This window comes from Nostoc sp. JL33 (assembly GCF_017114985.1).
GTDB lineage: Bacteria > Cyanobacteriota > Cyanobacteriia > Cyanobacteriales > Nostocaceae > Nostoc.
In genome coordinates this window covers 56,322-113,992 of sequence record NZ_JABXKP010000104.1, presented here as the reverse complement: position 1 = coordinate 113,992, position 57,671 = coordinate 56,322, and the positions used below count along the sequence as shown (strand labels likewise).

General features: G+C 42.7%; 56 protein-coding genes and 1 pseudogene (2 of these 57 cut by a window edge). 23 read left to right on the top strand and 34 right to left on the bottom strand.

Features of this window, described 5'->3' with window-relative positions; all coding sequences use genetic code 11:
- The 4 genes from HWQ23_RS32545 to ctpB all read right to left on the bottom strand — a co-directional run.
- Positions 1-549 carry the 5' portion of a response regulator transcription factor gene (locus HWQ23_RS32545; protein ID WP_292837892.1) on the bottom strand. It extends 147 nt beyond the left edge of the window, so 549 of the gene's 696 nt are visible here — the first part of the coding sequence; it begins with the start codon at positions 547-549; the stop codon falls past the left edge of the window.
- Between the two features lie 372 nt (positions 550-921).
- On the bottom strand, positions 922-2,907 hold the full coding sequence (locus HWQ23_RS32540; RefSeq protein ID WP_292837890.1) for a putative bifunctional diguanylate cyclase/phosphodiesterase: 1,986 nt from the start codon (positions 2,905-2,907) through the stop codon (positions 922-924).
- A gap of 405 nt (positions 2,908-3,312) precedes the next feature.
- Entirely contained in the window at positions 3,313-4,281 is a 969-nt protein-coding gene (locus HWQ23_RS32535) for a glycosyltransferase family 2 protein (RefSeq protein ID WP_292837888.1), read from the bottom strand.
- Positions 4,282-4,661: 380 nt separating this feature from the next.
- A complete protein-coding gene (gene ctpB / locus HWQ23_RS32530) occupies positions 4,662-6,002 on the bottom strand; it encodes a carboxyl-terminal processing protease CtpB (protein WP_292837886.1) in 1,341 nt (446 codons plus the stop codon).
- Between the two features lie 312 nt (positions 6,003-6,314).
- On the opposite strand from ctpB, the gene HWQ23_RS32525 reads away from it, so the two are divergent.
- Positions 6,315-7,010 carry a YdcF family protein gene (locus HWQ23_RS32525; RefSeq protein ID WP_292837884.1) on the top strand — a complete coding sequence of 232 codons (696 nt, stop codon included), beginning with the start codon at positions 6,315-6,317 and terminating at the stop codon, positions 7,008-7,010.
- Position 7,011: 1 nt separating this feature from the next.
- Here HWQ23_RS32525 and HWQ23_RS32520 read toward each other — a convergent pair whose 3' ends face one another.
- Positions 7,012-7,320 carry a Txe/YoeB family addiction module toxin gene (locus tag HWQ23_RS32520; protein ID WP_292837882.1) on the bottom strand — a complete coding sequence of 103 codons (309 nt, stop codon included), beginning with the start codon at positions 7,318-7,320 and terminating at the stop codon, positions 7,012-7,014.
- Positions 7,317-7,562 carry a type II toxin-antitoxin system Phd/YefM family antitoxin gene (locus tag HWQ23_RS32515; protein WP_292837880.1) on the bottom strand — a complete coding sequence of 82 codons (246 nt, stop codon included), beginning with the start codon at positions 7,560-7,562 and terminating at the stop codon, positions 7,317-7,319. The genes HWQ23_RS32520 and HWQ23_RS32515 overlap by 4 nt, the downstream gene beginning before the upstream one ends.
- Positions 7,563-7,661: 99 nt before the next feature.
- Here HWQ23_RS32515 and HWQ23_RS32510 point away from each other — a divergent pair, with 99 nt between their 5' ends.
- Positions 7,662-7,955 carry a type II toxin-antitoxin system RelE/ParE family toxin gene (locus HWQ23_RS32510; protein ID WP_292837878.1) on the top strand — a complete coding sequence of 98 codons (294 nt, stop codon included), beginning with the start codon at positions 7,662-7,664 and terminating at the stop codon, positions 7,953-7,955.
- A 13-nt stretch (positions 7,956-7,968) separates the two neighbouring features.
- Positions 7,969-8,274 carry a HigA family addiction module antitoxin gene (locus HWQ23_RS32505; RefSeq protein WP_292837876.1) on the top strand — a complete coding sequence of 102 codons (306 nt, stop codon included), beginning with the start codon at positions 7,969-7,971 and terminating at the stop codon, positions 8,272-8,274.
- 167 nt (positions 8,275-8,441) lie between these two features.
- On the opposite strand, the gene HWQ23_RS32500 is transcribed toward HWQ23_RS32505, so the two are convergent.
- Both HWQ23_RS32500 and HWQ23_RS32495 read right to left on the bottom strand, forming a co-directional pair.
- Positions 8,442-9,173, bottom strand: coding sequence for a hypothetical protein (locus HWQ23_RS32500; protein ID WP_292837874.1), 732 nt, complete (start codon positions 9,171-9,173; stop codon positions 8,442-8,444).
- Positions 9,174-9,478: 305 nt separating this feature from the next.
- Complete coding sequence (locus HWQ23_RS32495) at positions 9,479-10,681, bottom strand: 3-dehydroquinate synthase (protein ID WP_292837872.1); 1,203 nt, start codon at positions 10,679-10,681, stop codon at positions 9,479-9,481.
- Between the two features lie 608 nt (positions 10,682-11,289).
- Here HWQ23_RS32495 and HWQ23_RS32490 point away from each other — a divergent pair.
- The 7 genes and pseudogenes from HWQ23_RS32490 to HWQ23_RS32460 form a co-directional block, all read left to right on the top strand.
- Entirely contained in the window at positions 11,290-12,171 is an 882-nt protein-coding gene (locus HWQ23_RS32490) for an EboA family metabolite traffic protein (protein WP_292837870.1), read from the top strand.
- A 41-nt stretch (positions 12,172-12,212) separates the two neighbouring features.
- Entirely contained in the window at positions 12,213-12,398 is a 186-nt protein-coding gene (locus HWQ23_RS32485) for a hypothetical protein (RefSeq protein WP_292837868.1), read from the top strand.
- Entirely contained in the window at positions 12,317-13,303 is a 987-nt protein-coding gene (locus tag HWQ23_RS32480; RefSeq protein ID WP_292837866.1) for a TatD family hydrolase, read from the top strand. Before HWQ23_RS32485 ends, HWQ23_RS32480 begins: the two co-directional genes overlap by 82 nt.
- 108 nt (positions 13,304-13,411) lie before the next feature.
- Positions 13,412-14,344 carry a UbiA-like protein EboC gene (gene eboC, locus HWQ23_RS32475; protein WP_365743459.1) on the top strand — a complete coding sequence of 311 codons (933 nt, stop codon included), beginning with the start codon at positions 13,412-13,414 and terminating at the stop codon, positions 14,342-14,344.
- Between the two features lie 351 nt (positions 14,345-14,695).
- Complete coding sequence (gene eboE / locus HWQ23_RS32470; RefSeq protein ID WP_292837864.1) at positions 14,696-15,922, top strand: metabolite traffic protein EboE; 1,227 nt, start codon at positions 14,696-14,698, stop codon at positions 15,920-15,922.
- A 29-nt stretch (positions 15,923-15,951) separates the two neighbouring features.
- Entirely contained in the window at positions 15,952-17,325 is a 1,374-nt protein-coding gene (locus tag HWQ23_RS32465) for an alkaline phosphatase family protein (protein ID WP_292837862.1), read from the top strand.
- Positions 17,326-17,449: 124 nt separating this feature from the next.
- Positions 17,450-17,578 (top strand): annotated as a pseudogene (locus HWQ23_RS32460) (hypothetical protein); the annotation flags it as partial.
- A gap of 239 nt (positions 17,579-17,817) precedes the next feature.
- On the opposite strand, the gene HWQ23_RS32455 reads toward HWQ23_RS32460, so the two are convergent.
- The 4 genes from HWQ23_RS32455 to HWQ23_RS32440 all read right to left on the bottom strand — a co-directional run bounded on the left by HWQ23_RS32455 (position 17,818) and on the right by HWQ23_RS32440 (position 22,955).
- Complete coding sequence (locus tag HWQ23_RS32455; protein ID WP_292837860.1) at positions 17,818-19,488, bottom strand: tetratricopeptide repeat protein; 1,671 nt, start codon at positions 19,486-19,488, stop codon at positions 17,818-17,820.
- Positions 19,482-20,942 carry an NB-ARC domain-containing protein gene (locus HWQ23_RS32450; protein ID WP_292837858.1) on the bottom strand — a complete coding sequence of 487 codons (1,461 nt, stop codon included), beginning with the start codon at positions 20,940-20,942 and terminating at the stop codon, positions 19,482-19,484. Before HWQ23_RS32450 ends, HWQ23_RS32455 begins: the two co-directional genes overlap by 7 nt.
- A 311-nt stretch (positions 20,943-21,253) precedes the next feature.
- Positions 21,254-22,429 carry an RBBP9/YdeN family alpha/beta hydrolase gene (locus HWQ23_RS32445; protein WP_292837856.1) on the bottom strand — a complete coding sequence of 392 codons (1,176 nt, stop codon included), beginning with the start codon at positions 22,427-22,429 and terminating at the stop codon, positions 21,254-21,256.
- A gap of 97 nt (positions 22,430-22,526) precedes the next feature.
- Positions 22,527-22,955, bottom strand: coding sequence for a hypothetical protein (locus tag HWQ23_RS32440; protein WP_292837854.1), 429 nt, complete (start codon positions 22,953-22,955; stop codon positions 22,527-22,529).
- Positions 22,956-23,306: 351 nt separating this feature from the next.
- Between HWQ23_RS32440 and psbQ the strand changes: the two genes are divergently transcribed.
- From psbQ to hemJ, 4 genes are all read left to right on the top strand, one after another.
- Entirely contained in the window at positions 23,307-23,762 is a 456-nt protein-coding gene (gene psbQ, locus HWQ23_RS32435) for a photosystem II protein PsbQ (protein ID WP_292837986.1), read from the top strand.
- Positions 23,763-23,897: 135 nt separating this feature from the next.
- On the top strand, positions 23,898-25,025 hold the full coding sequence (locus HWQ23_RS32430; protein ID WP_292837852.1) for an NAD(P)/FAD-dependent oxidoreductase: 1,128 nt from the start codon (positions 23,898-23,900) through the stop codon (positions 25,023-25,025).
- A gap of 168 nt (positions 25,026-25,193) precedes the next feature.
- Entirely contained in the window at positions 25,194-26,045 is an 852-nt protein-coding gene (locus HWQ23_RS32425; RefSeq protein WP_292837851.1) for an alpha/beta fold hydrolase, read from the top strand.
- A gap of 197 nt (positions 26,046-26,242) precedes the next feature.
- Positions 26,243-26,824, top strand: coding sequence for a protoporphyrinogen oxidase HemJ (hemJ, locus tag HWQ23_RS32420; RefSeq protein ID WP_292837850.1), 582 nt, complete (start codon positions 26,243-26,245; stop codon positions 26,822-26,824).
- Between the two features lie 92 nt (positions 26,825-26,916).
- Here hemJ and HWQ23_RS32415 read toward each other — a convergent pair whose 3' ends face one another.
- A complete protein-coding gene (locus tag HWQ23_RS32415) occupies positions 26,917-27,825 on the bottom strand; it encodes a peptidoglycan-binding domain-containing protein (RefSeq protein WP_292837848.1) in 909 nt (302 codons plus the stop codon).
- A 436-nt stretch (positions 27,826-28,261) separates the two neighbouring features.
- Between HWQ23_RS32415 and HWQ23_RS32410 the strand changes: the two genes are divergently transcribed.
- Positions 28,262-28,888, top strand: a complete 627-nt coding sequence (locus HWQ23_RS32410; protein ID WP_292837846.1) for a hypothetical protein — start codon at positions 28,262-28,264, stop codon at positions 28,886-28,888.
- 296 nt (positions 28,889-29,184) lie between these two features.
- Here the strand turns inward: HWQ23_RS32410 and HWQ23_RS32405 are convergent, their stop codons facing one another.
- The 4 genes from HWQ23_RS32405 to HWQ23_RS32390 form a co-directional block, all read right to left on the bottom strand.
- Entirely contained in the window at positions 29,185-30,933 is a 1,749-nt protein-coding gene (locus HWQ23_RS32405) for an NAD+ synthase (protein WP_292837844.1), read from the bottom strand.
- A 157-nt stretch (positions 30,934-31,090) separates the two neighbouring features.
- Positions 31,091-31,837: an NUDIX hydrolase gene (locus HWQ23_RS32400; protein ID WP_292837842.1), complete on the bottom strand. Its 747-nt coding sequence runs from the start codon at positions 31,835-31,837 to the stop codon at positions 31,091-31,093.
- Positions 31,798-32,397, bottom strand: coding sequence for a nicotinate-nucleotide adenylyltransferase (locus tag HWQ23_RS32395; RefSeq protein WP_292837840.1), 600 nt, complete (start codon positions 32,395-32,397; stop codon positions 31,798-31,800). Before HWQ23_RS32395 ends, HWQ23_RS32400 begins: the two co-directional genes overlap by 40 nt.
- A gap of 64 nt (positions 32,398-32,461) precedes the next feature.
- Positions 32,462-33,880 carry a nicotinate phosphoribosyltransferase gene (locus tag HWQ23_RS32390; RefSeq protein ID WP_292837838.1) on the bottom strand — a complete coding sequence of 473 codons (1,419 nt, stop codon included), beginning with the start codon at positions 33,878-33,880 and terminating at the stop codon, positions 32,462-32,464.
- A 455-nt stretch (positions 33,881-34,335) separates the two neighbouring features.
- On the opposite strand from HWQ23_RS32390, the gene HWQ23_RS32385 reads away from it, so the two are divergent.
- Positions 34,336-34,488, top strand: coding sequence for a hypothetical protein (locus HWQ23_RS32385; RefSeq protein WP_292837836.1), 153 nt, complete (start codon positions 34,336-34,338; stop codon positions 34,486-34,488).
- A 269-nt stretch (positions 34,489-34,757) separates the two neighbouring features.
- Complete coding sequence (locus HWQ23_RS32380; protein ID WP_292837834.1) at positions 34,758-34,886, top strand: hypothetical protein; 129 nt, start codon at positions 34,758-34,760, stop codon at positions 34,884-34,886.
- 378 nt (positions 34,887-35,264) lie between these two features.
- Here the strand turns inward: HWQ23_RS32380 and HWQ23_RS32375 are convergent, their stop codons facing one another.
- From HWQ23_RS32375 to treY, 4 genes are all read right to left on the bottom strand, one after another.
- A complete protein-coding gene (locus HWQ23_RS32375) occupies positions 35,265-35,516 on the bottom strand; it encodes a BrnA antitoxin family protein (protein ID WP_292837832.1) in 252 nt (83 codons plus the stop codon).
- Positions 35,491-35,775 carry a BrnT family toxin gene (locus HWQ23_RS32370; protein ID WP_292837830.1) on the bottom strand — a complete coding sequence of 95 codons (285 nt, stop codon included), beginning with the start codon at positions 35,773-35,775 and terminating at the stop codon, positions 35,491-35,493. Before HWQ23_RS32370 ends, HWQ23_RS32375 begins: the two co-directional genes overlap by 26 nt.
- A gap of 78 nt (positions 35,776-35,853) precedes the next feature.
- Positions 35,854-37,371, bottom strand: coding sequence for a trehalase family glycosidase (locus HWQ23_RS32365; RefSeq protein WP_292837828.1), 1,518 nt, complete (start codon positions 37,369-37,371; stop codon positions 35,854-35,856).
- 108 nt (positions 37,372-37,479) lie between these two features.
- Entirely contained in the window at positions 37,480-40,278 is a 2,799-nt protein-coding gene (gene treY, locus HWQ23_RS32360; RefSeq protein ID WP_292837826.1) for a malto-oligosyltrehalose synthase, read from the bottom strand.
- Positions 40,279-40,422: 144 nt separating this feature from the next.
- Here treY and HWQ23_RS32355 point away from each other — a divergent pair, with 144 nt between their 5' ends.
- The gene (locus HWQ23_RS32355; protein WP_292837824.1) at positions 40,423-40,959 is read left to right on the top strand and encodes a ribosomal eL19 family protein; all 537 of its coding nucleotides are present in this window, start codon (positions 40,423-40,425) and stop codon (positions 40,957-40,959) included.
- Positions 40,960-41,015: 56 nt separating this feature from the next.
- On the opposite strand, the gene treZ is transcribed toward HWQ23_RS32355, so the two are convergent.
- On the bottom strand, positions 41,016-42,863 hold the full coding sequence (gene treZ / locus HWQ23_RS32350; RefSeq protein WP_292837984.1) for a malto-oligosyltrehalose trehalohydrolase: 1,848 nt from the start codon (positions 42,861-42,863) through the stop codon (positions 41,016-41,018).
- 47 nt (positions 42,864-42,910) lie between these two features.
- Between treZ and HWQ23_RS32345 the strand changes: the two genes are divergently transcribed.
- Both HWQ23_RS32345 and HWQ23_RS32340 read left to right on the top strand, forming a co-directional pair.
- Positions 42,911-43,057 (top strand): hypothetical protein, encoded by a 147-nt coding sequence (locus tag HWQ23_RS32345; protein WP_292837822.1) that lies wholly within the window; start codon positions 42,911-42,913, stop codon positions 43,055-43,057.
- Complete coding sequence (locus HWQ23_RS32340; RefSeq protein ID WP_292837820.1) at positions 43,057-43,239, top strand: hypothetical protein; 183 nt, start codon at positions 43,057-43,059, stop codon at positions 43,237-43,239. The genes HWQ23_RS32345 and HWQ23_RS32340 overlap by 1 nt, the downstream gene beginning before the upstream one ends.
- On the opposite strand, the gene HWQ23_RS32335 is transcribed toward HWQ23_RS32340, so the two are convergent.
- From HWQ23_RS32335 to HWQ23_RS32325, 3 genes are all read right to left on the bottom strand, one after another.
- Positions 43,207-43,611 (bottom strand): thiol-disulfide oxidoreductase DCC family protein, encoded by a 405-nt coding sequence (locus HWQ23_RS32335; RefSeq protein ID WP_292837818.1) that lies wholly within the window; start codon positions 43,609-43,611, stop codon positions 43,207-43,209. The genes HWQ23_RS32340 and HWQ23_RS32335 overlap by 33 nt on opposite strands.
- A gap of 166 nt (positions 43,612-43,777) precedes the next feature.
- Positions 43,778-43,918 carry a hypothetical protein gene (locus HWQ23_RS32330; RefSeq protein WP_292837996.1) on the bottom strand — a complete coding sequence of 47 codons (141 nt, stop codon included), beginning with the start codon at positions 43,916-43,918 and terminating at the stop codon, positions 43,778-43,780.
- A 180-nt stretch (positions 43,919-44,098) separates the two neighbouring features.
- Complete coding sequence (locus tag HWQ23_RS32325) at positions 44,099-45,034, bottom strand: hypothetical protein (protein WP_292837816.1); 936 nt, start codon at positions 45,032-45,034, stop codon at positions 44,099-44,101.
- A 360-nt stretch (positions 45,035-45,394) separates the two neighbouring features.
- Between HWQ23_RS32325 and HWQ23_RS32320 the strand changes: the two genes are divergently transcribed.
- Positions 45,395-45,550, top strand: a complete 156-nt coding sequence (locus HWQ23_RS32320; RefSeq protein ID WP_292837994.1) for a hypothetical protein — start codon at positions 45,395-45,397, stop codon at positions 45,548-45,550.
- A gap of 230 nt (positions 45,551-45,780) precedes the next feature.
- Here HWQ23_RS32320 and HWQ23_RS32315 read toward each other — a convergent pair whose 3' ends face one another.
- Together HWQ23_RS32315 and HWQ23_RS32310 are read right to left on the bottom strand one after the other, a co-directional pair.
- On the bottom strand, positions 45,781-46,653 hold the full coding sequence (locus tag HWQ23_RS32315) for a DUF2382 domain-containing protein (protein WP_292837814.1): 873 nt from the start codon (positions 46,651-46,653) through the stop codon (positions 45,781-45,783).
- Between the two features lie 530 nt (positions 46,654-47,183).
- The gene (locus HWQ23_RS32310) at positions 47,184-47,735 is read right to left on the bottom strand and encodes an NUDIX hydrolase (RefSeq protein ID WP_292837812.1); all 552 of its coding nucleotides are present in this window, start codon (positions 47,733-47,735) and stop codon (positions 47,184-47,186) included.
- A gap of 139 nt (positions 47,736-47,874) precedes the next feature.
- On the opposite strand from HWQ23_RS32310, the gene HWQ23_RS32305 reads away from it, so the two are divergent.
- Together HWQ23_RS32305 and HWQ23_RS32300 are read left to right on the top strand one after the other, a co-directional pair.
- A complete protein-coding gene (locus HWQ23_RS32305; protein WP_292837810.1) occupies positions 47,875-48,927 on the top strand; it encodes a dipeptide epimerase in 1,053 nt (350 codons plus the stop codon).
- On the top strand, positions 48,911-49,957 hold the full coding sequence (locus tag HWQ23_RS32300; protein ID WP_292837808.1) for an N-acetyltransferase DgcN family protein: 1,047 nt from the start codon (positions 48,911-48,913) through the stop codon (positions 49,955-49,957). Before HWQ23_RS32305 ends, HWQ23_RS32300 begins: the two co-directional genes overlap by 17 nt.
- Before the next feature lie 175 nt (positions 49,958-50,132).
- Here the strand turns inward: HWQ23_RS32300 and HWQ23_RS32295 are convergent, their stop codons facing one another.
- The 7 genes from HWQ23_RS32295 to psaA all read right to left on the bottom strand — a co-directional run.
- Positions 50,133-50,492 (bottom strand): DUF5615 family PIN-like protein, encoded by a 360-nt coding sequence (locus HWQ23_RS32295; protein ID WP_292837806.1) that lies wholly within the window; start codon positions 50,490-50,492, stop codon positions 50,133-50,135.
- A gap of 5 nt (positions 50,493-50,497) precedes the next feature.
- Positions 50,498-50,728 (bottom strand): DUF433 domain-containing protein, encoded by a 231-nt coding sequence (locus tag HWQ23_RS32290; RefSeq protein WP_118169120.1) that lies wholly within the window; start codon positions 50,726-50,728, stop codon positions 50,498-50,500.
- Between the two features lie 70 nt (positions 50,729-50,798).
- The gene (locus tag HWQ23_RS32285; RefSeq protein WP_292837803.1) at positions 50,799-51,005 is read right to left on the bottom strand and encodes a hypothetical protein; all 207 of its coding nucleotides are present in this window, start codon (positions 51,003-51,005) and stop codon (positions 50,799-50,801) included.
- 258 nt (positions 51,006-51,263) lie between these two features.
- A complete protein-coding gene (locus HWQ23_RS32280; protein WP_292837801.1) occupies positions 51,264-51,914 on the bottom strand; it encodes an HNH endonuclease family protein in 651 nt (216 codons plus the stop codon).
- Between the two features lie 123 nt (positions 51,915-52,037).
- Positions 52,038-53,099 carry a DUF262 domain-containing protein gene (locus tag HWQ23_RS32275; protein WP_292837799.1) on the bottom strand — a complete coding sequence of 354 codons (1,062 nt, stop codon included), beginning with the start codon at positions 53,097-53,099 and terminating at the stop codon, positions 52,038-52,040.
- Between the two features lie 154 nt (positions 53,100-53,253).
- Positions 53,254-55,485: a photosystem I core protein PsaB gene (gene psaB, locus HWQ23_RS32270; protein WP_292837797.1), complete on the bottom strand. Its 2,232-nt coding sequence runs from the start codon at positions 55,483-55,485 to the stop codon at positions 53,254-53,256.
- A 144-nt stretch (positions 55,486-55,629) separates the two neighbouring features.
- Positions 55,630-57,671: the 3' portion of a photosystem I core protein PsaA gene (gene psaA / locus HWQ23_RS32265; protein ID WP_292837795.1), read on the bottom strand. It continues 217 nt past the right edge of the window; only the last 2,042 of its 2,259 coding nucleotides appear in the window; its start codon lies off the right edge, out of view; its stop codon occupies positions 55,630-55,632.

Below are 57,671 nucleotides of genomic sequence, written 5' to 3'. Positions count from 1 at the left end.
TTCAGCGACCAAGTTCAAAACACTTTGTTCTCTGGGAGTCAAATCAATTTTGAAAGGGGCTGGCGATTGGGAAATGGCATTTCTTTGAGTTAACAATGCCTTAATTTGGGCAATCTGATTCGCTAGTTCAGCAAGATCGGGGGTTTCAGCGTCATCTCCGGTACTTGCTCCCTTAGCGGCGCGGCGGGCTAGCAAATTTTCAACTATAGCCACCAGTTCATCTGGATCGAAGGGTTTGGGAAGATAGGCATCAACACCAGCATGATAGCCTTGGATGCGATCGCCTGTCATACCTTTAGCAGTTAAAAATACTACCGGGAGTGCTTGGAAGCGAGGGTCTTCTCGCAGTTGCTTAAGGAACTGATAGCCATCTACCTGAGGCATCATCACATCGGAAATCACTAAATCAGGTGTATTCAGCTGCATCCATTCCCAACCTTCAAGGGCGTTACTGGCGACTTGAACGTTGAAACCGCTCTCTTGTAAATAGTCTTTCACGGCTTCCCGTATCCCTGGTTCATCATCCACCAGTAACAATTGTGCTGACATTTAAAATTTCCTTGAGTTTTCCTTTTTCCAATTTAGCGAAAGTTGACAGTCATTGAACAAAAGGGATAAGGGAAAAACCCATTGCTTCTTAACGGCAGTAAAAAGAGCCAAGATACCTCCGCTCCGGTTTTGCGCTAAATCCCCGTTTGAAACTGTCTTTAATTACTAATTAAGCGACTTCCAACAAATAAATTAGCCAATCTTGTCCCAGCCTTGTGGGGTATTTTTTTATTTGGAAGTCCCTAATGTCTTCTCTACCAGACGTTTTGCATAGCTTGCTTCCCCATAGGTACGCAGCCAAGCGCGAGTATTCGTCCCTTCCGCGTCTCGTAGAGAGCATTATTACCAATTACGAATTTTTTGAAATAACCCTTACCACTGAGGATTTGCCATAATTAATTCTTCTGCTGCCGAGCTATTTAATGGAACTGAGAAAAAATATCCCTGGCCATATTCACATCTCAACTTTTTTAGAAGTGCTAATTGCTCTTTTGTCTCTACTCCTTCCGCAACCACATTCACACCTAGCTTGTGTGCCAATGTGACAATTATCTCAATAATTTCTAAATTCATACTACTAGTGCCGATTGAACTGATAAAAGAACGGTCAATCTTCAACATACTAATCGGAAAGTTATAAAGATGACCTAATGAGGAGTAGCCTGTACCAAAGTCATCAATTGATAACTCAATGCCCATCTCTCGAAGTTGTAAGAGTGTGGCAGCTGCCTTATTGCTATTTTCCATAATTACGTTTTCAGTAATATCTACCAATAGAGTGTCAGCGTCCAGACCAGTTGAGTGCAAAATTTGCCCAATCTGCTCAATCAAATTCGGCTGGTAAAATTGCTTGAGGGAGAGATTGACACTGATTTTCTCTAGGAAGTTAGAATCATGGGATACCCGCCAAGCTTGCGTTTGGCGACAGGCTTCATGCAAGGCCCAGTTGCCAATGGAGAAAATTAGTCCAGTTTCTTCTGCCAGGGGAATAAAATCTGCTGGATTAAGCAGACCACGTTCTGGATGCTGCCAACGCAACAAAGCTTCAAAACCTAAAATAGAGCCATTAGTCAGCGAAACAATCGGTTGGTAATAAACCCGAAACTCAACGCGTTCAATTGCTCGGCGCAAATCGGACTCTAACTGTAATCTCGCCAGAGCATTAGCATACATATCTGAGTTGAATAGCTCATAACGCGCTCTTCCTAGCACCTTAGCTCGGTACATTGCTGTATCAGCATCCCTTAAAAGGTCTTGTGGATTTTCATAGCCTACTATCGAACTCAAGGCGATACCAATACTTGCCGTTATGAACACTTGTTGTCCGCCAAGCTCAAAGGGTAACGCTAGTTCCTGTTGAATCCGTTCAGCGACTATGATGGCATCTGATACATCTTGGATTCCCTCAAGCAGGATTGTAAATTCGTCTCCCCCAAGCCGTGCGGCTGTATCTATGGAGCGTACACATAGTTTTAGCCTACTTGCAGTCGTAAGCAGTAATTGGTCTCCATTTAAGTGTCCAAGACTGTCATTGATCACTTTAAATCGATCCAGGTCGATAAACATTACAGCAAATAGATAATCTGAATGCCGTTTTGAATAATTGAGCGCATGTGTTAGGCGGTTCATAAATACAGTGCGGTTTGGCAGACCCGTCAGTGCATCGTGAAAGGCAAGGTGCAGCAGTTGTGATTCGGCTCGTTTACGCTCTGTAATTTCATTCTGCAATTTCCGATTTGCTTTTAGCAATTCTTCTGTCCGTTCCGCCACCCGTATTTCTAACTTACCGTAAGCTTGGTGCAACATTTCTTCAGCTTGTTTGCGTTCACTGATATTGCACAGCAGCCAACGCCAGCCAAGCTGTTTTCCCTCAAGGTCGTATACCGCAGACGCTTTCACACTAGCAGGGAAAGGCGTTCCTCGCCGTGGTTGTAGGTTAATTTCCCAGTTCAGTAGCTGCTGCAAATTGTTTATCTGAGAGCTAAAGGACTGGTGGTCTTCTTGAGCAATAAAGACAATTAATGGTTTACCTACTAGATACTTTTGCTGAACACCGAGCAAGGTTGCTGCTGCATGGTTAGCTTCTTGGATTGTCCCGGCACTATCAGTTACCAAGTAACCATCTGGAGCGAACTCAAACAAATCTTGGTAACGTTGGCGCTCTTTCTCTACTGCCGCTCGTGTTTCCTCTAACTCCTGGGAGGCTATCAATAGTTCTTCCATTGCAATGTTGAGTTTCTCGAAAGCCTCCATTACGATCTCTTCTTGGGAGTTCGGCTTAGTTGCATTCCATTGCAATAGTCCCTCTACCTGTAAGCGCAATTTCTCAATCTGTTGGCTAAATCCATCCACGTTCATATTGCTCAACTCATAAAATTATGAAGCCTAGCTGTGAATGAAGAGGGCAAAGGAAGCACATCCCATGCCTTGTTCAAGGCTCCAGACCCTATTGAGCAGGCAAGGAGTCGGTTACTTCCAAGAAGTCACGCGTCTGTCGGCTTAGAGAAATCAAGCTTAAAACTTAATCTATGACATTATATTTGCTGTGTCTATTTTTTAAATACTTCTTAAGATATATTTACTTTTGTGAGTTACAGAAAGAATAAGGGTTTCAGTCATACAGAACGGGAGCATTCCCATGCAAGCAAAAATAAATGCCGAAGGACTAGAAGGCTAGGCGGACGAGAGTTTGTCAGCCAGCGATCAGGGGCATTTTGCACTCCCTACAGAACTGACTGCTCATATTCCAGCCCCCTAATATTGTTACAGAAAATCAATTATCTTAGCATTCTCTGGCAGCTTAGTGTCTCGTTGCCCAGCAGCACGCGCCCTAGCTGTGAACAAACCAATGGGAGTATTTAATAAATCTACAAGGGTGGCTTGACCCCCGATAGCCTTCTTAATATCCCTTGGTATTTCCTTCAATAACCAACGTACTAGGCGATAGCCGTATTCTTTGGGTGTCATCTCTCGCATCAAATCGACACCGTGGAGTTCGTGTAGATAGCGATTTGAGCGTCCATAGCGCCGCCATTGACTTTGCAGTTCTTGAAGTGTAGCGCGGTGGCGGTGCTGAACGATCGCATTCGGGGCAAATTCCAAACGCCCGATGTTTTCCCCCAAAATCCGCCAGCAAATATCAGCATCGCCACCAGTGGTAAGATAGGGACGAAATAAACCCGCTTTTTCTAAGTCAATGCGTCGAATCGCCAAATTAGCCGTTTGACCATAGGGACGAAAGGAATGGCCGAGGGTATGCTTTTGCGACAAAGTTTCTTGACGGTCTGCGTGTTGTTCTAGCAGAGTTGTGCCTGGTAGTGCCAAAATTTCACCAGCGACAATTACCACTTCTTTATTGACAAAAGGCGGAATTAATGCATCTAACCATTGCGGTTGTGGGCGACAATCAGCATCGGTAAAAACGATAATTTCACCCCTAGCGGCGCGAATCCCAGTATTACGAGCAGCATAGGAGCTTTGAATTTGGTTTTCGCTCAAGGGGTGAATTGTAATTGGGCAATTTTCGGCAGATATTTTCAGAATCGCAAGAGTGCGATCGCTACTATTATTGTCCACCAACAAGTACTCTACCCGGTCTTTTGGGTAAGTTTGAGACAACAGACAATTGAGCAAATCTGGTAAATCCGCCTCACCGTTATAAATAGGAATAACCACCGACACCATTGGTAAAAAGCTGGTGGCGGTGGTTGCATCAACTGGCTGATGATTCATAAATCTGAGATTTTGGTTTGGGATTACTAGCTAGTATTCCCAAACCAAAATCCTGGAACGGTAATAAGCTGTTCCACATTTAAGAAAGCATATCTTGGGCGCTCGTGTCGCCCACCCCAGAAGAAATGTACAATTTCAGATTATGCAAACTAGATGTGGTTTAGCTTATCAAGCAGTTTTTATAACTCCATAAATCTGGATTTGGGAATACTACTATAGCGTTTCTCGTTTATATGCAATACACTCTCACCTCTGTTTTAAAAGGAGAGAGGCTTTGAATCTTACTCCCCTTCCCTTTTCGGGAAGGGGTTGGGGGTTAGGTCTATATTGCACTCAACTGCAAATTGCTATATATAAACACCTGGCAACAAATCACTCACCTAAAATTTTAGGTTAACAGCGCGGCTCATAGGTCGAGTGGGTTGATTTGCCGGCGGTTGGGCAAAGTTGTTATTTGATAGAATTGCGATCGCACGGGCATATTGTGGATCACTCTTGGTTCCGATTAAATCTGGATTAGAAGCCAACTGACGCTCTTGTGTCTCTGTCAAGTCTAACTTGATATCTGGCGTGATCCCTTTATGGTTAATATCCGTTCCCGCAGGGGTGTAGTAATGGGCAATGGTGACAGCCAAGCCGGAACCATCTCCCAGTTCATGAACTGACTGTACTAATGCCTTACCAAAGGTTTGACCACCAACGACTACCGCCCGCTTATTATCCTTAAGTGCCCCTGTGAGGATTTCGCTAGCACTAGCTGAATTACCATCTACTAAGACTGCCAAAGGACGATTTGTCAGAGCAGTGCGATTGGCTTTAGTGACTTCACTGCCGCCCACACGGTCTACTGTCTTAACAATTCCGCCGTCATTATACCACATCCGGGCAATTTCAATGCTTGCCTGTAACAACCCGCCAGGATTTCCCCGCAAATCCAAGACATAAGAATCAACTTTCTTACTGTTCAAATCGCGGATGGCTCGTTGCATTTGGTCTGCGGCGTGAGCGCTAAATTCCCGTAAACGGATATAGCCAACGCGGCGATTCCCTTCTTGTCTTAGGGTATAACGGACTGTAGGCACTTCGATGCTTGCTCTGGTCAGCTTCAGATCAAAAGCATTTTGTCCTGTTCGTCCCAGTCGTAGCTTGATGGGAGTACCCGCTTTGCCACGAATTAGCTTGGAAGCGTCATCCACTTTCATTTTGAGAGTGGGTTTGCCGTCAATTGCCAAAATTTCATCGCCTGCTTTGATCCCAGCTTTCAGTGCGGGAGAATTTTCTATGGCTTCAACAACAGTCAGCCTCTGAGTTTTTTGGTTCACTTCCATCCGAATGCCAATACCAGAGACTTCCCCAGATGTTTGGCTAGTCAGGGCTTCAAACTGTTTGGGGTCCATGAACCGAGTATAAGGATCTCCCAACTTTTGTAAAGCTTCGCGGATGGCAGTATAAGCTTCTTCACGAGAAGAATAGTCTTTGCTCAACAGGCTTTGTCTGGTTGCTTGCCAATCTTGTTGATTAAATTTAGCATCAACATATTCGTGATTCACCACTTGCCAAACTTGGTCAACTATCGCTTTCGGGCTGTCTTGTAGCGCTAGAGCAGCACGGACATCACGAGTCCAAGCCGGGCCGAACACAGACATAGTAGCAGTAGTGGCGATCGCTCCACCAATCAAGGCTACTTGGAGCGGCGAGTAACTTTTTGTAGATCGGTTCATGTATTATATCAGTTGGAATAATTGTGTTCTTGACAGTTTAACAATCAGGGTTTCCAGAAAATTTTAAGTTTTTATACCCCAAACTCAGCTATGCTCCCTTGATCATTTTTTTGGTTAAATAATGCCGAAAATACTCGATTATTAACAACCATTTCTCAGTTTGTTAGCCTTCTCCGGAAGGCTATACTGAACATGTGACACTTTGACCAGCGTCATGTTTGCACTTCTTGATTACTTTTATAAGATAGCACTTTGATCACTCAATTGCAGCACTGTTAGATAGCTATTAAATCAGGTTTTTTTACCTAAGTCATGAAACGCAAATTTACCATCAAATCATTAATCTTTATTAAAATAAAATTGGCTAATCTGTGGCAATTGTTACAAAAACTAACTGGTGGATTGTACCTTATTCTGGGTGCTTGGCTGATTTTCACTACTATAACCTTAGTTTTTGCTTATTCGCAGCCAGTAGATGCCTTCTTTGTGCTTGGTGGCAGCATTCGTCGAGAAATTTATGTTGCCCAACAAGCAAAACAATATCCGCAAATCCCAATTTTAATTTCTCATGGTTCCCCAGATCCCTGTATACGGTTAATTTTTCAGGCGGAATTAGCATTAGAAAACGTTTGGTTAGAAAAGTGCGCCAATTCTACCTTTGAAAATTTTTATTATGGTATCCCGATTCTGCGACGTTGGGGAGTGCATAAAGTCATGTTGATTACCTCGCCAAGTCACTTACCCAGAGCCAAATGGATGGCACAGATTCTTTTCGGCGCTCATGGTATTTGGGTAGAGACAGAGATTGTTCAGGAGTTGGGTGTTCCTGGTAATCGTGAATCTTGGACTAAAACTGGATTAGATGTAACACGCAGCTTATTTTGGGCGATTTTAAGTCAAATTATTCAACCGCAATGCTCAAATGTGACAAGACTTACCGAAGTAGATATGCAAGCTTGGGAGAATCGAGGTTTTCATTGTGAACACCAAGGGGGGTTGGAGAAATAAGTTACTCGTAATGCGTCCACATGCGAATTATCTTGACTACTTGCTCGGATTCGATGACCTCATATACCAACCGATGCTGTATATTTATCCTACGAGAATAAGCACCTGATAAGTCACCAACCAGCTTTTCATAAGGTGGAGGATTTTGAAAAGGATTGTCTTGAAGGACTGCGAGTAATTCCTCGGCCTTTTCCTTTAAGTTACTAAAAGCTAATTTCTTTGCGTCTTTTTGCGCTTGTTTTGTGTAAATCAACCTCCAACTCGCACCTTCGGGGTTTGGAAGTGGCTCCTCAGACGTTGGCTGACTCACCAATCCAACTCCCCATCACATTCTTGGATCGGGGTTGCTAGTCCTTCTTTGATAGATTCTCGCATTCCAGGGATAGATAATAAGTAAAGAGTCTCCTGAATTGCAGACCAATCTTTTTCCGCAAGCAGAATCGCATTACCGCGATCGCCTCGAATGATCACAGGTTTACCCTGCTCTGCAACTTGGTCGATGATCTCTTGTAAATTATTTTGAGCTTCGTTAACGGGAAGCGAAGACATCATACTTTTTTGGCTCACGATAACTTTAATTTGCTTTACTCATGCTACAAAAAATCACTTTGTTTTTTTTTGTAGCATGATAACCGTGTCATCATGCTAATTATGATAATATCATTTAAGGATAAAGGAACCGAAGATATTTTTGATGGTAATGACTCAAAGGAAGCTCGAAAGCAATGTCCTATATACTGTTGGGAAGTTGCACGTAGAAAATTAGATCAACTTAATGCAGCGTTATCTCTAGATGACATTAAAGTTCCACCGGGTAAGAGGTTAGAAGTACTAAAAGGCGCTCGTAAAGGTCAGCATAGTATTCGGATTAATGACCAATATCGAATTTGCTTTATATGGACACTCCAGGGTGCATCAGAAGTTGAAATAGTCGATTACCATTAGGAGATAACAACAAATGAGAGTTCCAAAGTATAGACCCCCATCACATCCAGGTGAAATATTACTTAAAGATTTTCTAGACCCAATGGGAATAACTCAAAGAGAACTTGCAGATGCACTTCACGTTCCTTATCAGCGAATAAATGAGCTTGTAAATCAAAAGCGAGGTATTACACCTAGTACGGCAATCAGGTTATCAAAATTTTTTGGAAATAGCTCAGAGTTTTGGTTAAATCTCCAACAAAATTGGGAACTTTACCACGTTCTCAAGGAAGAAGAAGAGGAACTAAAAAGTATTTTGCAATTCCGAATCACGAAGTAGCGATCGCCTGGAAAATTAAACGATATATTTGCATAAAAGAATCGCAATTGGGCGTAGTTTAAGAACATCTCACTTTTATAAAAATAATTTAGCGATCATTCTGCACGAAATGGGACACTTAGCAGACTTCATCTCAAGCTATAGTGAATTTGGTTATTCGGCTGCTATCAAGGGTTGTAGTCCATGTAACTCGAATACTTCAACCCAACCCAATCTCCATGTTCAGTAAGACCAAACTTGTACCCATATCCAACATCCCAAAAGCAAAACATATATCGTTGAATTTGTTGGAAATTGTTACGCATGAATTGGGTAACAGGTTTTTCTGATGAACCTCCATCATACTCCTCCTTGAAATAGTAAGGATCGTCATCAAACATCTTTCCTGCTTTTAGGGCAAGTTCGATTGCGATCGCTTCCTCAGAAGACATTGTGCAAAAAATTTGGTGGTTGTAGATGACGTAATCGTAATACCCGTAACACTCTATCGGCTTTAACTTTACTAGCACCTTACTGATTTTTTCATGTATGTCTCGTGCAACTGGCTTCGTCGATTGACAGGCAGTTAATGAAGCAAGTTCTGGATGGAAAGAGTTCGTGTATCGATCCCAAACCTGATCAGGAACCGTCGGTGCAAGGCAGATCCACTCTAAATCTAAAGTTTGACCAACGATGATAAAAATCTTAAATTCTTGTCCCTCAAAAACGTTAAGGCTCCGATTAATGCTGCAAAGACTGTAGGCTTTAAGGTTTTGTAAGCTGCTTTTGAGAAAATAAGCTAGAGCGTTGTAGTACTGGTTTTGCTCTGATTGCAAATAAGGACTCCAGGAATCACCTTTGCGCTCACGCCGAGAAGAGGCGTACTTGTATCCAGGATACTCTTTTGGGTCTGTTGGCATCCCCCGACGTGCTATCCCTTTCCATGTTGCGATGTCTAGGACGGGCTACGCCTACGCTTGGTCGAAATCAGTAGTTTGAACAAAGCCTTCTGACAATAATAAATTCCAGCAATTCAATTCTCCCCTATTCTCTGTATTCCAGACAAACGGCTGACGATTTTCTGTATAATTTCTAAGCCGACTAATAAGGTTTTGCGTTTCTGGGTGCATAAATCATCCAGGTGTAAATTTGTGCATTAACAAGCACCTTTTAGTGTATGGCATGTTGCTAGACATCGCTGCTGCTGATTGCATCCAAGGGATAATTAATGCAAAAGTTCCCAATCTTGCAGCATTAAAATAGCATCTCTATACAAAGACAAATCCACCTGGTTAACTTCTATTCCCTCTCCGATTCCTTGTAGAAGAGTAATTGTTAATTGTCCTCCCAAGTGTTCACGGAACTCGGTAAGCCCCCTAAATAGACAATGCGGATGGTCTAGTTGATCTAATTGCTCTGTCAGTGCCGATACGTACAAGGTAAAGCCTAATTTATTGAGTGTAGTTATAACCCTTTGCCAATCTGATTGTAAGAGTTGCCCTGTTAAATATGAATAGGTTGTGTCCAAAGCGATGCCGATCGCAACAGCTTCACCATGACGTAGGCTGTAATTAGTTAAATGCTCTAGTTTATGAGCAGCCCAGTGTCCAAAATCCAAAGGACGTGATGAACCCATTTCAAAGGGATCGCCACTACCAGCAATATGCTCTAAGTGCAACTGAGAACAACGATAGATCAGTCTTTCCATTATGTCCATGTCTCGATTAGCCAATTTATCGGCATTAGTCATAATGAAATTGAAGAAATCTGCATCTTTAATCAGCGCTACTTTCACCGCTTCTGCAATACCCGATCGCCAATCTCGATCATCAAGGCTAGTGAGAAAATCAAAGTCATTCAAGACAGCATAAGGGGGCATGAATGTACCCAAAAAGTTTTTCTTACCGAAGGCATTGATTCCGTTCTTTACCCCTACACCCGAATCGTTTTGCCCTAATACTGTTGTCGGTACTCGTAGCAGCCGAATTCCTCGGTGAGCCGTTGTTGCTGCGTATCCTGCCATGTCTAGGACGGCTCCGCCTCCAATTGCTAAGATGTAGGAGTGACGACACAATCCAGATGCATTAATCTGCTGATGAATTTGCTCTATAAATCTAGAATCGTTCTTGACTGCTTCTCCACCGGGAACTACTATCGGCTCACCAGTTAGTGTTAGTACATCTTCATAACATTGAGCATAGGCTGATAATTTTTTTAGCAACCCATCCTGATACTGTAAAAATCCTGCATCTACCACTGCTAGTACTTGTTTTGGGGTTGTCTCCCTATCTGCGGCGATCGCTTGTGCGAGTAAAGGATTATCTAACTCAAACAGACCTCTAGTGAAGTGAACATCATAATTGAAATCCACGCGAACACATTGGTTAATTGGTTGTAGATTAAGAGCGGTTTTTTGTTGTATAGCCATTGGAATATTATTAGTTTTTAAGTAACTCTAAATAAGCGCATTACGGCAATTTGAATTAACAGTAAAATTTACCAGAAAAATCCATTTAAAACTTCATTATTAAAATGGTTTAGTAGACAAATTCTAGATAGTAAATAAATCATACTAAAGTACTTGACCCTAGTAGATAAAGTTGAGAATAACATTAAATTACAATTTTTATTGATGACTAGGCTTTATCGTAAATTAAAGGGTTTAAGTCCCCAACCATTACACGTAGCGCAAACTCCCCTCAGTTTCAGCCTGGGTTTAAATCTCCGTCTAAAAATGTCTTTAATGCAAGAATTTTGAATGCGTGAATTTTGAATTGTTAAATCTGAGGTTGGCAATGGAGATCATTATTACATAAAATTCTAATTTTTTTCCGTAAGATAATTTTAGGATTTATCTAATCAAAATGATATCTTTACAGTATCTTATTTAAAATTGGGAGATTTTTATAGATTCAGTGAAGTTGTCAACTCAGGGGTATATTATTTAGCTTCTTTAACCACAAAGTATCAAGTTTAGTGGTAGATTTTATACTTAGTTGTCACAAAAAAAGTTGGGCAACTTGTCTGAAATTCATCATGAGTAAAGTAAACAAGTTACTGCATCACTGGCTGTTAAAGTCTGTTTCAGAGAAAGCTTTTGCTTGGCTGGAACAGAAGCAAGCACAGATTGCTAGCGGCACTGCTGAGAGAGTATTTTTTACGGCTTTTAGTGCTGTGCCGCGTTATCTAGGTAAACAGGATTTGCAGCTAACATTCCAGGACTTGGAAGCAGCACAGGATGTGATTCCCGGCTGGTATCCTGATCATTGGAGTGTAGATCAAGCTGGTCGCGCACTCTTGCTTTTAGCTTTGCCCCACGATGATGCTGAGGGCTATGTGCAAATTCTCAATAAATTCTTCTCCACTGCCGATATGGGGGAGTTAGTTGTCCTTTATCAAAGTTTGCCGCTATTACCACATCCAGAGTTACATCGCCACCGCGCTGCTGAGGGAATTCGCAGCAATATGAGTAATGTATTTCAAGCGATCGCACTACGAAACCCTTATCCAGCCGATTATTTAGATAATGCTGCTTGGAATCAGATGGTGCTGAAGGCTGTGTTTGTCGGTAGTCCGTTGCATCTAATTTGGGGACTCGATCGGCGTGCTAACCCAGAATTGGCGAGGATGTTGGCAGACTATGCCCATGAACGTTGGGCAGCTAAACGCTCAGTTACGTCAGAACTTTGGCGACCTGTAGGCCGGTTTGCAGATAGCGCAATCATCACAGATTTGGAAAAAGTACTGGCTAATGGGGATATAGACGAGCAAAAAGCCGCAGCCTTAGCTTGTGCTGAGTCTCCTTTACCCCAAGCGCAAGCATTACTTTCGCGTTACCCAGATTTACAGTCATCCATTCAACAAGGTAATCTGACTTGGAGCAGTTTTAGCCGCGATGCCTGCGGCGAGTTACGCTAACGCTTGGCAGTTTACAAATAGAAGGGAGTAGGGAGTGGGGAGTGGGGAGTGGAGATGAGGGAGATGAGGCAGCAGGGGGAAATGAAGGAGACAAAGGAGACAAGGGGGATAAGGAGAATAACCAATTCCCAATGCCCAATTCCCAATGCCCAATTCCCAATGCCCAATTCCCAATGCCCAATGCCCAATGCCCAATGCCCAATGCCCAATCATTAAACACACCATGATGTTCATCGATCCTCACATTCACATGTGTTCCCGTACTACTTATGATTACTTAGTAATGCGGGAATATGGCATTGTCGCCGTTATTGAACCAGCCTTTTGGTTAGGACAACCCCGAACCAATGCTGGCTCATTTAAAGACTACTTCAGCAGTCTTGTGGGCTGGGAACGGTTTCGTGCTAGTCAGTTTGGCATCCAACACTACTGCACAATCGGCCTAAATCCGAAAGAAGCTAATAATGAGGCGCTAGCAGCTGAAGTTATGGAACTGCTACCACTTTACGCCTGTAAAGAGGGAGTTGTTGCCATTGGTGAAATTGGCTATGACGATATGACAGAAGCAGAAGATAAGTACTTTTGTCAACAGTTAGAATTAGCCAAAGAACTCGATATGTTGGTACTAATTCATACGCCTCATCGTAATAAAAAGGCGGGTGCTAGTCGGAGTATGGATCGCTGTATTGAATATGGCTTAGATCCTTCACAAGTAATTATTGACCACAACAACGAGGAAACCGTTGAAGAAGTATTAGGACGGGGTTTTTGGGCGGCTTTTACGATTTACCCACAGACAAAGATGGGTAACGCCAGAATGGTAGAAGTTGTCCGTAAATATGGACGCGATCGGATAATTGTAGATAGTAGTGCTGATTGGGGTATCAGTGATCCTTTAGCAGTCCCAAAAACGGCTCAGTTGATGTTAGATAGGGGTATTCCTGAAGAACATGTGCGAGCAGTTTGTTATGAAAATGCTCTAGCTGCTTACAGTCAAACTGGGCAGATGAAAGCGTCAGACTGGCTCAATCCCCAATCTGTTGATCAGCGTCAGTTGTTCAGTGGTAATTCTGTGTTGCGCGGACAAGAACCAGGAATCAAATCAGTTTCAGATTATGTGTTGATTGAGTAGAAAATGGGTACAGACGCGATTAATCGCGTCTGTACTGGGGAGTAAATATCTGATTCATCTGTAATATGCGGGTTATTTTAAGAAATTACTAGGTAAGGAGACAGATAAGTGAATGTTGCAAGCTTAAATTTTCAAACCTGGCGGGGTTATCTAGAATTGATGCGTCCTGCTAATATTGTTACTGCTTGGGCGGATATTCTGGTTGGTTTTGCTGCTTCCGGCTCTGGGATTATTTTTGCTAAATTAATTAATGGAGAAGCAAGTTTTGCGACACTAATTCCATTAGCTTGGTTGTTATTAGCTACAACTGGTTTATACGCTGGCGGTATAGTTTTTAATGATGTTTTCGATGCTGAATTAGATGCAAAAGAGCGACCAAATAGAGCAATTCCTAGTGGTCGTGTATCTCGTCAAAATGCTAGTTTATTGGGAAGTATACTGTTTGCGATTGGTATTATAGCTGCTTTTCAAGTATCGTTCGTGAGCGGTGCGATCGCTATATTTATCACTCTTTCATGCCTTCTGTATGACTCACTCGCCAAACATCATGCTTTTTTTGGCCCTTTAAATATGGGTTTGTGTCGTGGTAGTAACTTATTATTAGGCGTAAGTGCTGTACCCGCAATCATCGGAGAACGTTGGTATTTAGCATTAATTCCTGTTCTTTATATTGCTGCTATCACCGCAATTAGTCAGGGAGAAGTTAACGGAGGTAAGCAGATTACGGGAGTACTAGCACTACTGCTAATTGCAATAGTTTTGACGGCAGTTTTAGCTTTAGGATTATTACCAGAGTATACAGCGATCGCAGCACTACCATTTGCGGCTTTATTAGCTATTAGAGTCTTGCCTAATTTTATCAAAGCTGCGCGTGAACCAGTAGCCCAAAACATCCGAAATGCTGTGAAAATAGGTGTGTTGTCTCTAATTATTTTAGATGCAACCGTTGCATCTGGTTTTGCTGGTTTATATTACGGTTTATTAGTTCTAATCCTGCTACCAGTTTCGATGAAGTTAGCACAACTATTTGCTGTTACTTAAATTTTAATGTATACACCCAGTAATACCATTAATCGGCTGTAGGGGCGCATAGATGTGCATTGGTGTTAACTTAAGATAAACGGGCGGTTAGAAACCGCGTCTACACAGACAAAACCCACCTCCGTGGGTTATAAAAGCTTGATTTTCTCTTAGTCCACGGAGGTGGACTTTGTTTGTGTAGCCGCGTTCACGCAGTGTGCCGCAGGCAATTCCATTCGCCAAGGCTTAAGTTGACTTAAGTTGACATGCATGATAGATGTGCGCCCCTAACCATGAATATGTAGCAAGTAGTTTGCGAAATAGTTTAAGTAAAAGAAAAGAGATTACATATATAAGGGATAAAGCTAAAAAATGAAAATTACAAAAGACAGCAAGTTTCACTTAACTTATTGCAGCAATATTCATCCTGGGGAAAGCTGGCTAGAGGTTTTCGCAAATTTAGAGAAGTATATTCCCGAACTCAAGTCACGTTTATCGCCTACAGAAGCTTTTGGTATCGGCTTGAGGTTAGCTGATGTTGCTGCAAAAGAACTTTTAGAAAATAATAACTTGGCTCAATTCCAAGCTTGGCTAAGTCAACAAGATTTATACGTTTTTACCTTAAATGGATTCCCTTATGGGGGGTTTCATCGACAGGTGGTAAAAGACCACGTTTATGCACCAGATTGGTCTACAGAAGAACGGGTTAATTACACATTAAACTTGGCAAAAATTTTAGCTACTCTGTTACCCCAAGGGCTTGATGGCGGAATTTCTACACTACCATTATCCTATAAACCTTGGTGGGTAAAAGACCAAGCAACTTTTGAAACGGTTCTGAAAAAGAGTTGTTTGAACATAGCATCAGTTGTTGTAGAAATGATTCGCATTCGTGAAGAAACCGGAAAGATCCTTCATATTGATTTAGAACCTGAGCCTGATGGTTTAATTGAAAATACCTCAGAAGTAATTGATTTCTATCAAAATTGGTTATTGCCAATTGGTGGTAATTACTTATCAGAAAAATTAAATATTGAGCAGAGTTTAGCAGAGACGAAATTACTAGAACACGTTCGGCTTTGCTATGATACCTGCCATTTTTCAGTTGAATATGAGCAGCCACAATCTGTATTTGCGCGTTTGCAATCGGCAGGAATTAAAATTGGCAAGATTCAAATCAGCGCTGCAATTAAAGTAAAAATACCTGCTGAGGTTGAAAAGCGTAGTTTGATAGTTGAACGCTTACGTCCTTTTGCAGAATCTACCTATCTTCACCAGGTAATAGAACGTCGCAGCGATGGTACACTCCATCACTATCCTGACTTAATAACTGCACTACCACATTTAGAGCAATCTCTAGCTGAAGAATGGCGCACTCACTTCCATGTCCCAATTTTTATTCATGATTATCAAATTTTACAGTCTACGCAAGATGATATTGCTACTGTTTTGCATCTACTTCAAACAAACAATGCTTGCTCACATTTAGAAATTGAGACTTACACTTGGGATGTATTGCCATCAGAAATGAAGATAGATTTGCTGACTTCTATTCAACGAGAATATGAGTGGGTATTAAAAATAATTCGTAATTCGTAATTCGTAATTTGTAAGAGAGGATTAAATTTATGCCTAAAACGGCTGTTATAAATGTCGTGGGATTAACGCCCAGTTTACTAGGAGAAAACACGCCGTTTTTATCTTCTTGGGCGGCTATTGGGCAAGTAGTTCCAATCAAAACAGTGTTACCTGCTGTGACTTGTTCTGTTCAGGCTACTTATTTAACAGGAAAATTGCCTGATGAGCATGGAATTGTCGCTAATGGTTGGTACTTCCGCGATGAATGTGAAGTAAAATTTTGGCGGCAATCTAATAAACTAGTACAGGCTCCCAAAGTTTGGGAAATAGCTAAATCAATTGATCCAAACTTCACTTGTGCCAACCTTTTTTGGTGGTACAATATGTATTCTTCAGTAGATTATGCCATTACGCCGCGCCCGATGTATCCCGCAGATGGCAGAAAATTACCTGATATTTATACTCATCCTAGTGATGTGCGATCGCAAATTCAATCTGATTTAGGAAACTTCCCTCTGTTCGATTTTTGGGGGCCAAAAACTTCCATTAGTTCTAGTCAATGGATTGCCAATTCAGCAAAATGGATTGAGGAACGTTATAGCCCGACATTATCACTAGTTTATCTACCACATTTAGATTACTGTCTGCAACGATTTGGCAACAATCAAACACAGATTCAAGCAGATTTGCAAGAAATTGATGCTGTTTGTCGGGATTTAATTGAATATTATCAAGCACGTAATACTCAGGTAATTATTCTTTCTGAGTATGGCATTACCCCAGTTTCCAAAGCTGTGGATATCAACCGTGTACTACGGGAAAATGGTTTAATTGCTGTGCGGGAGGAATTGGGGCGAGAACTGCTAGATTTTGGCGCTAGCATTGCCTTTGCTGTTGCCGATCATCAAATTGCTCATGTATATGTGAACGATCCGGCGTACATCCCGAAAGTGCGATCGCTTTTAGAAGCGACTGAAGGCGTAGCGCAGGTATTGGATGAAGAGGGTAAGCAAACCTACCATCTTGATCATCCTAGATCGGGGGAATTAGTTGCGATCGCTCAATCTGACGCTTGGTTTACCTATTATTATTGGCTTGATGATAATAAAGCGCCTGATTTTGCTAGAACTGTAGATATACACCGCAAACCTGGTTACGATCCTGTAGAACTTTTCCTTGATCCGCAAATTAAATTTCCTCAAGGAAAAATTGCTCTCAAGCTACTTAAGAAACAACTGGGTTTTCGCTACTTAATGGACGTGATTCCTCTGGATGCTTCCCTAGTACGTGGCTCTCACGGTAACATTACCACTTCTCCAGATGAAGGGCCTCTATTTATCACCCATCAAACTCACCTAGTTGATACAAATCGCATTGAGGCCACAGATGTTTGCTCGTTGATTCTCAAACATTTAGATACCTGAAGAGTCAAAACTACTTGCAGTTAGATCCGTGATTTTTCAAAGAAATCGAGGATCTGGAATTGCTGTAGGTGGATAATGGAGAGGAGTTCAGAAACTCGTTGACGGAGCTAAAAGACTCGTTGACGGAGCTAAAAGACTCGTTGACGGAGTTCAAAGACTCGTTAACGGAGTTAAAAGACTCGTTGACGGAGTTAAAAGACTCGTTGACGGAGTTAAAAGACTCGTTGACGGAGTTCAGAGGCTCATTGAGTAGATAAACAAAAATATTTACAGTCATTGCGATCGCACCCTTCGCAAAGCATATCGTAGAGAAGTAGTTCTAGGTTGTGCGATCGCTTTATTTTGGTTTGGTGCGATCGCAATAACATTGTGTAATTAATTATGTTGCCTACTTATTAGACTAGGATTTGAATCCCAGGCGGGTAATACAGCCGGTGCAGATTACCTAAATTACTGAAACCAACGGGAGACAAAAGCAACCATTCTCCTGAATCAAGGCTGACGATTCCGCCGCAAGAATTCCAGATTTTCACGAATGGTTATTGTATTGGGATGATTTGCCCCCAAACATTTTTCAGCGATCGCCAAAGCTTGGATATACAAAGGTTCGGCTTCACTGTATCTTCTCTGTGAGTAGTAGAGTAATGCCAAATTGTTCAGGCTAGTTGCCACAGAGGGGTGTTTATCCCCCAGCAGACGTTTTATCATCGCCAAAGCTTCGATATACAAAGGTTCAGCATCGCTGTACTTTCCCTGTGATTTGTAGAGTGCTGCCAAATTGTTGAGGTTAGTTGCCACATTGGGGTGTTCATCCCCCAGCAGGCGTTTTCTCATAGACAAAGCTTGGATGTACAAAGGTTCGGCATCACTGTACCTTCCCTGTGAGTAGTAGAGTGCTGCCAAATTGTTCAGGCTAGATGCCACATCCGGGTGTGATTTTCCCAGCAGGCGTTTTGTCATCTCCAAAGCTTGGATGTACAAAGGTTCGGCATCACTGTACCTTCCCTGTGAGTAGTAGAGTCCTGCCAAATTGTTTAGGCTAGATGCCACATCCGGGTGTAATTCTCCCAGCAGGCGTTTTGTCATGGACAAAGCTTGGATGTACAAAGGTTCGGCTTCGCTGTACCTTCCTTCTAAACGATAGAGTTCTGCCAAGTTGTTCAGGCTAGATGCCACAGAGGCGTGTTCATCCCCCAGCAGGTGTTTTCTCATGGACAAAGCTTCGATGTACAAAGATTCCGCATCGCTGTACTTTCCTTGTGAGTAGTAGAGTCCTGCCAAATTATTCAGGCTAGTTGCCACAGAGGCGTGTTCATCCTCCAGTAGGTGTTTTCTCATGGACAAAGCTTCGATGTACAAAGGTTCGGCATCGCTGTAGCGTCCCTGTGAACGGTAGAGTTCAGCCAAATTGTTCAGGCTAGTTGCCACAGAGGCGTGTTCATCCCCCAGCAGGCGTTTTGTCATCTCCAAAGCTTGGATGTACAAAGGTTCTGCATCGCTGTACCTTCCCTGTGAGTAGTAGAGTCCTGCCAAATTGTTTAGGCTAATTGCTACATCCGGGTGTTCATGCGTAAAACGTTTTTTAATAGAGGATAAACTTTGCTCATACCAAGGTAAAGCTTGCGCGTAGGCTCCTTGACCTTGGTAAAATCTACCCAAGCCGACAAAAGTCCATATTAAATCATCATCACTTAACCAAGCTTGGTAAACTGTAGGAACTTCCGCAAGATGAGGAATGGCAAGGATTGCTTGATCAATTTCTATCAGTGTGGGTGTCTCAGTAATATCTTTTGCTACTGCTACCATTGCTCGACAATAGCCGCGTTTGAATTCGTCAGCTTCAGGTAACTCTTCTAACTTCTGCCGCAATAATTCCTGAATGCGTTCATGAACTTGGTAGGTGTCCTCTGCCAATTCTTGCAGCAGATAACGCTCAACTAAAACAGTGCAGTTAGCTTTAAAGTCAAATTCCAAATGGTTAGCACTTGCTGCTGATTCTACCAAAGACCAAGGGATAGGAGCCAAAGCAAACAAACTCAACAGACAAGCTAATTTTTGCGCTTCTGGTTCTAAGCACTCCCAATTCAACTCAAAAGCTGCTGCTACACCAGACTCGCCTGCTGATGCTTGCTTCTGTAGCCGTGCGAGGATATCTGCTAGCATAATAGTCTCTCTGGCTCTCTGCACAATGCGGCTATTTTGTAAAGTTCAATAGGTACATAATCCACAAATCTGCAAAGTCCCTTAGCAAACTCTAATTCCTTCTCAACCCTATCTTTTCCCAGCAGGGTTGTTAATAATTCTAAGGCTGCATCTGGTGACAATTTACCTAACGGCAATGATGGATATGTTAACTCTGTGTTTTCACGAGTGGTAATTAACACCCTAAACCGAGAACCTTTGAGTGGTAAATAGGGTTGAATTTGCTTCCAGTCTTTGACATCATCAAATATCAGTAAAACTTTGCCAGCTTGCCAGTTATCCCAGCAATAGAGAATTCTACCCGCAGGACTAAATTTTTGAATAGACTCAAAAATCTTGAAGTCAAAAAACTTTTTGGAGATACCAAACTCTATTAACTGGGTTCCCAAATCAATACCTTGGGGATTTAACCAACAACATCCGCCAGAATAATCTTCCAAATATTGCCATGAGTATTGAATAGCTAACTCTGTTTTACCCACCCCACCTTGCCCAGTCATATCGGTAATAGTCACAATATCATTTGCTTGCAATCGCTGACGCAATCCTTCTATTTGATCATCCCTCCCAACAAATTTACGAGCTTGACTCTGTGGGATATTATGCGGGATATCAAACGGGTTGAAATGAGATTTTTCAATATCTCCATCCCAACTGCGGGAATAAAAATAAGTCGGCAGTTGTTTTTTATCTAAACTAGTAAATCGCTGCTTAACTGCCTCAGTAACTTCCCTCATATTCGGGGGAAAAGTCCCATTAGATGCGGCTAGAGCCTCTCTCACAGCTTGAGAAAAGTATCCTGTTTTATTTTCCGAATTTACCTTAGCTTGTTCTCCTTCTCGCGTAGCCAGTAACACAAATTGTTGACTATCTTGCTTTGGCTGACCACTCAAAAAAGCTTTGCCACCTAACTTAGTTGGTCTTCCCTTCGACTCTAAAACATAGTTGGCACAGGCATCAATAATACAAATATGATTACGAATCTGAAATCTATCTGAAGCCAAAAAATCTAATAAAGACTTTAAATGTAAATTCTGCCAATTCTGTTTATTGGCATCAGCACAAAGCAACCGACGCTCTCGTTCTGAGGTAATCAAACCATGTCCCGCCCAAAAAATGTAGAGTAAATCCCCTAACTTTGGGGATAAAAAGTTAGTCACAATGTCGGAGATATTTTGCTGTGTTGCTAACTCTACAGTTAACCCACATTCCCCAATTAACTGCTGATTTTCTTCCAGCGCTGATAAACATAACCGGATATTCTCCTTCGGCACACCGCGCCGATGCAGCCAATGAGCAAATTTCAGCGCGTCATCGGCTGGCCCCCCACCCGTCACATTCCAAGCAGTTTCGTGGTACTTTTCAATACCCACAATTAACCCAAATGTCCGTTCAGGTTTAGCCATCAATTGCATGATGACCTAGCCTCTCACGTTATGGGGAAAATGACCTAACCCCCCAGCCCCCTTCCCTGCAAGGGAATGGGGAAAATTTAAAGCCTCTCTCCTTGTAGAGGCTATGGTGTAAACACAAGTCTGAAGTAGTTTACGAATCTGGTTTTTACCCCACCCTAACCCTCCCCTTGTAAAGGGGAGGGAACTGGATTTCCGGCTTCCCCCCTTTACAAGGGGGGATTGAGGGGGGTAATTCGACTTGTCTGTACACCGTATCTTTGTAGGGGAGAGGTTTGGAGAGGAGTTTTCTAAATACCGTAAAAAGTAAACCATTATGGCAACCTCGAAATAATCGCCTCCCAGGTTTTGGCATTTGTCCAATAAGCACCGTGGGAACGGGGAAACGGTTGTCTGCTATCCACTCGCACATCCTGCACTCTATCAGGGAAAATTCTATTACCCACGTAACTGAGAAAATCCCGTAAATCGTAGATATTCAACCATTCCGGGAAATGCTCTGGCAATAACTGCCCATATTCTAAGCTGTAGAGGGCGTTAATCTCATATAAAAACGGTGCTTGGGAACCAACTGTTACCAATAATTCCACCTGAGACAACTGCTGCTGCACTAGCAAATCTACACAAGCGATACCTCCCAAGCTATGGGCGATTAAAACCACTGGCGGTTCTGCTTGGGCAATTTGTTCCTGGATAAACGCCCTGATTTTTTCACCCCGCGTCTGATACAACAAAATATCACCGGGCATAGGCGAAATTTTATCAGTTAGTTCAAGGCGGTTTCCTCTGACATAATTTGTTCCCATTGGCAAGGCTAATTCAACAAGTGGCTTTAATAACCAGCCACCCAATCCTAATTCCGCCTCTGTCAAAGCCAGAGTCAGCAATTCCACAACCTTATCCCGCAATTGGGCATCGGTGAGTATGGGGGGAAATTTTTCTTGCAGTTCGCTAATAAACATTGCTTGAGCCGCGATCGCTCTAGCTATTGGTGCATAATATTCACTCAAATCAGATTCGCAAACTGTGAGCAATGCCTGATGATACGGTTCACTGTGGATAACATCTTCTCGTGCTGGCTCAAATATTTCTGCAATTCCCGCCTCTTGCAACTTAGCTTGCAGTTGAGATGTCGGAGTGAGACTCGCTACACGAGATTGTAAAACATCCCCTGGTTCTTCCCCAAAAGGATTTCCTGACTCAATAGGTTTCAAAGACAACAGCCGTAATTCATACAGAGGATCGCGGTATAATTGCCCCCACAGTAAAATATCTGCGTCTGTTTCTGGCTGAGATAAAGCCAGTGTCACATCTTCCAAGGGTACTGATGCACGATTATCATTAAACTTTGCACCTAATTCACCCCAAAGGCAGCGAGCAACTTTGATGTCAGAACGTTGGGCATGAATCTTTTGCTCAATTATCTGAAAGGTTTCGTTGTATTCTCGTTCTCTAATGCCAGTGCCATGTACAAATATTACAGTAGTCATTGTGATCAGGGTGGCTAGCGATGCCTGGGTTGGGCTATGCCTACGCAAAGCTTTCCTCTGTATTATTCCTCACTACTTTCTCTGACACAAGTTGATTTTATTCGCTTGGTTTATTAAATACTTCTAAAATTTGTCGGCAAATCTGTTTGAGCTTATCCTCGATTTCACCAGAAGGCGAAGATGCGCCGACAATACTCCAGTTTTCTACCGTAGAAAGTCGCCACGCCTCGCCGCGATGATCAAATCCAGCTACCTCCACGCCGATCGCCCGGCGGTAATTATTGATGGGATCTTGATAAAATCGGATTTGAATTAAGATGCTGCGACTTCGCCAAGATTTGCTGATACCGGGAAAGTGAAAGCCAATATCTATAGAATCTGGATCAACTAACTCTCTGGTTTCCGGGTCATTCTTCCAGGGTTTGAGATCAGATTTGGCATCAGGAAACTGGAATTTGAACAAATTAACCACCGTAGCAATGTTGCTGGCGAGTTCAAGGTTCGTTGCCTGTTCAGCTGCGTTCACTAAAAAATACTCCTATATTGCGTCGGCATCTTCCGGGACGTGAAGACAGAAAAACCGCCAGAAGGCTTATACTATTGGTGTTTCAGCTTATCAAGACCTTTGAGATTTAGCAACTCTAAATCATACTTCCCTAACAATCCTGGTTACTAGACAGATACCAAAAATCGCTGCTTGTTGGGACTAGCTAACACCTTTTAAGTAATTATACTTAAAAAGCAAATGAAACTCTGGCGTTTGTAAAAAATATCGAGATTTTCTGCAAAATCCTTGGCTGATAAGAACGATAAATTACGCTAGCGATCTAAAATGACACTGTTAATCGGCAAAAAAAACAGTAATCAAGTTCAATGTATGGTGCGTCAACGCTCGATTTTTTCATTTTTCCTAGTATTATTGGCCACATTCCTAATTAGTTGTGGCGGCCCTGGTGTTGCGGTAGCACCTCCGACTTATACAGCAACGCAACTTGAAAGAATTCAAGCATACGTTCCTGAAATTCAGGCTGTGCGCGATCGCTCACAAGAGTTGAAAACGCTGATCCAAAGAGGTGATTGGATCAATGTGCGTAACTTTATACATGGGCCCATAACAGAAGCAAGGCTGAACCTGACTTATGTCACTCCCAACCTTCTGCCCAAAGACCAACCCGCAGCACGTCAAATAACGCGAGATTTGTTTAACGACCTGGTTAAACTTGATAAAGCTACTAGTGCTGGCAAACCTCAACTTGCCTTGACTAACTCCGAAGCTGCTTTGGCAGACATTGACAAATTCCTCCAGCTGCTTCCTAAAAGAGAAGAAAGTTAGGAATTAATAGTTAGGAGTTAATAGTTAATAGTTAATAGTTAGAAATTTAAAATTTTTAACTCCTGTACAGACGCGATTAATCGAGACGCGATTAATCGCGTCTCTACTCCTAACTACTCACTTCAAGCACAAATTATGAATGTAGTTATTATCGGTTGTGGTGTAGTTGGGGCTGCGATCGCCTATGAACTGAGTCAAGTAAAAGGGCTGAAAATCACAGTTTGCGATCGGCAACCACCAGCACAAGCTTCCACGGGCGCTGCACTTGGCGTTTTGATGGGCGCAATCAGCCAAAAAATCAAGGGCAAAGCTTGGCAGATGCGACAAACTAGCATCCAACGCTATGAAACCTTGATTCCTGAACTAGAAGCTTTAACAGGTCGCAAAATCCCTTTTAATCGTCAGGGAATTCTCATGCTTTTGCCTGATTCCTCACCTTCGGTAGAGGGGATCTCAGCATGGGAAAATTTAGTAGAAATTCGCCACTCTCAAGGCTGGCATTTAGAAATTTGGGACACGGCTAAACTCAAAAATATCTGTCCTCAAGTTAATCACGAAAAAATTACTGGCGCTGTCTATTCTCCTCAAGACCGTCAACTTGATCCTGTTGCCCTCACATTAGCTTTAGTTGAGGCTGCCCAGCAAAATGGTGTAACTTTCAAATTTGGTGTGGCTGTTTTGGATGCCCAAACCTCACCACCTGAGTCTTCCCCCCAATTTTGCGAACAACTTGAGACTACAGAAGGAAAAATAGCCGCAGATTGGTTTGTAATCGCAGCCGGATTAGGTTCAACACCACTGACGGCAAAATTAAATCAGATGGTTGATATTCGCCCCGTACTTGGGCAAGCATTGCAAATGCGTATGGGGCATCCATTAGGCAATCCTGACTTCCAGCCGGCGATAACGGGTAACGATGTCCATATTGTTCCTGTGGGTGGTGGAGATTATTGGGTGGGTGCAACAGTGGAATTTCCCAGCAATAGCGATGAAATACCGCCAAATCAAGAACTGCTGGAATCTGTTAGAGAACAAGCGATCGCATTTTGCCCAGAATTAGCCACAGCAAGGATTCTGGGCACTTGGTCGGGGTTACGTCCCCGTCCTGAAGGACGCCCAGCCCCAGTTATTGGTAAGTTACCAGGGTTTAGCAACGTCCTCCTAGCTACCGGACACTATCGCAACGGCGTTTTACTAGCACCCGCCACAGCTTATGCAATTCGTGAGATGATTATTCCTCAGGGAGTGGGGAGTGGGGAGTGAGGGGATGAGGGGGATAAGGGGGCAGGGGAAGCAGGGGGGGCAGGGGAAGCAGGGGAAGAAGAAGAACTATTGATTATTGACCAATGCCCAATGCCCAATGCCCAATGCCCAATGCCCAATTCCCAATTCCCAATTCCCAATGCCCAATGCCCAATATAGGAATATAGCGTGTCAATAACAGAACATAAAATCAATGTAGGTTCGCTGGAATGGTTTTATCGCGAATCTTTACCAATCGGCAGAACTGACTTAGCGCCTGTGTTGTTGCTACACGGCTTAGTTTCACAAAGTTATAGTTGGCGTCATATTATACCTGCTCTAGCGAATCAGGGTACAAGAGCGATCGCTCCAGATTGGATTGGTTACGGTTTTTCTGCAAAACCAGAAAAACGAGATTTTGCTTACACTCCTGATGCTTTTATCACAGCTTTAGAAGGATTTATTAAAGCGCTAGAACTTGAACATTTTTCTTTAGTTGTACAAGGTTTTTTAGGTTCTGTAGGACTACAATATGCGTTGCGCCACCCAGAACAAATTGCCAATTTAGCTATCTTAAATACACCCATTTCAAGTGCTGCCAAATTACCCTGGAAAATTAAACAAATGGGTTTACCTTTGGCAGGTGAAGTAATGACCCAAGACCCGCTATTAGTTGACCGGACGCTAGAAGGTGGTAGCCGTTATCGCATCGGAGATAAAGATTTAGATATTTATCGAAAACCATTTTTGAAAACTTCTGCATCTGGTCGAAGTCTCTTAGCAAGTATTCGCAATCTACAGCTTGATTCAGCAATGACAGAAATCGAATCTGGCTTTAAAGAATGGCAACAGCCAATTCTGATTCAATGGGGTATGATTGACCCTTGGCTACCTGTAGACATTGCCCAAAATTTTGCAAATTCTGTACCAAATACCGAATTAATAAAACTTAATAACGTCGGACATTATCCTCAAGAACACTACCACGAGGCGATTTTGGAAGACCTTTTACCCTTTGTGCGTCGTAAAGATGCTCATTGACAATATACCTCTGGCAAAAATCGATATTATAAAAATGAAACCAAGATTACCACAGATAAATCATAGATATTTATCTGTGGTAAAAAATAAATTCGGGGTTTTTGCTAGATTGATAAATGTTATCCCTGCCTGCATTTGTGAATTTTTTATTACCACTAAAAATGCACCACAACCACAAGTAAAGGAGATTAGTATTCATGGCTTATTCATGGTTTAAAGCATTTCATATTGTCGGATTTGTAGTTTGGTTTGCTGGTTTGTTCTACTTAGTACGTCTTTTTATCTATCACGTTGAAGCGAACGAAGAACCTGAGCCAGCACGAACGATACTGAAAAATCAGTATCAAATTATGGAAAAGCGCCTTTACTCTATCATCACTAACCCAGGAATGTTCGTGACGATCGCAATGGCTATCGGTTTATTAACCACTGAACCGGATGTTTTAAAAGAGGGTTGGTTGCATATAAAATTGCTGTTTGTTGCTATTTTAATTGGCTATCATCATTACTGCGCTCGGTTGATAAAGAAATTAGCAGTCGATGAATGTGGCTGGAATAGTCAGCAATTACGTGCTTTAAATGAAGCACCTACAGTTATGTTAGTAGCGATCGTCCTGCTGGCTGTGTTTAAGAATAATCTCCCTACAGATATCGCTGCCTGGGCTATTTTCGCGATGATTATTTTGATGGCAGTCACTATTCAACTTTACGCCAAAAAACGCAGGCAGGATAAAGAGAAGCTAACGGCACAGATAGGACAACCACAAGAACAAGGTTAGACAAAGTTGCCTGGAATGTCTCTCACACAAAGTAGAGGCGCACAGCTAGCTGTACGCCCTTACCACATCATTGCATCACATAACCCATTACCTCATGCTGGAAATGTTTTCAGTAAATCATCCCCAGGAATCACGGTAGTGTAAAAAGTATATTTACGATTAGCGACATAACGGCGGTCTTCTTTAATAATCGCCATAAACTCTCTATGTCCCTCACGAGTACGTCCCACTAAACAACCCGCGCTAGCAAGGCGAATATCATTCCGGGGAAAATCAAAGCCGTAGTGTTGATTTACAGAAAAATCATCACCTGTATCAAGTTTGTCGCCAGTCCGTTTAAAATCTTTGTTGAAATCTCTACAAACAGTTATATTTCCAACTTGCACTAATGCTTCGTGAGGCTCTGCGGTGCCGTGGATGCCAACAGCCCAAGCTTTGTATTGTCCAAACTGAATCCTAGCTGCTCCTTTAGGATTCATCGGATTATAAGTGTAGTAGTTCCCTGGTTCTGTAGTAGCTTCCCAGTGATCTACGATTTTGGGAACGCCATTTACTACTTCAATGACAATCCGCCGATCATTAAACTGATTGGGTGTATCACTGTTGAGAGTCCAGTTTGCATCTATGCCCTCTACATAAACAATGTTGTATTCTTTTGGATTGGTAAATACCTGATAACCTTTGGATAGCATATATTTCACAATCTTACTGGGAATGTCATTGCCTAGTTTTAAGGGGGGTTTAGGAAGATCATCTATTTTGGTTTCAATCAGTTTCTTGGCTGTGACTGCTCCTAAAAAGCCATTCTCTTCAGTCTTTGTTAATTCTTGAAATTTTTTGAGAGATATCACAGAAACAGGCCCAAATTTACCATCGGCTGGAGGTTCTAGCAAACCTAAGGCAACTAACAGTACCTGAATCTGACGAGCCAAGTCTGCGTCATCAGCGATCGCCTCAAATCCCCATTTTTCATCTTTTCCCAAAAAATCTTGTAGTTTCATTATGCACCTGCTTTCATTTACTTACTTCTAAGTATAAACATCATTTTCAAGATTTATGTTGTTTTAAACAATACTCTAAAGCAAAATTTATTGTGATAATTTTTACTATTAATTTATGATTCAGCACCCAAAATATTCATAGTTTATACTGGATAAAAAAGGTATTTATTTGCAGAACCTCATATTTATTTACGCAATAATACGTAGGATGTTTCAAAGGTATAAATCCAGAACAAGCTTGTTTGTAGAGCAATATGCTTGGGTTAATACCGATGATCTGTGAGGTTGCGTAGAACAAGGTGCTTAGAACAAATTCTCTCAATCTGATACATATTGAAAAAATTAACTTTTGTATAAAAAGTTTTCAAAAATAGAAAGGTGAGCTAGTTTCGTCATAACTAGAAAGATCAAGGTTATTCTTAGGTGTTTAATAACAATGGCAAATAAAATACTACTCAGCCTTCAAGATTTAAAACCAGAATATCAAAAGCTTTGGAATAGCTGCCAAATCAGACCAGATAAACTGAGCAGTACTCAAAATATAGTTGCAAAAATCAGTGCAAATCGCCTTCGTTACGAAGCATTAGTGCAAAAAATTAATGTGCCTTGGTACTTCATTGCAGTCATCCATAATATGGAATGTTCCCTTAACTTCAGCAAACATTTGCACAACGGCGACTTGCTAAAAAAACGTACTGTCAACGAACCATCTGGCAGACCGCTAGCTGACCCCATCAACGCCTGGGAGGTAGGATACACTTGGGAAGAAAGCGCGATTGATGCTTTGACAATGAAAGAATTCAACCGAGTAAAAGATTGGAGTTTGCCAGCACAGCTTTGGCAGCTAGAGAAATACAACGGTGTTGGTTATAGACAGTACCATCCAGAAGTTCTCACACCTTACCTGTGGTCAGGGACTAACAACTACAACAAAGGTAAGTATGTAGCAGATGGCAAATGGGATGGTAATGCTGTTTCTGCCCAAATTGGTGTAGCAGCTTTGTTGAAAGTTTTGATAAAGGAAGCAAATCTTAATATTCAACAAGACGTGGCGATCGGGTGAATCAATTTTAGATTTATTCTCGTGTTTGAATTCGCTTGCTTTCAAACCCGAAAAGATTTTAAATTTTGAATCTTATATCATGTCCGCCAAATTACCCATAAGAAAAGAACCCCACCCCGCCAAAGCTGTGCTTTGTCTCCCCTCCCCGCCTGCGGGGTGGGGTTCTTCGGGTTTAATAAGTAATCAAGCGGACATAATATTAAATCCAAAATTTAAAATCTAAAATCTGAAATTCGGTGAGGAAAAGAGGGAAATTGTCTCCGTGTTCCTACGCCCCCGTTTGCCTTGACAAAGTACTACTTGATTTGCGGATGGGCATCTTGTCCATCCCAATAAACTAACGTAGGTGTAGCTATGCTTTTAGTTTGGTAGGCGTTTTTGACACCAACCCAGTTACTAGCAATTGGCATTCGCCAACCAGTTCCAAAAGCGCGATCGGTGATTTTTAAACCGGGGGGTGCTTGTCGCCGTTTAAATTCAGCCCGCGCTACCATTTGGATTACTCGGTCTACAATTAACCGATCGTGACCGGCTGCAACAATTTGCGCTGCTGATTGGTGATTGTGAATCAGGCGTTGCAAAATATCGTCCAAAATTTCGTAGGGTGGTAGAGAGTCTTGATCGACTTGACCTGGTTTTAGTTCAGCGCTGGGTGGTTTAGTCAAGACGTTTTGCGGGATGATTTCATGATTGCGATTTAACCATTGGCAAAGCGAATACACACGGGTTTTCGGAACATCTGCAATTACCGCTAACCCGCCATTCATATCGCCGTAGAGAGTACAGTAACCAACTGCCATTTCTGATTTGTTACCGGTAGATAAAAGGAGATAGCCAAATTTATTAGCGATCGCCATTAATAAATTACCGCGAATCCGAGATTGGATATTCTCTTCAGCCAGTCCAAACTCTGTACCCGCAAACAAATCACCTAAAGTTTGATCAAAGCCTTGCATTAACTCCCCAATTGGTAAAAGATTAGTCTTAATCCCCAAATTTTCGGCTAATGCCACAGCATCACTGATAGAATGCTCGGAACTATAAGGGGAAGGCATGAGAACACCGAGGACATTTTCTTTTCCGAGTGCAGCAGTGGCGATCGCAGCTACTATTGCAGAGTCAATCCCACCACTTAAACCCAAAACTACTTTAGAAAAGCGACACTTACGAGCATAATCTCGCACTCCCAAAACCAAAGCTTGCCAAATTTCTTCATCTTCCGATTCATAGACAGGTGCTACAGAACCTAATTGAAAATCCCGTTGCGCTTCGTCAAATTCAACTACTACTAAATCGGTATCAAAACCACGGGTACGACATATAACTTCACCTTGACGATTCAAGGCAAAACTCCGCCCATCAAAAATTAGGTCATCATTTCCGCCAACCTGATTAGCATAAATCATCGGTTGTTGAAAACGTATTGCGCTATGCTTAAGCATTGTTTCGCGAAACTGCTGCTTACCGACTGTGTAGGGGGAAGCAGACAAATTTACAATCAAATCTACACCCAAAATTGCTAAGTCAGCAATCGGATTTACTGCATAACTACGTTTGCCCCAGAATTCCTCATCGTTCCATAAATCTTCGCAAATAGTTACGCCAATATGGATATTATCTAAAGTGAAATAATTGGCTTGCAAGCCTGGTTCAAAATAGCGACGTTCGTCAAATACATCGTAAGTAGGCAAAAGTCGTTTGTGAAAAACTTGCTTTACCTTGCCATCTTCTAACAAAGCCATGCTGTTAAATAAACTTTTACCGCCAGTAATAGAGGCTTCGAGGTTCTGTTCAACAGTTCCTACTAACACAGCTAAATTTGGTGGTAAATCCTGAGCCAAGTTTTGTAAAGTGATGCCCATCGCTTCCACAAAACTAGGATTGAGTAATAAATCTCTTGGTGGATAGCCACACAAAGAAAGTTCTGGTGTCAGCAACAAACGCGCACCAGTAGATGCTGCGCGTTGTGCCGCTTCTAGGATTTTTTGGGCATTTAAAAGCAAATCCCCAATTGTCGGATTAATTTGAGCGATCGCAATCTTCATTTTTGGTTAGAGACGCGATTAATCGCGTCTGTATAGGAGTATTGAGTAGAGACGCGATTAATCGCGTCTGTACAGGAGAGACGCGATTAATCGCGTCTGTACAGGAGTATTGAGTAGAGACTAATTGCTTTAACTTTCAACTCTATATAGCGGTTCATTAAATAAACACCAAAGGTTTATCTTTTAAGGGAGCAAAAGCTTCAGCGTCAAACTTATACAAACTAGCTGGACGGCCAGCACCCCGTGATACCTTAATTCCGGTATCGCATAAAAAACCTAACTTGAGTAGACGCGCCCGAAAATTAGAATAATCGGAAAAGTTATCACCTAAAACTGTGGCGTATAACTGATATAAATCATTCAAGGTGAACATCTCCGGTAAGACTTCAAAAGCCACCGGGCTATACTCTAATTTATTTCGCAACCGCCTATGTCCATAGGCGAGAATTTCATTATGATCAAAAGCTAATTGCGGCACTTGTTTTACTGGATACCAAGCTATACCAGTCATGCGATCGGCAATTAATTCGGCTTCTTCAAATCGCACTAGGGCAAAGTAACTAACTGATAGATAACGCACACCATAACTATCAATTGCTTCCCGTGGATCGCGATTCGGCCCGCCAAATGTATAGAGTTGTTCTAAGTAGAGATTGTTGACCTTAATTTTCTCTGCCATAATGCGATAGGCGGCATCTTCTAAAGACTCTCCCGGACGTACCAAAGTACCAGGAAGACTCCAATGATTTAGAAATGGTTCTTGCTGTCGCATTACTAATAGAACTAACAGCCGATTTTGTGCAGTATCTACAGAAAAAATTACATTATCAACACCAACCTTGAAATCGGCCAAAGGTTGTTGGTTTAGCGGAGTTGGTATCTTTTTTTGTGAACGTCCTGGCATTCGTACAAATGCTCTCGATTAATATAGGCAACTACAGAGGCTGTGAGGGCTTGAGAATCTCCATGTTCGCGGTACGCTGTTGAGGAAACATCTAGACCGGTCAGACTAGCGATCGCAATCTTCCCTCCCAGCTTTTGCACTACCTCTGAACTAGATTCATCTATTGCATATCCCGGTCGCGGTACGATCAGTAGTTGCACTTGCTGTAACAAATCTTCAATGCGATACCAACGCGGCAGCTGACTCAATAAATCTGAACCAATAATCAACGTCAATTCAGCATCTTCACCCCAAACAAGCTTTGCTTTTTCCACTGTTTCCAGTGTTCTGAAGCTACTCAATTCTTGTTCCAAAGCAATATTGTGCCGTGGTGCGTCTATATCAGCAATCAACAGTCGCAACATTGCCGCCCGATGTTCCAAGGGTGTTTGATGGGACTTAAATGGATTATCTGCTGCCCAAACCGCTATCCAATCATAACGCTCAGACAACCAATTCAGAATCGCCTCATGTCCCGCAGTTGGTGGATCGGCACTAGTTCCAAACAAAGCAACTCTCATAGTAATTCGTAATTCGTAGTTCGTAGTTCGTAATTCGTAATTAAGACATACTGAAAGAGTAATTTTACCTCTGTGTTCTCTGTGCCTCTGCGGTTCGTTTCTTAGTCTCCTCCGTCAACTCTTGCAGCGCGGCAGAAATTTCCACCTGCGCCGAGACAGGATTATCCAAACGTCTTGTCTCCTGTGGCAAACTCGCAACTGAGGCGGCGGTACGCTGACGAATTGTTGCCAACGACTCCAACGGCTGCACCCGTTCACCTTCTTGCACTACCAACTGCAACAAAGGTTCTTCTTCTTGAGGAATTTCACCTAAGAGTCCCAACCTGTCTGCTTTTACCTTCCCTCCCGTATACGAGCGAAAAATCTGCTTGCGTCCTGGATAAGTAACTTTACCACTAGACTGCTTCATCACTGGGATGCCATCAATGTCTACAAGTTTATAAACTCCATTTACTGGCGAACCTGTAACTAGTCGCGTTCCCAGTCCGTAACCATCAATTTCGGCCCCAGCAGCTTTTAATCTGGCAATTTCCCACTCATCCAAGTCGCCACTGACAAAAATTGGCACACCGGGAAGGAGCGATCGCACCTGTTTTGATAAGGTAACTAAATCTCCTGAGTCCAATCTCACTCCCGTTAATTGCATTTCCCCGGAATTGACTTTTTCGGCCAAGCGCTGGGCAGCAGCAATGGTATCGTAAGTATCAATCAGCAATGGCGCACCCGGAAAATATCGATGAAATGCACTAAAAGCTTGTTCTTCAGTGCCTTCTATTGCTGACAACGCCATCACCAGGGCGTGTGCCATCGTACCACTTGGCTTTTGTCCTAGTTGTAGCGCTGCTAACACATTGGAAGTGGAATCTAATCCACCTGCCAACGCCGCCCGCGCTGCCCACAAAGACCCTTGGGGACTAAATGCTCGTCTTGTGCCAAATTCTAAAAGTGTTGCTGATTCCCCCGCGATATCACGCAACCGTGCTGCTTTTGTGGCAATCAAAGTCTGGTAATTAATCGTATTCAGCAGGTAAGTTTCTACTAGTTGGGCTTGCCAAAGGGGTGCTTCCACCCGCAACAGTGGTTGATTGGCAAATACGGCTGTCCCTTCTGGTACTGCCCAAACATCACCCGTAAACTTTCCCTCAGCTAAAAGTGACCAAAAGCGATCGCCTGCTTGAGCAAAAATTCCCGTTGCCTGTAATGCCGCAATTTGTGAGGGATTAAAGCGGAATTTGGCTAAATATTCCAATGCCTGCGTCAGCCCCATTGCAATTAAATAACCAAAACCCTCTGGCAATCGTCTGACAGTTAACTCAAAGCTTGCCCGTCGTTGTTCTATACCTTCGCCTGTGTAACAAGCTGCCATCGTCAACTGGTAAAGGTCGGTCAGTAAGCTGTAGTCATCCGCAGAAAGGTTTAATTCCTGGTTCTGTTGGCTTTGCTGTTTATATACATAGTCCAAATCTGGCAAAAAAGTTGTCATGCAAGAGCTTCCTTACAAGATGCTTCTGCTATTTATGGTAGTATTTACCATAAATAATGTCAACTCCCGGCAAGTATATTTTCTGAGATTGCCGTAGAACAGTATATTTATCGGCAAGTTAATACTAGCTTTATAAAATACTTAATGTTTTTTAATAGTAATAGCTAGCAATAGTGTTAATCGAATCAGGCGGTTAATGAAGGGAAACAATATCCTGTCAAAGAAAGTTTGTTTTGCTTCGCTCTTTTCCCAACTGGGGTTGGAGAAATAACTATGTTACAATTAGAATTAGTGAAAAAAGTTTGACTTTTTGAAAAGCTAAAGTATTGCGAAGTTATCTGAATAAACATTGAGTATAATCTCAATATATTGAGAATTAGAGCTAATCAAGAATATCAGCATTAGAGTATTAGGTATCACAATTAAAACGGCTCGAAAATAAGGAGTCTAATATTATGGCTATTTCCAAAATCATTGGGAACATAACCCAGTATATTTCTGAAGCTGCAATGCGGATTTTTGGCCCTAATGATGATGCTTATCCTACTATTGGCGTACAACCTTTTACAGGTGAGCCTTACGACAAACGTAAAGATGATAATTTGTAGGTGCTGAATATCGGAATCTAACTTAAATAATCAAACTTGAGTCCTAAGTAAGTGGGCGTGAATAATTAAAGGTTTGTAGTAAGCGGCTCTAGTTTTGGAAATAGGGCTGTAGAGACGTTGTAATGCAACGTCTCTACAGAGGTTATCTTTAAATTTGTGGCTTTAGTTAATAAGATGAATTTTAGGAATTTTTTTAACTTGATTTCTCAGCCATAAATTTAAACAGAATTTGGTTATGAACCAATACGGTTCAGTTAAGGCTTAACTCTTTGTCAAAATCAATTTTTTTAACGAACCGCGAAGGACGCGAAGGACGCGAAGGACGCGAAGGAAGAGAAGAAAGAGAAGAAAGAGAAGAAAGAGAAGAAAGAGAAGAAAGAGAAGAAAGAAATGCTTAACTGAACTGTATTGGGTTATGAACTTCAGAAAATGTTTGTAAAGTCTAATTTGTACATCCTTTAAAGATTGTCGGCTTCAAAGGAGAAAATTATGTCTGCAACTTCATTGTTGAAACTGTTCTCCCACAAAAAAGGCGATTTTGTGTGAAAATCGCCAGAGTCAGATCCCCGACTTCTTAGAAAAATCGGGGATCTCGTTATTCAGAAATGATTAAATAGGGCTATAGTTGCAATTAAAAATATGAATTTTACAAACTACTCAAAGCGATCGCACTGACTGTAGCAGCTAAGAAATTCATCAACGGTTATAATTTTTCGAGCTGATTGAACCATTGTGATTATTCCTCATGGTTTGGTACGAGCCAGTAAGGTAAGGCGTTATAGCGATGAATTATGCTCAATATAGGAGCGGAGAGCGGAGTTAATTAGAGATTGGTAGCCTTTTCCTTTGCTTTTAAACCAATCCAGAATATCTTGATCTAGTTGAATTAATGTGGCTTGTTGGCTAACAGGTTTTACGATTTTGGCTGTTTCCCAGAATTGCTGATCTAATTCAGGAATATCTGAAGTATCAATCGCTGTGTCAGGGATATTTTGGAGTTCTTTAAGTCGATTGGGCGAGATACTCATAGTAGGTTCTCCTTTCTTTGGGGGTGGCTTTTCGGGCAGAGATTAATCGAATTTTGCCGTTTCTGTCTGTATGAGCGACGGTAATAATTACAACAGCTTGGATTGAGCCAATACTAATTTCTCGAATTTCTTCATAGTCGTACCGTTGATCAATTGAGGTGAAAACAACACCGTTAAATATTTCTGTAGCTTCTTCAAAACTAATGCCATGTTTCTGGATATTTTGTTGGTTTTTATTTTTGTCCCATTCAAATTCCATTCAACTATACATAATCCATATAGAGTCAAGTGTAATAAATAAGATAAAGGCGTGATGAAAAAACTCACGCCTTTTTATTTAAACTTTTTTCCCACCGCCTGCTAAAAGTTCCAGAACAACTCCATTTGTCCAGCCGAAGCCAATTTCGTTAGAACTATATCCAAAGGAAATATCGTCAGAAACGTTGGCAGAACAGCGTTCAACATCATATTTCTCAACTATGGTGTTGTGACGCTCGAATTCTTTAATTACCATAGCCAGGAACTTGTTGGCAATGCGATCGCCTTCTGTATGAAACCCATAACGGTGAAGTCCCTGGACAGCAATGAACGTCAATGGTGCCCAACCGAAGGGAGCATCCCACTGGTTTCCGGTGATATAAGTACTGGTAAAAATTCCGCCTGGGGCTTCAAACAAAGAGAGATTTTCCACGACGCGCTTGGCTTGGGCTGGAGAAGAAATTCCTAACCACAAAGGATAGAAGGTGGTAGCAAATTCGTAGCAACGGCGTTTTCCACTCTGGAAGTGATAGTCGAAATAGAGTCCTCGTTCTTCATTCCAGAGAAATTGATCGATCCGATCGCGGCGGATATCTGCGCGATCGCGCCATTGTTGTTCCAGTTCTTCGTGCCCCAAAATAGCGTTAATGTTTGCCATGTCTTGTTCTACCTGATACAGCAAACTGTTGAGGCACACAGGAGCATAATGGAGGATATCAGCACTAAAGGGGCCAAATCGGTTGGTGATATCAAAACCGGACTCGCGCATGGTGCGATCGCCCTTATAAAATAGGTTGGTTAATTCGTCATTTTCTCGGTTGTAGTAAAGATTAACGTCGTAATCTTCAACCTCAAAGGTTTGGTAATATTCCTTGACGCGATCGTAGTGGCTTTTTCCCTCCTCATCCCGCTCGGAGAACACAACTTCTGGCGCGGGGCCTTCCCCAAAGGCATAAAATCTCGATAAGCCGGTTCCGGGATTCAAATGGGGCGGTACTACCCAGTAATAGTAAAATTGTTCTAAAAGCGGGACGGTTGATCTCAACCACTCTTCATCCTGGGTGTGCTGGAATAATGCCAAAACCATCATGCTGAGGACAGGGGGCTGCGATCGCGACAGCATATAAGTCCGGTTGGCATTGAGGATAGTGCCGTAATTCTGTACCTGGTACAATAATTGGTCTACCTGGCTTTGCGCTAGCTCCAATTCTCCATCGTGCAAAAGTCCTAGTAATATAAAGTAGCTGTCCCAGCCATACATTTCGTTAAAGCGGCCACCTGGGACGACATAAGGGCCTGGTAGGTATAGTAACCCATGCTCTTTAATCGCTTCGACTTCTGAGGGCAAAGTGCGAATTTCAATTCTTTGCATATCCTTGGAAGATAGCGATCGCTCCAAGACACTCTGGATGTTGGGACAATCTTCTAAGGGTGAAATGTAGACGAGCCAGGGAGTCTCGCTTTTGTGGTCTAGTTTGGTATCCTTTGCAGATTGTAATAAGTGTTCGTGCGATCGCGTTAAGGTTTTCCACGTTTTTTTGATATGGGCCCGCACGCCGTCAATCTGCGCGGTGGTGAGTGTTGGTGGAGTGGTCATATTTTCAATTATTTTTTTAGACGCAAAGGAACGCAAAGGAAACCGCAGAGGAACGCAGAGGTTTTATGGGGTTTTCTGTGCGCCTCTGGGTGAGAAAGATTTATTTTTTTACTCAGCAGTACTAACTAACAGAGCAACTGGAAAATCAGCGAGGGCGGCTGCGATAGATAATGTTCCTGTAGTCTGTAAGGGTTGCTGAGTTAGGACGTTTTTCCAGGTGAGGGAACTTCCAGGAGGTAATTGCAGGTGTGTATCTTGCCAAACTGACTCGCCCAAGGGATTATCTTCAGGCTGGATCAGGCTAGTTAAAAAGCGAGGCGCGATCGCGATCGCTGTTTGATTTGCCTCCCGCCGCGCAAAGGCGATAATGTGATTGGCGTAGGTTCCCTGAACTTCTAATGGTAAATAGTCGCCGTCCTGGAATAATGAAACATAGTTTGTTCTAGCTTGGAGTAATTGAGCCGTTAAAAACAGTTTAATTCTGCCGTCAGTTTTATGCTTCAGTAACTCCTGGATTAGTTCGAGAATATTTGTTTTTGCTTGCTCGCGGATGGCGTTTAAGTAAGTACGTCGCTGTTCAAAATCCACGGGACGGCGATTGTCTGGATCGACTAGGCTTAGTTCCCAAAGTTCTGTTCCCTGGTAAAAGTCGGGTACGCCGGGTGCGCTAATCTTTAGTAGAGTTTGCGAAAGGGAATTGAATATACCATAGTTTGCAATTCGCTGTTGAAACGGGCGAAAGGCTTCTAGAAATTCCCCGGAGATGGAAGGATCAAGTACTTTCTCGATAAAGGAGGTACAAGCTTGTTCATACTCGCTATCAGGTCGCAACCATGCTGTATGCACTTTTGCTTCTCGAATTGCCTTAATTATATAGTCTTTCACCCGTTCCACGAAGGATGCATGTTCATGTTCCGCAAAGGGAAACGCCCCTACCAAGGTTTGATAGAGAAAATACTCATCGTTGCGATCGGGCATAGCGAACCCGTGGCGATCGCTACGATGCCCTGCATTAATCCCGCCCCAAGTATTTACCTGCTGTTCCCACTCCTCTGGGATTTCTGAGAGGACATTCAACCTCGCCCGCACATCTTCACCGCGTTTGGTGTCGTGAGTGGCGGTGGTGTTCATTGTGTGAGGCCAGGTTGCTTGGTGCTGTTGGTTAAAGGCATGAAATTTGCTTACTGAAATCCCAAAATGACCGGGATTACCCCCCACTTCATTCAGCGACAGCAACCGATTGTAAACATATAATGTGGTGTCTTCTACGCCTTTCGCCATTAGCGGGCCGCTGTATTGCTGCATTCGTAAAACAAAATATATCCACTGTTCGCGTTCTGTTTGAGTCAGAGAACTATCAAACTCTAGCAACATTAACTTTTCAATAAAGGTCAGTTCGTGCTGCAACAAGGGCGATTGTTCTTTGGCTTGGTGAATTACTTTCTCAATGGTAGCGCGATCGCTATCCCCAATTCCATCTGGCGTAATATAGGTGCGGTAAATCGGGAACAGTGTCAAAACTTCAGCGATCGCTCTTTTTAATCCATTCAGCGTAAAATCATTACCATAGCGATATTTGCTGGAAACATTCTTTAATAAAAGTGCCAGATTGTCAATATCACCTGCTAAATTCTTTTCCAGTATCAGATGCTTTTTCTCCTTCACGACGGATGCATAATCTACTCGTGAACCGATAAAGTTATGGTAGATTTTATCGAACTGTGATTGATTTTCCGTTTGACAAAATACGCCATTTACATAGTTTAAAAAGTCATATCCCGATGTTCCTTCAATTGCCCAATTTCCCGGTAGGTCTTCGGTGAGTTCCAAAATCTTCTCAACAGTGATATAAACATCACCCGTCTTTTCCCGCAGTCTTTCGAGATACTGGATTGGGTTATAAAGTCCATCAATATGGTCAATGCGTAAACCTGTAAATTTGCCCTCTTCAACTAGCTTTTGAATTAGGCTGTGGGTATTATTAAAAACCCGCAGTTCTTCAACTTTAACGGAAATCAGTTCATTGACAGTAAAGAAACGACGGTAGTTCATTTCCTCCGCCCCAACTTTCCAGAAGGCGAGACGGTAAAACTGGTCTTTGAGTAAGTCATCTAGGAGGTTAAAACTATCTGAATTACCCGCTTCTCCGTTGAAAGTTTTGATGTTTTGGTCAATGAACTCGCGGATGGCATCGTTTGTGCTGTAAAGTTCCCAAACCAATCCTTTAACAAATGCGATTTGGTCTTCTCGCTGTTTTCCCGCCACCTCTGAGGGCACATTTTTGAGGATATACAAAATCCCCAATAGCTTAATAAAATCGGGATGATTGCGCCCCAGTGTGCGCGTGAGTGTGCCCAGATTATGAGTGATAAATTTTGTGTAGGACTCTAACCGCAGGGGCAGTTTCAAGCTGTAATAGTTTACAGTTAAACCGTTTTCTTCATATTCTAATTGAATGTGTCCGTTTTCCAAGGATACACCGTAGAAGTCTCCCAGTAGCGGCGCTAGGATTCGCTGTTGGCGATCGCCAAAAGGAGCATTCCAAGAAAGGTCGAAGTAGTCGGTATAGCTGGAATCTGGGCCGTGTTCCAATACGTCCATTAAGTAAAGGTTTTCGCTGGTATAGGCCATGTGGTTGGGCACAATATCTTGTAACCAGCCCATACCAAGGGATTGAACTTCACTAGCTAATGCATCAAAGGACTCATTAGTTCCCAGTTCTGGGTTTAGTTGAGTGGCATCTACTATATCGTAGCCGTGCGTACTCCCGGATCGTGCCTTGAAAATGGGGGAAGCATACAAATCGGAAATACCTAAATCTGCTAGATAAGCTGCGATCGCTTTAGCGTTCTCAAAGCCAAACTGAGGTGTAAACTGAATTCGATAAGTTGCGGTGGGAATTCGCATATTTTTTTGGAGTAGGGAGTGGGGAGTGGGGAGTGGGGGATGAGGGGGATGTAGCTTTAGCTTTCCTACGGAACGCTACGCGAACCCGCAGGGTGGGGGATGAGGGAGTTTGAGGTTTTCAGCATAAACGTTGAACCTCTGAGGATGAACGTTGCACCTCTGAGGATGAACGTTGCACCTCTGAGGATGAAGGTTGAGCCTTTGAGCTTGAAAGTTGCACCTTTGAGCTTGAACGTTGCACCTCTGAGCTTGAAAGTTGAACCTTTGAGCTTGAACGTTGCACCTTTGAGCTTGAACGTTGCACCTTTGAGCTTGAACGTTGAACCTCTGAGGATGAACGTTGAACCTCTGAGGATGAACGTTGCACCTCTGAGGATGAACGTTGCACCTCTGAGGATGAAGGTTGAGCCTTTGAGCTTGAAAGTTGCACCTTTGAGCTTGAACGTTGCACCTCTGAGCTTGAAAGTTGAACCTTTGAGCTTGAACGTTGCACCTTTGAGCTTGAACGTTGCACCTTTGAGCTTGAACGTTGAACCTCTGAGGATGAACGTTGAACCTCTGAGGATGAACGTTGCACCTCTGAGGATGAACGTTGCACCTCTGAGGATGAAGGTTGAGCCTTTGAGCTTGAAAGTTGCACCTTTGAGCTTGAAAGTTGCACCTTTGAGCCAGAAACTTTAAGTTTTACCTCTCCCCCTCATCTCCTTTATTGTTGAATGCGTGAATTGTTAACTCCCTCATCTCCCTTCATACAGCACCAAACTGGTAGCTTTTACTCTCAATTCTTGTCCGACAGACAGATATTCTGCTGCTTCAGAACCAGTCCCAGACCATGAGGTATCTGCTGAGTCTAATAGTTTCTCAACATTATGCTCAATTGGCAGAGTCACTGTCACTGGAGAGGAATTGAAATTCATCACAAATATTAGTTCACCCGATTCGCACCAACGACGCACGATGACCACCTTCTTGTCTTCATCGCTAGTCGCTTGGATGAAATTGCGGTCTTGATTCAAAAGTGCTGGATGCGTCTTGCGTAAATTAATTAACTGGCGATACCAATCCCAGAGAACTTTGTGCTGTCCTTGATTGCGTAATTCCCAATTGAGTTTAGAACGCAGAAAAGTTTCTGCTGATTCGGGATCTGGGGGATCATCTGCGAAGTGAAATGCTTCAAACTCTTGTTTGCGTCCGGCTCGAACTGCTTGAATTAAATCTGGATCGGAGTGACTGACAAAGTAAATGAAGGGTGCTGTTTCGCCGTATTCCTCTCCCATGAATAACAGGGGTAAGTTGGGCGACAGCAGCACAGCCCCAGCAGCTAACTTTAATCCTTCAAAAGAGAGCTTCTGAGTCAGGCGTTCTCCTTTCATTTGATTGCCGATTTGATCGTGATTCTGAATACAGACTGTAAATTGTGATAGAGGGCGATCGCGGCAAGATACGCCATGATATCGTTTACGGTGTGGAGCATACTTCCAATCGTAGACAAAAGTATCTTCATAAGCTTTTGCCAACTGAGCAGTTTGCCCAAAATCTTGATAATATCCTTGGCGATCGCCTGTTAAAAGTGCGTGTAATGCATGGTGAAAATCATCACTCCACTGGGCATCAAGACCATATCCACCCAATTCTAATGGACGAATTATTTGGGGATTATTCAGGTCACTTTCGGCAATTAGATGGCGTTTCCATTTTTGCCCTTGTTGTGAGAAATGATGAACTGCTTCTGCTAGTTCCCAGAGAAAATGCTTGGCTCCCAAGTCGTAAATTGCTTGAATCGCATCCAGACGCAATGCATCAATGTGGAATTCGCGCAACCAGTAAAGCGCATTTTCGATGAAATAGTTTCGCACACCCTGACTATGGGCATCGTCAAAATTCAGCGCTTCCCCCCACGGCGTTTTATAGGTTTTAGTAAAGTAGGGTGCGAACTGACTCATATAGTTGCCTTCTGGCCCAAAGTGGTTATACACCACATCCAGCACGACAGCGATATTATTTTGGTGGCAAGCATTTACTAGTTGCTTGAGTTCGGCTGGGCTACCGTAGGAATTTTGGACAGCAAAGGGATAAACGCCGTCATAACCCCAGTTGCGATATGCAAGAGTTGCCTCAATATGGGTATCTCCCGGAAACTGGGAGATGGGCATGATTTCAATGGCGTTAATTCCCAGTTCCCTCAGTTCTGGTAAGCGGGCAATAATCGCGGTGAAAGTTCCTTCAGGCGTGAAAGTACCAACGTGGAGTTCGTAGAAAATCATCGACTCCACAGGAATGCCAGCCCATGCTTCATCAGTCCACTCAAACTGTTGATCGACAATTTGAGATGGCCCATGCACCCCTTCAGGTTGATACTGCGACGCCGGATCGGCAAAAGCGTCTTGCCCATTTAAGACATACCGATAAAGCGTACCTGGATACACATCGTTGACTTTCGTGTGCCAGTATCCCTCAGACTGAGGCTTGAGCGGAATTAACTGCTGTTCTGGCGTCAAAATTTGTACAGTGACGCTATCTAATAGCGGAGACCAAACTGTAAATTCACACTCTCCGTTACCCAAGTAGTTAGCACCAATTCTCACGCAGTATCCTCCCATCAGTTCAGTTTGTTGTGTCGAATTGTGGCGCGATGGCGTACCCGCCCTTTCCGGTGGCGATCGCAAATGTCATTGATTGCAGAATGTTTACAAACACGCCAGATAGCATAATGGTTGGTCTACCAGACTTTTTACTAGCACCTGTAGGCGGATTTTCTACTCAAACAAACTCTGTCTAATGACCAATTTAGTTGTAAGTGGTATTGCTCGTTCCCAGTCTCAGACTGGGAATGCCCTCTCTAAGGCTCCGCCTTCCAAATTTACGCCAAAGCCGCAATCAGGAGCATTTCCAGCGCTCTCTGGCTGGAAACGAGATTTTAAAGTTACCCTACGGCTTGCAGCTACCATCCGCGCAGTATGAAGATTGATAGGTATTAGAACGCTTGCCAAATATGGCGTAACGGTTATCGCGGATTTGTTCGTAAAAGCGATCGCCTGCCCACTTCATCCCCGGTAAGGCTCGATAAGCGTCTACAAATATACTTCCTGCTGGCAATAACCGCCCAATCTCTTCTGCTGCGTTACTACCTTGCCAATGTCTTTGAGGTTCGTTGCCATCAATTAAAATCATCCCCTGTTCACAATCTTGGGCTGTAATTCCCCACTGTAAAAGTGTCTGCTCATCTTGCATGGGTGCGTAGCGAAATAAGTTCCCCTTGTCTAAGGTTTCTAGCGATTGCACTAGGGTAACGCAGAGATTACAATTCCCGTCGTAGATTACGTAGTAATTCATAAAAATAACGGCTGTGAGTGCAATTAACTTGTCAGATGTGTCTAAATACAACTTTGGTATTCTAGCTTAGAAAACCGTGGCGATCGCTACTTCAGCCACTTGCTTTCAAAATTGTCAGACTGCTGTCTGCTATTTAAATGTCGCCATTAAGTAAAGAAGTTTGTCATTAAAATGGAGATGCTGCAATATCCCGTGTAGCTTCAATTCGGTCGATAATCTTGTTAGCTTGCGCTTTGAAAATATCCTCACGCGAACTGAGGACAACAACTAGAGTATCACGGTCGAAAGAAGAAAGACGATCGCGCAAAGCCTCAAATCAAGCTTGCGGATCGTCAAACATTTTAGCAAAATCTTGCTAGACGCACAGATGCGGTAATTTCTTCAGATGTAAAAACCATTTGATTTTTGGCAGCATTAGCACCCAAAGCCGCAGTTGCTGTACCGATGATTCCTTCAAAAGTTATTTAAGCTAGTGGTGTGTCAGTGTTTACAGGGTGGTTCGATCAATAATCTCTACTGGGACTGAATTAGCTGAGTCAGTTTCAATACTCTTTGTTATGCCAACATCTCCAGTTTTCGCTGGCTTGTTGTCTGCAACGAAGCGTTCATCTAACCCCGCACTCTGATTAGTAGCTGATTTCACCTCTTGGGCTGTACCCTTAACTGCATTGGCTGTATCTTTTGCTGCATCTTTGACAGCTGGTTTGGCATCATCAACTGTCTCCTTAACTGCGTCCGCTACATTTTTGACAGCTGGTTTTACCTCTTGGGCTGCACCCTTAACTACATTGGCTGTATCTTTTGCTGCATCTTTGACAGCTGGCTTGACTTCCTCAACTGTTTCCTTAACTGCATCCGCTACATTTTTAACAGCTGGTTTTACCTCTTGGGCTGCACCCTTAACTGCATTGGCTGTATCTTTTGCTGCATCTTTGACAGTTGGCTTGACTTCCTCAACTGTCTCCTTAACTGCATCCGCTACATTTTTGATCGCTGGTTTTACCTCTTGGGCTGCACTCTTGACTGCATCAACTACAGATGGCTTGGTTTCCTCAACTGTATCCTTAACTGCGTCTATGACACCAACTACGGATGGCTTAACCTCTACGGCTGTATCTTTGACTACTCCACCGACATCTTCTACAGTGTGGCTAACAGTATCAGCTATACTCTTTGCTGCGTCTACTACACCTTCTACAGTCTCGTGAACAGCTTCAGATGTACCCTTACCAGCCAAAGCGCCCGCTACGGCGCCCGCTACCGCACCAAATACTCCTCCAACTCGACCACCAACTATACCACCAATCGCTGCGCCAGCTATACCAGCACCAATACCTGCTCCTGAAGATTGAGCATCGGTTTGCTCTTGATCTGGGTCGGTATTTTCGTCATACTTATCTGGTTGTTGCTTATTCTGAGTCACTATCGTCGTCTCCTTTATATTTGCAGTGTGCAGACAAAGAACTATGTTGGACTAGCCCTTTTAAGTTGCGTAAATAAATACCTTTTTAAACTCTTATTTCTGTGTTATCTGCGCCTAATAAGGTTAAATAAATTACTTTTAAACCGCAGAGGTATAGCGATTGTCAGTAGTAGCTACTGCATTCGGCGGGTTTTCCGACTTCAGGCAACTGTCGTCAAGTGGCGTTGATTTCCCTCTGTAACAACGCCACTTTGCACAACAGGATGAACCCTGCAAGCAAGTAGCTCAACTTTTCAAGACACAGAGATGTGAGAAAAAACAATTTTATTTTACAAGTCACCTTGAAAGGACTAGTAGTATATGTGTATTAAGTTTGGGAATGCTTATTTATGGCCACCAAACCATTTAGCCGCGATCGCGCACCAAAGCTGCTCCTACCACTGGATTGCTAAGAAACTTAAAAATCGCTGGTTGTTCAGCCATCACTTCTTGGAAGATATAAAGTATTTCCAGTAGAAGCAGGTAAAAAACTTGCTCCTACTAAGCTCAATTCAAAATGGGCATAATGAATGGGGCATTAAGTATCTATATCGATACTTGTCGAAGTAGGATTTTCAAGTCATCTAGTTACGAAAAAATCCCACAATCAAGGATGAAAATGTCTTTCCCCTACACCCCACGGGCAATCGCCCACAACTAGGGGATGAAAATAAATTCTCCCCTGCTCTTTAGCCTCTTTGATCAAGTTAAACTCGGTCAGTTTTATTGACTTTTAAAGTTCCATCAGTGTCAACGTCTAACTCTTCGCGTCGAATGGTTTCTTCAACCTCAACAATTTCTTTGTCTACAACTTTTTGCACTCTGACTTCTTCTCGCAAGAAAGCTTCTTTCTGGACATCTGCAACTTCTTCATAGATTTCTATGTGTGCTACTTCACCCTCGCGGAAGTTAGCTATTTCAGCAGACACAACTTTGCCTGCGTCTTCAGGAGTAACTCGCTCAATCACGACTCGCTCTTTTTCCACCGATACAGCAACTGTTGCAGTATCAGTTTCGACATGCTTACCAATCGCTACTTCTCCAGTTTTCCGGCGTTGTTTATTAGCAACCAGCCTTTCTTCATAGAGTTTGAAAGTTTGGTCTTCGTGAGCGCTGACATCATATAAATCTGGCTCTTGTGCGTAGGTGTAGTTGTTGCGATCAAGACTGGGAGTAGTGCGCCCAACTGTCGATCCTACATCCAGAGGTGCTGAACTTTCTACAGACGGTGTGCGATATCCTCCGCGCACCCGTTCTTCATAGTCGTAGTCAAGCGCTGTATGCTCATGATATTCAGGCAATTTTTCCGCTTGCTCTCTTGTCAGACCAACAACGTATACACGGTCTGCTGTAGAGTCAATACGCGATTTCCCTATTGGTAGTAATACTTTCTTGCCAAAAACCCAAACCCCTATGTCAACAATTAAATAGCGGAATGCTCCTTGGTCGTCTAAGACAGCATCAATTATTGTGCCAATCTTCTCATCGGTTCCCTGAACATACAGACCCATTCCTTTGATGTCTTTACCAATAGTATTATGGTAGTCTGTATCAAATTCACTTATTTTTTGGAGTGGCACTATTTTATTCTATTTCCTTAACTTTTACTGTCTGCTTTCTATAATATATAAAATTTAGTTGGTATAAATCCTCTCTCCAAAGATTGATTCAACCATTTTAAACTTTCATCAAAAGTAGTAATTAAATATACCTTAATCACGAAAAAATATGATCTTAAAAGAGTATTAGTGATCCAATAGCATTATTGATATTAACACATATATAACTAGATTTTTATGATATATGTGACTAGTTTGTAGCAATAAATGTCCTAATTTAAAAATATCTAAATATTATTAATTCCTAATAAATTTCTAAATAAATACTTCCCCCTGCTCCAAAGGAGTAATAAGACAAATCAACTATGCCCTAAATGATAAATTAGCTAAACTCAAACAAAATCACTCTTTATTAAGACTAAAAAACCTTGCTAATCAGGCAATGAGAAGTTTTTCATCTTCAGCTAATTCCGCTAACTCACTTGGGCGAACTTTGAGGAAAGTATCAGAAGTTACTGTAAAGACAAACATAATAATTAACCCTGAGATTATTAATAACTTAGAAACTTCAAACCTAAGAAGAGAGCCGCTACAGTTCCTGCAACAGAAATTTGTCCCTGAATAATTTTCTCTAAAACTGATTCTACCGGTATTAATACAACTTCAATTTCTTCTGTAATATCTAGTTGTTGCTCTCCAACTTTCCTCAGATTCTCTGCTAAAAATAAATGTATTTGATTCGTATCTTTACTCGGCTTATCGTATAGAGTTCCGATTTTTCTAACTTCTTGGGGAATATAACCCGTCTCTTCTGTAAGTTCTCTAATTGCTGCTACTTCGGCATTCTCTTTTGTGGGATCAAAATTCCCTGCTGGCAATTCTAAGAAAAATTCACCTACGGCATGTCTGTATTGCTGGACAAAAATTATCTCTTTGCTACTAGTTATAGGTAAAACCATCGCAACGTCTGGTTTAATACTAACAAAATAATCATCGATGATTTGACCATTGGGCAATTCTATTTCATCTTGCCTTACCTTACACCAGTAATGATCTAAGACCATTTTTGATTTTAAAGTTTTCCATTTTTTTAAGTTTGTCATAAATTAAGTAAAAAATAAAACTTTGTATAAAAAATTCAAAAATCAAGTAGTGAATGTAAAAAAGTATAACGGATACGTCCGATAATCTAAATTTTGAACTTACACTGACTTTTGTCATAACATAATATGCGGAATAAGTATGCAAATAAATGTAAAGTTATTTACAGTAAACAAGAGATTTCCGTTGACCATTAGTCGGGGTACAACGGCACAGACAACGAATGTATGGGTGCGGATATCAGATGATGGCATCGAAGGCTGGGGGGAAGCATCGCCGTTCGGTGTAGGTAATCATCGGCAATCAACTGATACGATCAAAGATGCTTTAGAGCAAGTTGTGCCACTGTTACAAACATTCAGCCCCTTACAACGACAGCAAATTGAGCAAGTTTTAACACAAACTCAGGTTCCTTCTGCTGTTAGAGCAGCCTTGGATATGGCAATGCACGATTGGTTGGGTAAGCGCGTAAAATTACCCTTGTGGCAAATTTGGGGACTCGATCGCAATCAAATAGTCCCGACTTCTGTCACAATTGGGATTAATTCGCCTGAAGGTGCTAGGGCCAGAGCGCGAGACTGGTTACAATTTACTGATGTCCGCCTTTTCAAGGTGAAGCTAGGTAGTCCAGATGGCATAGATGCAGATAAAAAAATGCTATTAGCAGTGCGAGAAGAAGCACCATTACCAGAATTATTTGTTGATGCCAACGGGGGTTGGAATTTGTCAGATGCGATCGCGATGTGCAATTGGCTGGCTGATTTAGGTATAAAGTATGTAGAACAGCCATTGCCACGGGGGCAGGAACCAAGTTTAGCAAAACTCAAAGAACACTCTCCCCTGCCCATCTTTGTCGATGAAAGTTGCTTCACAAGCTCCGATATTCCCGATTTGGCAAACTACGTGGATGGCATTAATATCAAACTGATGAAATCAGGGGGACTAACGGAGGCAATGCGAATGGTACATACAGCGCGAGCCTATGGATTGCAAGTAATGTTCGGTTGCTATTCTGACAGTTCGCTAGCGAATACAGCAGCATTACAGCTAGCACCACTAGCTGATTATCTAGATTTAGACAGTCACCTCAACTTAATCGATGATCCCTTTACGGGTGCATTGCTAAAACAAGGGAGAGTTTTGCCAAACGATTTACCAGGTTTGGGGGTACAACAGAGTGCGTCTACCACTTAATCAACGAGTAGCTATCTTGCTGCATGAGGGAATTACTGGGACTCACGGCAAAACGGGGCTAGCAATTTTACGCTACAGTGAAGCCCCAATCGTAGCTGTAATTGATCGCGAGTCTGCTGGCAAATCCCTACCAGAATTAACTGGCATCAAGCGTGATGTGCCAATTGTGGCATCGGTAGCCGCAGCCCTGGAGTACAAGCCGGAAGTTTTGGTAATTGGCATTGCCCCAGGAGGCGGCGCGATACCAGATGATTACTGGGATGAAATCAAAGAGGCTCTAGAAGCTGGGATGTCGCTGGTAAATGGTTTGCACACACCAATGGCAAACATACCAGAGTTAAATGCACTGCTCAAACCAGGACAATTAATTTGGGATGTACGGAAAGAGCCAGCTAATATAACTATTGCTAGTGGAATAGCACGCACACTTCCTTGTCGGCGGGTGTTGACAGTGGGAACTGACATGGCGATCGGTAAAATGTCAACTAGCCTAGAGTTACATTGGGCATCAAAACTACGGGGTTGGCGTTCAAAATTCCTCGCCACAGGTCAAACTGGGGTGATGTTAGAAGGGGACGGTGTGGCTTTAGATGCCGTGCGGGTAGACTTTGCCGCCGGTGCTGTGGAACAAATAGTCATGCGCTATGGCAAAAACTACGACATCTTGCACATTGAAGGACAAGGTTCACTGCTACACCCTGGTTCAACAGCAACTCTACCCCTAATCCGTGGTTCGCAACCAACCCAACTGGTGTTGGTACATCGGGCAGGACAAGTTCATATACGTAATCATCCCCATGTGCTAATTCCACCTTTACCAGAGGTAATCCGGCTTTATGAAACTGTCGCTAGTGGCGGTGGTGCGTTTGCAAGTGTTCCTGTAGTCGGTATAGGACTTAACACAGCCCATCTAGATGAATCTGCGGCTGAAGAAGCGATCGCTCAAACCATAGCAGAAACTGGGCTACCTTGCACCGATGTCGTGCGTTTTGATGCCAATGTGCTATTAGATGCAGTGATGAACAATTAGTAGCCTCTTTGCCTACTCCACTTTAGCCAAGCTTTAGTCATCTCCTTTACATTTCCCCTATATTCTGGAGGAACTCAAGATGTTCAGAGTAATTTCGAGAAAAAATTGCACAATGTGAATTTTGTTTAAAAGCGCAAAGTAACGCAGAGAGTATATTAACTTTGTATCCATGCTATCACTGCGATCGCCGGATTCGCGTCTGTATGTCGTCTGCCATTACAAGACAACCTTTCAACTTTTCTAAAGATTGCTCCTGTACAACACGAGACAAAATTTCTAGCACTGCTTGACGGCTACGGTTACGCGAACGCAATAGTAGAATTCCAGTATGAGTGCCTGGTGGAAAGCGGCGAATATCAGAAAAATCTAAATCAAGGGTGATAAAAAATCGTTCCTCAGCACAAACTTGCTCCCAAACAGTTTCATCATCAGCACCAGACAATCCTTCATCAGTCACACGGTCAGCGTTGTAACCAGCTTGTTGCAAAAACTCGACGTGGGTTTGTGCCATGTTCTCGTCCAGTTTCACTGTCATTTTATTCATCGCAGTGGCAACAATTCCTCTTCCCTGGTTAATTGGGCTGCATAAGCAATAGCTGCTCTAATATCTTCTAAAGCCAGTGGTGGATACTCTTGAATAATTTCCTCAAATGTCAGTCCCTCGGCAAAGTTATCAAGGATGACTGATACCATAATGCGTGTTCCTTTGATGCACGGTTTGCCGTGACATACATTCGGGTTTTGAGTAATGCGTTCTTGCCAGTTTGTCATGATTTTGAGTGCTTGTAATTAAGTTTAATTTTAGGCGTAGGCGTAGCCCGTCGTAGACATCGCTTTCTTTTTAGATAGGTTCTCCATCTTTTAGTGAGTATATATCTGGTTCATCGTTAAGAAACTGAAAGACTCCACCAGTTTGAGCAAGTTGCATTAAGTCACGGGTTGAAGGCTCTGATGAATTTAAAATTAATCTTTCTTCCAATAGCGATCGCTCCTCATCAGAGAGAGATAGAATAGCTTGCAACAGTGATTCAACAAGTTTAGTGTTCATCTTCAGTTATAGGATATTATGCCACTCTGTCATAATTATGACTGCTCACAAGTAAGGATTAATTTTAGGCGATCACGTCTTCACTGACTTCATAACAAGCTTTACATTATGCAAGTTTTAAAGTTTGGAAACGTTAGATAGGTTCTCTGTCTCGAAGCGTGTATAGATTTCCTTGTTCCTCAAGAAAGTTAAAGCTTCATCAGTCTGGGCAATGTGCTAAAAACTTAAATAGCTGATTGTACGCCAGCTGACTCATATCTAAACAGTAAAAATCTTTTTCGCCATCTTTAGTAATTTATCTCTCCTTTGTTGGAAGTTTTGCTTATCCCAGTCCAGAAATTTTGCTAGCTCTCGATTGAGTGTTACATTTGACTGCTCGTAAAGACTTTTCTTCTCAGCAAATGACTTATTACCTGCACTATTATTATTACGTCCAGGCCAAAAAGACAGATTCCCAATGTCATTCTTCACCAACTCAAGGTCTTCTATTACTGAAGCACTGCTAATATTCTGCGGATATATATGCTCTATGGTAACTTTGCTTAGATCAAAAATACTTATTTCATTTGGTTTTGGTTTACCATTAGCGCCATTAGAGTACCACTCAACATGATCCTCTAATGTAGTTAAAAAGTGTCTGATAATTATCTTTTTGGAAGAATTATCTTGATAACTTAATTTTTGTATTAATAGAGATTCAAAAGTTTCATCAGGAGCATACTTTTCCTGTACTGCTTTTAATTCATTTCTTAAAGTAGGAATTTTATATTCTTGCGGTGTTTGTCTAATCAACTTTGCGTGGTCATAATATATTGTAGATATTTTTTCAGCGTGCGCTCCTACAATAGTAATGTAGCGAAAAGCAAAGCGTTCTAGAATGTCTATAATTTCTATAAATTGCCTTTCCAAAAGACAATGGTATGCACTAAGCAAAAGTGGTATACAAAGTGTATGCCTTAATACTTTTATTAAACGTTGTAGTCTTTCCTGTTGCCAATCTGAAGCAGTAGCATCTCGATAAGGCCACCGTCGTTATGATATTTCTATAAAAACTTGTTGCTCATTTTTTATATCAGAAATAGTATGAGATAGTTTCTTCGCTTCTTCAGTTTCAGCAATCTCTAGAACAATTCCGGGTGGAAACTTAAATATATCATCTCGAAATGTATCTGCTAAATTTCTCTTGGCTGCACCCTTGCCCTGATGAGATGCATAGTAATTTCTAAAGAATTGCTCCACTTCTGTTGCTGGATAGCTAAGTATTGTGTCCCAGTTATCTTCTGCAAGTATTTGTTCTCTCTCGTGTTTTTCTAGTAATTCAAGAGTATCTGAGCGAAGTTTATTTCCATCACTCAACTCTCTACCTCTATCATTTAGTACCGCAAATAACCTGTAAGCTTCACTTCTATCCTCACTAACGATATAAATTACATAACAGTCCTCTATAACAGATTTTCGTAATTGTAGAAGAGAATTAAGTTTATCAGAGACGCTAGATTTACTAATATCATTCAGGATTTTAGCAATAAGATTTGTTCTAATAGAATCCCATGCAAATTGTAATTTTTTATGAGAATCTCGTGAACCTTTAGGACTGCGACCATTTATTAAGTCTTCAAAAAAAACATTATCGGCTTTTGAGAGAGTAAGACGAAGACGTGGCTGTAATTGGTTATTTATTACTTCTTTGTATTCTAAGTATTCATCTCTTGTTGTACTCGCATAAGATTGAGCCGCTTGCGAAGTTTCTGTATCTTTTTCAACTTTAGCTTCATTAGCAAGTGACTCGAATGCCTTAACAAGGGAAGCAATTGTCATTGTGAAAGTTGCTAGCCTTTGCTGCCCATCAACCAAATCATAAAGATTTCCTGTATAACTGTTGGGTATATGCTGTTTTATGCTTACTAAGCCACCAAAGAAATGTTTTCTTGGCTGACTAGGATTAATTTTTCTTGCATTATATAGCACCAGTAAATCTTTAATAAAATCATCAATTTCTTCTTGCTCCCAATCAAAAGCTCTTTGATATTTTGGTACTTTAAAAGGAATTCGACGACAAAACAAATCTCCTAATGATGTACTTTCAGGCTGCATAGTCATAGTTTTTATACAAAGCTGGTATCTTATTTTATTAATGTAACGAACGAGACGAAATTTTGTGTGTAGTTATTACTTAGACTTAGCAATAAAAATCCCCCACCTTGCGGCAGGGGATTTTTATTACTTATCTACAAAACTAGCAGCCGAACTAACCGAACTTACCAGCAGTAGAAGCAATCAAGAATGCGGCGTAGGTTAAGACATAGCCAACAGTGAAGTGAGCTAGACCAACTACACGACCTTGAACAATAGACAGAGCCACGGGCTTATCTTTCCAGCGAACTAGGTTAGCCAGAGGAGTGCGTTCGTGTGCCCAAACAAGGGTTTCAATCAACTCTTGCCAGTAACCTCTCCAGGAGATTAAGAACATGAAACCAGTAGCCCAAACTAGGTGTCCAAACAGGAACATCCAAGCCCAGACAGACAGGTTATTCACACCATAGGGGTTGTAACCGTTAATTAACTGAGCAGAGTTAGCCCAGAGGTAATCGCGGAACCAGCCCATGAGGTATGTAGAGTTCTCATTGAACTGAGCTACGTTGCCTTGCCAAATACCTAGATGCTTCCAATGCCAGTAGAAGGTAACCCAACCAAGGGTGTTGAGCATCCAGAATGTAGCGAGGTAGAAGGAATCCCAAGCTGAGATGTCGCAAGTACCGCCACGACCGGGGCCGTCGCAAGGGAAGGCATAGCCGAAGTCCTTTTTATCGGGCATCAGCTTAGAACCACGGGCATCCAAAGCACCTTTAACCAAGATCAAGGTGGTGGTGTGCAGACCCAAAGCGATCGCATGGTGTACCAAGAAGTCGCCAGGGCCAATTGTTAAGAACAGGGAGTTAGTACCAGCATTGATCGCATCTAGCCAGCCTGGTAACCAGACGTTAGCGTAGTTGGGCCATGCTGTGTAAGCAATACTATCTGGGTTAGATAGCAAGGTGTCTAAACCGTACAGTACTTTACCGTTAGCAGCTTGGACGAATTGAGCAAACACTGGCTCAATTAGGATTTGCTTCTCAGGAGTGCCGAAAGCAACCACTACGTCGTTGTGGACGTACAAACTGAGGGTGTGGAAGCCCAAGAAAAGGGATACCCAGCTGAGGTGGGAAATAATCGCTTCTTTGTGCTGAAGCACGCGCTCAAGAACGTTGCCCTTGTTTTGCTCTGGATCGTAATCACGTACCCAGAATATTGCTCCGTGAGCAAAAGCACCAAGTATTAGGAAACCAGCAATGTATTGATGGTGCGTGTACAGCGCTGCCTGAGTTGTGTAGTCCTTAGCGATAAATGCATAAGGAGGCATGGCGTACATGTGCTGTGCCACCAGAGAGGTGATGGTTCCCAGAGCAGCTAGGTGAATACCCAACTGGAAGTGCAGCGAATTGTTATAGGTGTCGTACAACCCTTGGTGAGGCAGGTTAAACTGACCTTCACTCTTGGTACCGGGTACTAAACCGGCTTTGGAGTTCAGCATTTCTTTGATGCTGTGACCAATTCCGAAGTTAGTCCGGTATTGGTGACCGGCAATTATGAAGATAACTGCGATCGCCAAGTGGTGATGAGCCATGTCAGTCAGCCACAAAGCTTCTGTCTGAGGATGGAAACCACCCAAGAAAGTCAGAATTGCAGTCCCTGCACCTTGGGATGTGCTGAATAGATGCCCCGGAGTGTCAGGGTTTTGAGCGTAAACACCCCAGTTACCTGTAAAGAAAGGTGTCAAACCTGCTGGGTGGGGTGGGGTGGATAGGAAGTTATCCCAACCTACGTGCTGTCCGCGAGATTCGGGGATAGCAACGTGAATTAAGTGACCAGCCCAAGCCAAAGAACTAACACCAAACAAACCTGCTAAGTGGTGGTTTAGCCGATGTTCAGCACTCTTAAACCATGCCAAGCTAGGACGGTACTTGGGTTGCAAGTGCAGCCAACCAGCAAACAAGAGGACAGCTGCGAACAATAACAGAAACACTGAACCTGTGTAAAGTTCACTGTTATTCCGCATACCGATGGTATACCACCAGTGGTACAGACCAGAGTAGCTAATGTTTACCGGATTACTAGCGCCCGCTTGCGTAAAAGCTTCGATCGCTGGTTTACCAAAGTGGGGGTCCCAAATCGCGTGAGCGATCGGACGGATATGAAGGGGATCTTTAATCCACTGTTCAAAGTTACCTTGCCAGGCTACGTGGAACAGGAGGCTCGATGCCCACAGGAAGATGATTGCCAAGTGACCGAAGTGAGTTGCGAAAATCTTTTGGTAAAGATTTTCTTCCGTCATGCCATCATGGGTTTCAAAATCGTTGCCTGTAGCGATCGCATACCATATCCGACGAGTCGTCGGGTCCTGTGCGAGATCCTGGCTAAATTTGGGAAATTTCGTCGCCATAGGTTTAATAAATCCTCTGACCTTTAGCCATCAAGTACCAGCTGGGATAGTTAGGAGTTATAAGTTGAAAGTTATGAGTTTTAAATTTTTATTCTTAACTCCTAACTCCTAACTCCTAACTCCTAACTTTTAGGAAGCTGATTGCTACCCTACTGAAAGGATGTGTGCATGGAAGAACGCCCAAGTTGTGGCAATTCCTCCCAAGAGGTAGTGAGCTACCCCTACAGCCCGACCCTGAATAATGCTCAGAGCGCGAGGCTGAATTGCTGGTGCTACCTTCAGTTTGTTATGCGCCCAAACTATGGACTCAATCAGTTCTTGCCAGTAGCCGCGACCACTGAACAGGAACATCAAGCTGAATGCCCAGACAAAGTGAGCGCCTAAGAAGAGTAGACCATAGGCAGATAGCGCACTGCCATAGGAATTGATGACTTGCGTAGCTTGCGCCCACAAGAAGTCTCGCAACCAACCGTTGATAGTAATGGCGCTTTGGGCAAAATTACCACCAGTGATATGAGTCACAACACCATCTGCATCTACGGTTCCCCAAACATCTGATTGCATCTTCCAGCTGAAGTGGAAAATTGCGATCGATATTGTGTTGTACATCCAGAAAAGTCCGAGGAACACATGGTCCCAACCAGATACTTGACAGGTGCCGCCACGACCAGGACCGTCGCAGGGAAAGCGGAAGCCCAGGTTTGCTTTATCTGGAATCAAACGAGAGCTACGGGCAAACAGTACACCTTTGAGCAGAATTAGGACAGTAACGTGTATTTGGAATGCGTGAATATGGTGGATTAAGAAGTCCGCCGTACCCAAAGCAATGGGCATCATCGCTACTTTACCGCCTACAGCCAAAATCCCACCGCCGAAAGCATAGCTAACGGGTTCTAGCGCATTGGGAGCAGTGCCACCAGGAGCTAGGGTGTGGATGTTTTGTACCCACTGAGCAAACACTGGCTGCAATTGAATTGCCGTATCAGAGAACATGTCTTGGGGACGTCCCAAGGCACGCATTGTATCGTTGTGGATGTAAAGCCCAAAGCTATGGAAGCCGAGGAAGATACATACCCAGTTAAGGTGAGAAATAATCGCATCTCGGTGACGAAGCACCCGATCCAGTAAGTTGTTTTGGTTCACAACCGGATCGTAATCCCGCACCATGAATATGGCAGCGTGAGCCGCACCGCCGACTATACAGAATGCACCAATCCACATGTGGTGGGTGAAAATGCACAACTGTGTAGCGTAGTCAGTTGCCAAATATGGATAGGGGGGCATCGCGTACATGTGATGTGCGACGATGATGGTCAGCGAACCCAAGAAGGCTAGGTTAGTAGCCAACTGAGCGTGCCAGGATGAGGTCAGGTTTTCGTAGAGACCTTTATGACCTTCACCAGTGAAAGGACCTTTATGGTTTTCCAGGATCTCTTTAATGCTGTGACCAATACCCCAGTTGGTACGATACTGGTGACCAGCAATGATAAAGATAACTGCGATCGCTAAGTGGTGATGGGAAATATCAGTCATCCACAAGCCGCCTGTTACCGGGTTCAGACCGCCCTTGAAGGTGAGGAAGTCAGCATACTGACCCCAGTTCAAGGTGAAGAAAGGTGCTAAACCAGCAGCAAAGCCAGGATACAACTCCGTCAACAAGTCTTTGTTCAAGATGAACTCGTGGGGCAAGGGTATGTCTTTGAGAGCAACGCCTGCATCCAAAAGCTTGTTGGTCGGTGCGGACACATGGATTAAGTGACCTGCCCATCCCAAGGAACCACAACCTAGCAATATTTGCAAGTGGTGATTCAGCATTGACTCCACATTCTGGAACCATTCCAGTTTGGGAGCGCGTTTGTGGTAATGGAACCAGCCGGCAAATAGTAATAAGCCTGCTAATACCAAGCCACCGATCGCAGTTACGTAAAGCTGGAACGAGTTTGTAATACCCCAGCCACGCCATACTTGGAACAAACCGGAGGTGATTTGAATACCGTGGAAACCACCGCCAACATCACCGTTTAAAATGTCTTGTCCCACAATGGGCCAAACGACCTGGGCACTAGGCTTAACGTTCAACGGGTCGCTTAACCAAGCTTCGTAGTTAGAAAACTTCGCGCCGTGGAAAATCATCCCGCTCAACCAAACCATCACTACGGCTAAGTGGCCGAAGTGGGCTGAGAATA

Excerpts from the sequence above, each read along its gene's own strand:
- HWQ23_RS32465 (WP_292837862.1), top strand. The coding sequence starts at position 15,952 with ATGCCTAAAACGGCTGTTATAAATGTCGTGGGATTAACGCCCAGTTTA.
- HWQ23_RS32430 (WP_292837852.1), top strand. The coding sequence starts at position 23,898 with ATGAATGTAGTTATTATCGGTTGTGGTGTAGTTGGGGCTGCGATCGCC.
- HWQ23_RS32525 (WP_292837884.1), top strand. The coding sequence starts at position 6,315 with ATGAAACGCAAATTTACCATCAAATCATTAATCTTTATTAAAATAAAA.
- HWQ23_RS32335 (WP_292837818.1), bottom strand. The coding sequence starts at position 43,611 with ATGAATTACTACGTAATCTACGACGGGAATTGTAATCTCTGCGTTACC.
- HWQ23_RS32500 (WP_292837874.1), bottom strand. The coding sequence starts at position 9,173 with ATGCCAACAGACCCAAAAGAGTATCCTGGATACAAGTACGCCTCTTCT.
- HWQ23_RS32275 (WP_292837799.1), bottom strand. The coding sequence starts at position 53,099 with ATGCAGCCTGAAAGTACATCATTAGGAGATTTGTTTTGTCGTCGAATT.
- HWQ23_RS32535 (WP_292837888.1), bottom strand. The coding sequence starts at position 4,281 with ATGAATCATCAGCCAGTTGATGCAACCACCGCCACCAGCTTTTTACCA.
- HWQ23_RS32450 (WP_292837858.1), bottom strand. The coding sequence starts at position 20,942 with ATGCAATTGATGGCTAAACCTGAACGGACATTTGGGTTAATTGTGGGT.
- psbQ (WP_292837986.1), top strand. The coding sequence starts at position 23,307 with ATGGTGCGTCAACGCTCGATTTTTTCATTTTTCCTAGTATTATTGGCC.
- HWQ23_RS32515 (WP_292837880.1), bottom strand. The coding sequence starts at position 7,562 with ATGATGTCTTCGCTTCCCGTTAACGAAGCTCAAAATAATTTACAAGAG.
- HWQ23_RS32445 (WP_292837856.1), bottom strand. The coding sequence starts at position 22,429 with ATGACTACTGTAATATTTGTACATGGCACTGGCATTAGAGAACGAGAA.
- HWQ23_RS32410 (WP_292837846.1), top strand. The coding sequence starts at position 28,262 with ATGGCAAATAAAATACTACTCAGCCTTCAAGATTTAAAACCAGAATAT.
- HWQ23_RS32345 (WP_292837822.1), top strand. The coding sequence starts at position 42,911 with ATGGCGTACCCGCCCTTTCCGGTGGCGATCGCAAATGTCATTGATTGC.
- HWQ23_RS32285 (WP_292837803.1), bottom strand. The coding sequence starts at position 51,005 with ATGAACACTAAACTTGTTGAATCACTGTTGCAAGCTATTCTATCTCTC.
- HWQ23_RS32455 (WP_292837860.1), bottom strand. The coding sequence starts at position 19,488 with ATGCTAGCAGATATCCTCGCACGGCTACAGAAGCAAGCATCAGCAGGC.
- HWQ23_RS32295 (WP_292837806.1), bottom strand. The coding sequence starts at position 50,492 with ATGACAGTGAAACTGGACGAGAACATGGCACAAACCCACGTCGAGTTT.
- HWQ23_RS32540 (WP_292837890.1), bottom strand. The coding sequence starts at position 2,907 with ATGAACGTGGATGGATTTAGCCAACAGATTGAGAAATTGCGCTTACAG.
- HWQ23_RS32505 (WP_292837876.1), top strand. The coding sequence starts at position 7,969 with ATGAGAGTTCCAAAGTATAGACCCCCATCACATCCAGGTGAAATATTA.
- HWQ23_RS32480 (WP_292837866.1), top strand. The coding sequence starts at position 12,317 with ATGCCCAATTCCCAATGCCCAATTCCCAATGCCCAATGCCCAATGCCC.
- eboE (WP_292837864.1), top strand. The coding sequence starts at position 14,696 with ATGAAAATTACAAAAGACAGCAAGTTTCACTTAACTTATTGCAGCAAT.
- HWQ23_RS32405 (WP_292837844.1), bottom strand. The coding sequence starts at position 30,933 with ATGAAGATTGCGATCGCTCAAATTAATCCGACAATTGGGGATTTGCTT.
- HWQ23_RS32390 (WP_292837838.1), bottom strand. The coding sequence starts at position 33,880 with ATGACAACTTTTTTGCCAGATTTGGACTATGTATATAAACAGCAAAGC.
- HWQ23_RS32340 (WP_292837820.1), top strand. The coding sequence starts at position 43,057 with ATGACCAATTTAGTTGTAAGTGGTATTGCTCGTTCCCAGTCTCAGACT.
- HWQ23_RS32385 (WP_292837836.1), top strand. The coding sequence starts at position 34,336 with ATGGCTATTTCCAAAATCATTGGGAACATAACCCAGTATATTTCTGAA.
- HWQ23_RS32365 (WP_292837828.1), bottom strand. The coding sequence starts at position 37,371 with ATGACCACTCCACCAACACTCACCACCGCGCAGATTGACGGCGTGCGG.
- HWQ23_RS32495 (WP_292837872.1), bottom strand. The coding sequence starts at position 10,681 with ATGGCTATACAACAAAAAACCGCTCTTAATCTACAACCAATTAACCAA.
- ctpB (WP_292837886.1), bottom strand. The coding sequence starts at position 6,002 with ATGAACCGATCTACAAAAAGTTACTCGCCGCTCCAAGTAGCCTTGATT.
- HWQ23_RS32490 (WP_292837870.1), top strand. The coding sequence starts at position 11,290 with ATGAGTAAAGTAAACAAGTTACTGCATCACTGGCTGTTAAAGTCTGTT.
- HWQ23_RS32415 (WP_292837848.1), bottom strand. The coding sequence starts at position 27,825 with ATGAAACTACAAGATTTTTTGGGAAAAGATGAAAAATGGGGATTTGAG.
- psaB (WP_292837797.1), bottom strand. The coding sequence starts at position 55,485 with ATGGCGACGAAATTTCCCAAATTTAGCCAGGATCTCGCACAGGACCCG.
- HWQ23_RS32395 (WP_292837840.1), bottom strand. The coding sequence starts at position 32,397 with ATGAGAGTTGCTTTGTTTGGAACTAGTGCCGATCCACCAACTGCGGGA.
- treY (WP_292837826.1), bottom strand. The coding sequence starts at position 40,278 with ATGCGAATTCCCACCGCAACTTATCGAATTCAGTTTACACCTCAGTTT.
- HWQ23_RS32290 (WP_118169120.1), bottom strand. The coding sequence starts at position 50,728 with ATGACAAACTGGCAAGAACGCATTACTCAAAACCCGAATGTATGTCAC.
- HWQ23_RS32320 (WP_292837994.1), top strand. The coding sequence starts at position 45,395 with ATGTGTATTAAGTTTGGGAATGCTTATTTATGGCCACCAAACCATTTA.
- HWQ23_RS32510 (WP_292837878.1), top strand. The coding sequence starts at position 7,662 with ATGATAATATCATTTAAGGATAAAGGAACCGAAGATATTTTTGATGGT.
- hemJ (WP_292837850.1), top strand. The coding sequence starts at position 26,243 with ATGGCTTATTCATGGTTTAAAGCATTTCATATTGTCGGATTTGTAGTT.
- HWQ23_RS32310 (WP_292837812.1), bottom strand. The coding sequence starts at position 47,735 with ATGACAAACTTAAAAAAATGGAAAACTTTAAAATCAAAAATGGTCTTA.
- HWQ23_RS32375 (WP_292837832.1), bottom strand. The coding sequence starts at position 35,516 with ATGAGTATCTCGCCCAATCGACTTAAAGAACTCCAAAATATCCCTGAC.
- HWQ23_RS32400 (WP_292837842.1), bottom strand. The coding sequence starts at position 31,837 with ATGCCAGGACGTTCACAAAAAAAGATACCAACTCCGCTAAACCAACAA.
- HWQ23_RS32305 (WP_292837810.1), top strand. The coding sequence starts at position 47,875 with ATGCAAATAAATGTAAAGTTATTTACAGTAAACAAGAGATTTCCGTTG.
- HWQ23_RS32355 (WP_292837824.1), top strand. The coding sequence starts at position 40,423 with ATGAACGTTGCACCTCTGAGGATGAACGTTGCACCTCTGAGGATGAAG.
- HWQ23_RS32370 (WP_292837830.1), bottom strand. The coding sequence starts at position 35,775 with ATGGAATTTGAATGGGACAAAAATAAAAACCAACAAAATATCCAGAAA.